Raw genomic sequence first — 57,555 nt, forward strand, 5'->3', positions numbered from 1 at the left:
TAGCTTATGTGAGACCCCGCAGGCTTGCCGAGGAGGCTCACGGGCTACCCGCGGAAAGCGAAGTCTTGCACGGAAATCATTAGCGGTATTAAGAGATTACTCTGAAATTATTCGTCTTTATGAGGCGGTTTTATAGTCTTGGCCCATCCTCTTTTATTGGTCAGGGAATTGAATCATTCATTACATAACGGTATTATCCTCATACCATCATCTATTCCAAGAACCTCAATAGATCTCCATAAATGATATCATCTGACATTCCCAGTTCTTTTCTTGCGATTTCTTTATATGGTTTGCACTGATTATCAAGTAAAGACTCGCCATTCTTCCGGCTGTAACAGACGTTATCTTTATAAACGAATTTTTCTGTTACAAATCCTCCATCACGAAAAACAACTGGATGATTCTCAACTCTTGTAAACAAGTTGTGGCCAAATGAAAGATTCTCTTTAGACTCTATGCCAAGTAAGTGAAGAATGGTGGGACGGATATCAACTTCTCCGCCGATGGATGATATATTCTTCCCTTTCGTTCCCGGTACATGAATGATCAGAGGAACCTGCTGAAGTTTCATATGATTCAATGGAGTGTCTTCCATATTCATTAGTTCTAATACCCCTGGCTCATATTTCTCAGAAATCCCATAATGATCCCCATACAACACAAATATCGACTCATCGTAAATACCCTTTTCCTTTAATTTTTCGAAGAAGCGTTTGATTGCCTCATCTTCATACCGGACGGTCGTCACATACCGGTTGACTACATCCACTTTAGTCGAAGCTTGGGGAATAAATTGATCCTTCTCTTCCAATAAGAAAGGAAAATGATTGGTCAATGTAATAAACCGAGTATAAAATGGTTGAGGCAGATCCTGAAGAAAAGTAATAGACTGATTGAAAAAAGGAATATCTTTTATCCCATAATTCACTGAATTTTCTTCTGTCACCTCATAATCTTGCTTCGAATAAAATTGGTCATATCCCAGAGAGTCATACATGACATCGCGGTTCCAAAAGCTAGCATCATTCCCGTGAAACACAGCTGAATAGTAATCATTTTTTTTCTTTAATATATGAGGCATGCTCTTAAACTTATTTTCCGGGTTTCTCACAAATACAGAACCGCTGGCCAGGGGATAAAGCCCTGTATCGATCATAAACTCTGAATCTGAAGTTTTTCCTTGTGCGGTTTGGTCATAAATTTGATCAAAGTAGAAACTGTCCTTCACCAGTGAGTTAAGGAAAGGAGTTATCTCTTTTCCTTCTACTTTTTTGTTGATGACAAAGTTCTGGGTCGACTCCATGCTGATCAGGATAACATTTTTTCCTTCTGCAATCCCAAAAAGATCAGACTCGTCATTCTTCTTCGTTTTTGTATAATTCAACGGGGAATTTGTATCGGTTTTTGATGCCACTAAAGGATTGAGATTCACTCCAAGTGCATATCCAGTGTCGTACACATGATAATTATAGGGACCGATTGCTGTTACCATCTGTTCCCGATCGTAGGCTTCCTGGAATAAGTACGGAGTCTTAATGAGGCCTACAGCCACCGTCAATAAAACAAGCGCAAGGCTTACCGAAAAATAATTCAGTTTTTCCCTAGTAGTAAACGAAGGCATCCTTCTTCTTTTGTTCAAGTACCATCCGACGATGCCAATATCTGCGAATAGCAATACATCCCAGTAACTCATGAGTTCAAATGTGCTGGGACCGATGCCACCTACATTCTTAAATTGGAATAGAATAGGCAAGGTGACAAAATCCGTATAAAATCGGAAATAAAGCAAATCTGCATAGAGAATCCCAGTCGTGAGGACCGTAGCCAGGAATAGTGTAAATGCATGGACTTTCTTAGTGAAATAAAAGCTAAAACCGAGAGCGATCATCAGAGAACCGATTGAATTAATAAGAAGCAAGCATAAGTCCAGAAAGGAATGTATGGAGATATTGAAGCCCGCAAGCAAGACGATCATCGTCTTAATCCAAAGTAGAAGTAACAAGGTGCCAATCAGTTTAAATTTTTTCAATTTAATAAGCAATTGTGTCAATCTTCCCATTTAGACATACCTGATTTCTTTAAAAGGTGCCAGTACACCTTTCAATACAGTCAATGCCTTCATTACCTCTTCATGACGGTGATAACCCATCAAAGCAAGTTGGATCCAGTTCCTTTTCAGGAGATAATCACTTTCATAGCTGAGTAATACCCCTTTTTTCTTACATTCATCCCCTACCCTGCTGCTTGATGATCCAGGCGGTAGTTCAATCGTAATGATACCAGGTGAATAAGTATCATCTCCCATTGGGCATAGTTTCCAGTCTTTAAAGATATCCCTTACACAATGAGATAAATCTGTATGATCATTCTTTTCAAGATTTTTTAGTGCTTCTTTTAATGCTCCGATCAGATTTGAAGAGTGAGTGAAAGGTATGCTCTCTTTCTCTGCATATAAGCCTAAATCCAAGTATCTTGGTATCGATGGATGAGAGAAAATTTTGTCCCTGTGAAAAATAATCCCCAGGCCCGGATAGGATCCGATCCCCTTCCCGCTTACTGTACTCGCGAGGTATACGTCTTGGAAATTCACCGGCACAATACCGACAGAGCTGCATGCATCCACGCATAATTCAGCTTCGTATTCTTTTGTCAATGACAAAATTCCTTCAAGATCGTATAAATAGCCGGTGGACGTCTCGCAATGCACGGTCCAGATCCATTTAGGCGAATAGGTACTCAATGCCCACTGTATTTCAGAGAGTGTGATCTCTTCTCCCCATTGCTTTTCAATTGTTCGATATGTCAACCCGCTTCTATTCGCATGATCGATGAGACGATATCCAAATTCGCCGTTTGCCAGAATCAGTCCTTCACCGTTCAACCTTTTTAGCTGCTGTGCAACCATATCATTGGTCAACGTGCCTGTCCCAACAACTATTTCCGAATGATTTGCTTTAGTTAAATCGCATAATGTTGATTGTATCTCTTTCAATTGCTGTATTAATGAGGAGTTCCTATGGGAAACAGGTGGCTTCCTGAAAGCATTCTCTACCTCAGGGTGAAGAGATACCGGTCCTGGAAGGAAGGAATGTGTCACAGTATTGACCTCATGATGGTTGGAAGCTGCCAGCATCAACCTTTCAAAAGCCTTCGTCGAACGTTCAAAGTTTGCCTTTGTCAAATACATCGGCTGGAAGCGTGCACTGTCCTCTCCCACCAATGATGCAAAAGGTTTAAAGCCGATTCGGTTATACAGCTTCAGCTGGCGGACAGTCCCTGAAATAAGGGCAAGATTGTACCCTTTCTCCAAGCAAAATTGAACCAACCTTTTACACAGTCCGTAGAAAACCCTTGTACTTCTATATTCTTCTTTAACGGATAAAAGTCGCACTTCGCATGGCACACTCTCAGAAGGGATATACTCGTCCAGATTGTGCAGCTTATGGTCAAGAGAAAAGGGACGGTTTGAACGGACTGCAATCATCCCTATAATTTGATCATGGTTTTTTGCTATAATATATGTATTTTCATCATGAAATTTATCTACGAGCTGCCCAATCTCATTCTCCTTATGCTGAGGGATTTCCTTCACAAATGTTTGATAATTCAAATGATTAATTTGTAAAAATTCGTGTGGAGCGCTTGCAACCTTATAGACAAGGGAATCTTGACTCATACTTGAACCTCCTCTTGTTGAAGTAAATTACCAGATGTTCTAAACAGATTGCGACTTGCCTGATTTTAAATGAGACATTACCACTATTACGAACAAAATCAGGAGTCCGCATGGTATAATGACTGACCCTTCAATCACAAATGCTGAAACAGGCATGGAAGCCATTGTTAGAAAGCCTGCCGTTTTATATTCGCGTAAAAGTCCATATGATACTCCCATGGCAATGGCTGCGACAACTATGGTGACTGGTGATAGAACCAATGCGGAAGCCATGTATACTACTACTCCCTTCCCACCATGAAATCCTAGTTGAAAAGGATATAAATGACCGATGCACAGGAAAACAGAACTGATGACCAGGGCTGAGTCACTGTCAAGCAGCCACTGCTCTACGATTGTCAACGTAATAAATACCTTGACAGCATCAATCAACAAGGTCAGCAGGAATCCTTTTTTACCAAGCACACGGGCGGCGTTCGTCGCCCCGACATTCCCGCTCTCCAAAATCCTGATATCCTCGCCTGTAAGCAGCTTCACGACATAGTATGCACCCGTTACACTTCCAGCCAAATACGATATTGCTATGATTAAAACATACACAATGATAATTTTTTCCAAATATTTGCACCTGACTTTACCAATAGATACATTTTTCATTGTACTTCTGTTCCTCTTTGAACTGAACAGAAAAGTGCCTAATTAATAGACGATTAGGATTTGAAAAAGTTTCATTTTTTTACAGTTTTCTTTATTTGAAATGGAAGATATATCAAATAAAAAAGAGTAAAAGAAATAACTTCCAGAGATAATAAATACCAAGGATATTCACCTAAATAATCAATCGGGCTTGGATTGAAAGGTTTATGGATGAGAAACATGTAATTGGCACCAAGAAGTAAGTTAATGCCATATACTGCTGCAGCGATTACATTCAAAACAAGAAATGACTTCAAAAGTGATGAAAAAGTGACTGTTAATCCTTCAACCCAAATCATGTACAAGCATGAAAGTACGATTACAGCATGTACAATGAAAAACTGAAAATAACGTAAATGAGGAAAGCCAAAGAACAATTCCGGAGTGAGCATTGCAACAAAAGCACCCGTCATACTTGTAAAAAAAGCAATTTCGAATAGAAATCTGTTTCTAGTCAATAGCATTAAGATACACAAATAAAGAGATATAGAACATAACTGAAAAGGAAGATTTATCGTAAGCGACCATAAATCATTTATTCCATACCATAAATGGAAAAATAGTTCCCCTGCCACCATCAGTGAAATGAGTACCCATCTAGCTGCATTCTTCCCTTTATTCTTTAATCTATTTCTATACATAAATAAAAGATAGATCAGCACAAGCAGAAGAATGATCGCGGTAAAATGCGAAAGGGAAAATAATTCAAATGGATAATCTTCGTACCGGAAGTTCAATAAGTCCTTCATTTTCACCCTCCTCTATTCTATATTCTGGTTTCTGGACTCTTTTTCCTTTTTTAGTTGATTTTATTCAGATAGATAGTAAAAAACCCATTTTACTGTTGGTAAAATGGGTTGAATTTCATTGTACTTTTCGAAGCGGCATCCCCTGTTGACGGGAAAGAAACTCCAGAGCATAATAATTAAACTCTTTAGGTTTCTCGACATTGCATACGTGTCCGCAGTCGTCTAGAAAAATCTTTTCTGCGGAAGGATCGCCTTGTACATCTTTATCAAGCGCTTTAACAAATAAGTGATCCTCTTTACCCGAAATATACAGTTTCGGTATATGCGATGCTTTTTTCTGGACGAGCTGATAGGTGGATTTAACGTATGGGGTGAGTCTGTACCAGCTCAGAAAATCATGACGATTCATTTTTTTTGCTTCTCTGATGAAAAGCTTCCTAGAAATGGCATGATTCTTCCTTGGCATCATAATATACGCAAATATTTTATAAAGCCATATAAACGGAATGAACGATTTGATTGCATCTCCGAGTTTTAAAAGGACAGAAGCAAACAATGTAAAGCGTGTGATACACCCAGCTAAAACAGCACTCTTTACACGATTAGGATACCGCTGTAACAGTGCATGAATGAAAATTGACCCCAGTGAAACCCCGACAAAATGGGCCCGTTCAATTCTCAAATGATCCATTACCTTCAATACTTCACGAAGGTTCAATTCAATGGAAAATTTCTCGCTGTAGCTTTTCACACTCGGTGACTGTCCATGACCCGGCAAGTGAATCGTAATGACATTATAGTGTTTTTTAAATGCTTGGAGCTGCTTGCCGAAAATATTCGAATTCCCGCCAATGCCATGAAGGAATACCACATATTCCTCGAAGTCTCCTTGATGAACTTTATATTCCAGCATGTATTCTCTCCTTCAAAGCAAAAAGCTTATATTAAAAGATGGTTATTGTCGTATGAGTTTCAATTCACAACAAACACAATATGGTTCTTCTCGATAATACAATCCCTATTGTATCTTATTACTCCGTGTAATGACATAGTGGAAGGACAGAAAATTCGACTATTTTGTGAGAGTATAGTGAAGTTGAAGTTCACCTTACAACCTGAATCCTCATAATAAAAGGCCGCCCTTTTAGGCAGCCTTGATAAAAACATGTTATCTAATTGTATGCAGATAGGATCGGACGTTTAGAAACTTGGAATCCAGCCAATATTCTACCTGTTTTTTTAATGTCACTGCTTTAAATACACTGAAAATCAATACTAGTACGATTGCAAAGATATTAGTCATTACAATTTCTTCTGTTTTCATCATATCCTCCGGTTCATTTTACTTATATGAATTTTTTTGATCGGCTGCTTGAGGCGGCTGCTCCATCCATCCTCTTTGTATCAGCAGTGTCAACCCATCAGTTGAATATTTCATGATATCAGTGATAAATAGTCCGTAGTGGACAACAAGATCTTTTCGCATTGACATCGCCGCTGCCTGACACAACGTAGTCAATCCTACTGTGTTCGAAGCAGATATAAAATAGAGAATGAGTTTCTCAGAAAACGGAGAATCTTTGGTGTTTTTAACTTCCATCCCTACAGGGTAAGTCGGGAAGAATTCATCTTTCATCAAAACTTTGTTTAGAGTGAATATTTGCTTTTCACTTAACTTCTTCCCTTTCCGCAAATATTCTTTTACATCTTTGTCTTTGGATACTTGGAGAAATCCCTTCAGCATGATGATGCCAATACAGTTTCTCTCAATCGCAAAAAATAGTTCACTCAGTTCAAATGCATTCAGCGGCCTGGATTCACCAAACCATGTTTCAATCAGGGAAGGCTGGTGATGAATGAAGGTGATAGAATCCGGATAATCCATTTTGGGTGGACGGTCATATATTCCTTTTGAAATCATTAAATTTAATGATTTCTTGTACATATCGCTTGTCTTCTTTAAACCCTCGTGAAAAAAAGTGACGATATCCTCTCTTGCCACTTTTCCTAAATAAGTTGAATAATGGGTTATTATCATTTGCCCTGCCCGGTAGATAAAACTTAATGAAAATAAATCAGAGAATAGCGGCGAGGCAGAGAAATCAATATCTTTGTCAGAAAAACCTTGAGGAACAGGAAAGTTTTCTTCTTCAAGGATGGTTTTGATTTTGCCAATCGAATCATTACTTGTCATTAATACTTCTTCTAAAACTTCTTTGATCTCTTGATCTTTCAGATGATGAAGAAAATGTTTATAAAAGCATGTTGTCGCAGAATAATTCATATAACTAATCCATAATGCAGCGATTTCTGCTGTTGTTAAAGGAATTTTTTGTTCTGCCATCTGCCCGCTCCTTTTTGTTGATTGTTACTGAATATTATTTTCATAATTGGCCGCATTATCCACGAAAATCATTATGAGGAATAACTGATGCCAAAAGAAAAGACTGCCAATCCTGACAGTCCCATGTAAGATGCTATTTAGTTTTAGCTTTGACTTCATATTTCACAAAGAAAGGCAGCAGCAATGAAATGATAAAGGCGATCATCACAATGATGCCGAATGTCACAGGTTTGCTTAAACCCATATCTGGAGCCATCACCAATCCAAAAATAACTGCAGGCACAACAATCAGAAATGAGACAAAAAACTTCGAAGAGAAACTGATTGTATGCTTCTTGCCGCAGTTTCTGCAAACGACCGGCTTGTACGAACTCCATATAGAAAATAATATTTCTTTCCATCTAAATTTACTCTTACACACATTACACTTCTGCAAAACATTTCCCCCTATGGTCCAGATGAATCTATTTCTATCTTACCATAAACACCCTGTAACTGGTTTTCTCATTTCAATGAGACCTCCCCTTCCTATCAAAAAAAAGAAAGTCATGGACTGCTTGATTTCCATGACTTTCTTTATTATTGAAGACTGTGAATTAAACCCGTTGTGCCAAAGCCTGTTTTAAAGAACCAAGAATCTTAATTTCTTTAAAATCGATACCAAGACTTACGACTGCATGAGCAATCTCAGGCCGCAGTCCGGTAAAGACAGGCTGAACACCGATCAATTTCAATGACTTTGCCAAAACAAAAAATTCATTTGCTACCATCGTATCTACGATAGGGACACCTGATACATCCACTATCAACTCTGAATTCCCAAGTTCCCCACAGCGTTCTAAAGCCGTTTGCATAAGAATCTTGGCACGGTGTGTGTCAAGGTCCCCCACCAATGGGAGAATCGCGATATCATCTGATAAAGATACAACAGGAGTTGACACCTCTAACATCGTATCTTTTGCCAGTCTTAGCGCATTCTTATGATAATGAACAAACGTGACACTATACACATATGCCGTCTGATCAAGTAAAGAATCGATAATTTCATTAATTCTTAATACGATTTCTATTTTCATCATAGGTTTATCAATGTTTTCCCGGATAAAGTCCCATATTACTTTTCGGTAGATCTTATTCATACTGAGAAGTTCATCGATCGCTAATCCATGATCCACCGCTGTCTGACCTGTCTTCTCAGACCATTTGTTCAAATCCTCCCATACAGCTTCTGCATCAAATGCAATCAATGCCTGTCCAGTTATTTCAATTAAATCTGCCTGCCAGGCTATAAACTCTACAAGATCAACTTTTTCCCTTTTTAGAAACTGATTGTAATGGTCATTTAAAGCATCACTTATCTTTCTTGAAACTTCCAATTTATTCGATACAATTAATTCACCAAGCATTCTTGCCTTTTCCAACTGACCAGCCCCCTGAAAGCCTATTGTTTGATAAGTCATCTCTGCTTACCTGTATGTTTTAAAATTTTTTACATCCTTACTACATACCCACTTTTAATGACTTGAAACCTCCAAATCAAAAAAACTAATCTGTAAAATAAAGGATTACACCCTGCAAATCGGGAATATTACAACTAACCTATTGATAAGAAGGGGAATGCTGTCTTGATAAAAACATTCAAGTTAGTCAGGAAAATTGTCGGGCAAAGCATGCCGGTCTATGTCACACTGGTTGATGATACACTTGTGGATTCCGGACCCTACAGTTTACATAGACAGGTACGAAAGATCGTCAGAGAACACACTGTACAAAGTGTCATACATACTCATCATCACGAGGACCATACAGGTAATAGTCACTGGATTGAAAAACATTTAAAGATTCCTCAGTGGATACATCCGGACGGGGTTGAAAAATGCTTGGGAGATACAAAACTTCCTTTCTACCGGTCGGTGTTTTGGAAAAACCGGAAATCGTTTACCCCAATGGAACTGCAAGATACAGTGTTTAAGACTAAAGAGCATCTATTTACCATTGTTCATACGCCCGGCCATGCGGATGACCACATCATTTTGATCGACGAAGAAAAAGGAATCTGTCTTTCGGGTGATTTATACTTGTATCATTCACCCTCTTCCCATTTTTCATTTGAGTCTGTACCTGTATTAATACACTCACTTACTAAAGCACTGAATCACTCTTTCAAGGAAATCTATTGTTCACATGGCGGATATCTTCATAATGGACGCCGATTAATGGAGAGGAAGCGGGATTATTTATTGAACCTTCAGGAGACCGTTTTGAAGCACTACCAAGAGGGTTACACCCCTATGGAAATAAGAAAAATGCTGCTTCCCAAAAACAAACCATTTCAATATTTCTCACTCTTTGAAAACTCTCCGATTCATACAATAAACTCCATCATCAATAATAAGTAAAGACCCGCCCTGCAGTGCTTTAAAGCACTGCAGGGCGGGCCTTTATTTTGCCATTTTTTCTGCTAAAGTGGATGGGAGTTTGATTTCAACCTTATAGATGATATCGAGTATTTTCGTCCCGATGAATTGACAAATGAGCGCATACATGATGAGTTTCAAGTCTATGACTAGTCCTGTTAATAATAACAGGCTGCTATTTATGACGAAAAGGGTTCGACCAGGTGAATAACCTTGCAGTTTGGAAATAATGAGCGCCAATATATCCATCCCCCCGGACGAAGCGCCCATTCTGAAAAGAATCCCGATCCCGATTCCAAACAATACTGCACCAATCAACATATCGATCACCGCATTCGTCAATGGTGCAGTCATAAAGGGACTTATGAAATCAACGGTTACAGAGGTTATGGTTACACAGAACATCGTCCAAAGGGCATTCTCCTTTCCCAGCCATTTGACAGCAGCAATCAACAGACCTGCGTTTAGTGACCAAAGCGTTATAGAAAAAGGAATATTTAATAGATAATTCAGCAGAACGCTCACACTGGCAGCCCCGCCTGATGGAATGAAATGTGGAAAGAGGAAAGCAGCCATTGCGGCTCCTTGAATTCCAGATGCTATTGTGAGAATGACGGATTTCAGTATGTAATTCATCTATGCATGACTCCTATTTATGCGTGTATTTACTATACTAGTTTAGTAGTATTCAATTTATACTGCAATGTGAAAATATGCTCAAGCTGCGACAGCCCACAAGGTTGTCTCCTTAAGGAGGAGTTTTGCCAGTGAATAGCTAACTTAATAGAGTGGATATTTTCAAGCGCTACAATCGATGTTCCGTTTAGGCGTGTGTACGAAAAAGTACGTAATCGAAAACCATTCAACATTTATGAAATTAAGGGGGTAATAAATATGATGCTTACTAAGACAGGCTGGGACGCTGCAAGATCTTTTTTAATTTCCTATGCCCGTCCCCTGGAACAGAAGCTCTTTACATATCATTTTGAAAACGGAACCAAAGAAGATGCCGTGGAAGAACTAACTTCTTTTCAAAATGATGATGGTGGTTTTGGGAACAGCATTGAACCGGATTTCAGATTAGGAGAATCATCTCCAATGGCTACAACTGTGGGCTTACAAATTGCAAAGGATCTACAATTAACGAAAGACCACCCTATGGTTGTCAAAGCAATGAGTTACCTGGAAGCCGCATACGATGACCAGATGGAAATCTGGCATGCTGTACCTCCAACAGTGAATGATGTTCCACATGCTCCATGGTGGCATTTCGATAGAGCAAAAGGGTTCTGTGGTGTACAGACAACCTGGGCTAATCCAAATGCTGAAATTGTAGGATACTATCATTTATATCAACAAGAAAATCCTAATTTAAAAAAATGGACACACAAAGCATTAATTGAGCTCACAAAACTTCCACATCCAATTGAAAAACATGATTTCCTCTGTTATTCACGACTGCTTGAAAGCATCACGGATAATGAAAATGCTCAACATGACATTCATTTATCTTTATCCCGTTCCCTTCATGAAACGGTCTGCAAAGATCCTGCTCGCTGGAATGAATATGTTGCAAAACCCCTCGAGTTTGCACCTTGCCCATCTTCACCATTTCATGATTATCTGAAGAAGGAAGCAGAGCTTCAATTAGATGCAGAAATCAATTGTCAGCATGAAGAAGGCTATTGGCAGCCCGCCTGGTCGTGGTTTGGACAATATAAAGAAACTTGGAAAAAAGCTGAAAATGAATGGCGGGGAATCTTGACTCTGTCGATGCTTCGATCGCTTGATGCATACGGAAAAATCGATAAGTAAGTCCACCATTCTTTATCATAAGGAGGAAGAAACAATGGAAGCCAAACCGATGACATCTGAAGAGTTTTCTATTTTTCTGGAAAAGTCAATTATTAACTATGCTGAGGAAAAAGCCCATTCCGGCAACTGGACCGAGGAAGAATCTTTTGAGAGGGCGAAAGCAGACTATGCCAGACTCTTGCCGCAAGATGAAAAAACGGAGAACAACCATTTATACTCGCTGTTTCAAGATCATATACTCATCGGCTCCTTTTGGCTTGCCGTTATGCCGAACAAAACCGGATACATCTATAACGTTGAAATAGTAAAAGAATTCCGGGGACAAGGATTTGGAAAATCAGCAATGAAAGAAATCGAAATAAAGGCAAAAGAACTTGATCTGACCAAAATTGAATTACATGTATTTGCCCACAATACGACTGCAAGAAGGCTTTATGAAAAAATCGGCTATGAAGTTACGAATGTAATCATGGCAAAGTCCATCTAAAGTAAAAACCCGGGAAATTTCAAACATCCCGGGTTTCTATCCTTCATTCGTTACTAAAATTGTTGTCAAACCATTCTTTCGCTGCACCCACTTCTTCTCGTCTTAACTCATGGCCGCCATCAGTCCAAAATTCCGTAACAGGGGCATTCGCGTCATTAAGGTTCTTAATCAGTTCTTGAGTTTCAGACATTGGAATTAATGAATCCCTCTTTCCTGCCCCAATGAATACAGGCGAATCACTTAATTCAGGGAGAGTCACTCCACGGCGGGGCACCATTGCATGGAAAAGGATCCCTCCTCTCAAAGAATGTTTCTCGTGATACATCAGGCTGGCAGCAATGTTTGCTCCGTTCGAATAACCTATTGCCACTACATTTTTGCGGTCAAATTCATATTTCACTGCACTCTCATCTATGAATTCCTTTAATTCTTTTGTCCTGTATACCAGATCTTCTTCATTAAAAACTCCCTCACGCAAGCGCGCAAAGAATCGTGCCATGCCATTTTCATCCACATTACCTTTTACACTCAGCACGGATGCGTCCGGAGCGATCATTTCAGCAAGGGGTAATAAATCGCGTTCATCCCCACCTGTTCCATGGAGAAGCAATAAAGTCGGCAAATCCGTATTTTTACCCTTTTTAAAAATATGTTTCATTTTATTCCTCCGTTCATCCTGATTAGTCTTTTGTATCCAATGGTTTTAATTTTGCCTCTATGGATTCACGCTGGCTTTCAAAGTATGGCGGCAAAGAAAGATTTTGACCTAGACTCTCAAAGTTTTCATCCGTTTCGAAACCTGGTCCATCTGTAGCCAGTTCAAAAAGGATCCCGTTCGGTTCACGAAAATAGAGCGACCTGAAGTAATACCGTTCTACAAACCCTGAATTAGGCAGACGTGTTTTTGTAATCCAGTCCACCCACTTGCGTAATTCCTTCTCATCTTCAACACGGAAGGCAACATGGTGAACACTCCCTCGCCCCGGTCTTTCCTGGGGCAGATCGTTTCTTTCTTCCAGGTGGATTTCTGCCCCTGTACCGCCTTCACCGGTTTCAAATACGCGAATGTCAGGCTGCCCTGATTCATGCCCGGGATAGCTTCTCGTTTCCCGAAAACCTAAAACATCAGTCAGTACTTTTGAGGTGACTTCTCCTCTGGCTACTGTAAGAGTAACCGGACCCAGTCCAATTATGCCATATTCAGCAGGTACAGGGCTCTTTTCCCAAGGCTTCCCTCCTGAGACTCCTTCGTTTTTCTCATCGGATACAAGCATTAGTCGCTGCCCTTCAAAGTCTCGAAAACCCAATGCAGCTCTTCCGGTTTGAAAAGAAATTTCATCATGGTCCACCCCTGATTCCTCAAAGCGATTTTTCCAGTAAGCCAATGCTTTGTCGTTATTTACTCTGAGGGAAGTCAAAGAGATACTGTTTGTTCCCTTGTACGTATTCCCTGCATGCGGGATCTCAAAAAAAGTAAGGTCTGTCCCGGGGTTTCCCCGTTCATCCGCATAAAAGAGGTGGTATACGGAGGTATCATCCTGATTGATAGACTTTTTTACTAAGCGCAAACCGAGAGTCTTAGTGTAAAATTGGTAGTTTTTCTTTGCATTTGCAGTTATGGCAGAAACGTGATGCTGCCCTTTCAATAGTTTTAAATTCATAACTTCCTCACTCCTAATAGAATGGTATCTATTTACTATCTGTCAAAAGCATACAATATATTTATCTCTAATTCAAGATATTTTACTTCAAAGGGTTAATACTGCACCCTTGATTAATCTAAAAAGCACTCGCCATAAGACGAGTGCTTTTTTTAACGATTATTACTTTTAATGGTGAGGGCCTGGGACAATGTAGAGGTTATTGTTAGTCTATCAAAGTTCAGACCAAGCTGAACTGCCGTCTGGGCGATTTCTGGTCGCAAGCCCGAAAGGATCGGCTTCACTCCAATTAACTCGAGGGCATCAATGAGCTGGAAGAGCTGGTGTGCAACCATTGTATCAATCATGACAACACCTGAAAGATCAATAAATAAATGGGACACTTCTTTCTGTACACACTGTTGCAACGTGTTTTCAAGTATCATCTTCGCACGTGCCGGGTCAATATTTCCGATTAGAGGCACCAAGGCAGTGTCTGCATTTAAGGAGATCAGAGGAGTACTAAGCTCATGGATAATTTGCTGCTGAGACTGAAGCTGCTTTTTAACTACTTCATTTTGCAGTTCCATGAATCTCAGCATTGCCCGGTCAAATGAATCAATCACGATGTCCTCCCAAAGTCTCATCTGATTGAAAATATTTTCTTCCTTACAGTTTTGCGCAAATTCATTAACAAAATCCAGATATTGATTGCGTACTCGCATGAACTCCTGAATGATATTATGTGTGGGGGTTTCAAGATGGTGTTTATCCTCCGCAATTGTCAATACCCAATCATCTAACCGTTTATAAAACGTATCTTTATCAATGATAAATACTTCACAAAATAATTGATGAAACTCAAAATTTTGTTTTTTTAAGTTTTCAATCACCTTGGGATCATTAGAGGAATACACCCCGGATGAATTACTTTTATCGATTGTATTATACCAATCCTCTGTTAATTGGCGGGCTTTACTCAATAAATGGTCGTGTAATTCTTTGTTTCTATGCATATACAGCACTTTCCCCCCTGAGTTTAGACAAAGTAGATTTAGGTTCATATTCATTTAGGCTCTGTCAAACAGGGCCTGTTTGATTCCACTTCAATCAATTTAACAATAATGTTAAATCCCTGCACTTATAAGAAGCTTTCATTTCATTATAATATAGAAAATTACCTGATACCATTAATATGTACTGTGATTAAAGTAGAAAGCAAGAAACTCATCATATTGATTGCGTTAATATTTTGAATCAACCTTAGTCGATTGCAAAGCAAGACGGTCGATTTAACACTCATCTTGTACAAATTCCCACCAATTAATTAATTCTTAAAATAAATAAATCCAGTGAATTTGCATAATTGTAAAATTATTCATAATAATGTATATTAATAAAATTTTTACTGTATTTTTTTCTATTTTCTCTCGCCTGAACACCTGTTAGGGTATATAATGTAAGAAAGACTAAAATTATTGAATACTAGCTGATTCAACTAGAAAGAAACAGAATGATACTCTTCCAGGAAATCTCACAATTATGAGCCAAAACGGATTTACTAAAGAACTTTATGGACGACTTTATCAGCCAGCGGCCATTTAATTGGGGAGTTGACCAAGGTGAAAAGAAAACTGTCAAGAGAATCGATTGAAATCTTATCAATAAAAAGTGCTTGTGAATTCTGCAAAAACATGGGAGTCACACCCAATATAGCGAATATTTCCATGGTTACCGGTTTTTCAGAAGAAAAGATCCTCGAAAGAATTGATCATGATTTTCCAGCTTATACACATTCTAGCAGCGAAAAAAGGTTGATATAAGGAATACCTGTCATGAGGAGCTGATTCTATGAACCGCTTATCTGATCATCATCTGATTGCAGCATATATGAAAAGCAATGAGTTGGAGTTAGACCCCCAGTTCATAAATATGCTCAAACAAGAAATTACCAGGAGAAAACTTGTTCGTATACACCCTAATCCTCAAAATAATAATATTGAAGTGCCAAAGAAAGCACCCTGTTAGTTCACACTGAGAACAGGGTGCTTTCTTTATTGTTGTTTATTGCATGGGATTTTCGATTGAAGTACACCTGACTGTAAGTAAACAGCGTCTACTAAAGAACATTGAAATAGCGTGCTTCCGGATGTGCAAACACCATTGCAGTAACAGAAGCTTCCGGTTCCATCATACATCCATCCGTCAATTCGATGCCGATGCGTTCAGGCTGAATGAGCCGGAAGAGTTTTTGCTGATCATCAAGTTCTGGACAGGCAGGATAACCAAATGAAAAACGCTGTCCTTGATACTTTGTACGAAAACGATCCTGCATCGTAAAATCAACAGCGTCTGGAAATCCCCAACGGCTTCTCATCATTTCATGAACTCTCTCTGCAAGTCCTTCAGCAGTCTCCAGAGCCAAAGCCTGGATAGCATGGCTCTCAAGGAATTTCCCTTCTTCTTTTAACGCCGCAGCCCATTCTCTGATACGACGGCCGGCTGTCACGGCAAAAAATCCAACATAATCCATTTTACCGCTATCGACAGATCGCAGAAAATCTGCTAAACACAGATGCTGGTTCCTCATTTGCCGTGGAAAATGAAAACGTTCAATTTCTATAGTTACGTCATTCGGGTCGTAGATAATGACATCGTCCCCTTCTGATTGAGCAGGAAAAAACTGATAAAGTGCTGAAGCATGTATTAGTCCTTTTCTTTTTGCTTTATCAAATAAATCATCGGTAATTTCCTTGATTCGAAGAGTCCGTTCATCTTTTTCTTCAAGAAGCCTTGAAATTTTCCCTTTTATCCCTAGATGATGACCAAGAAGCATCTGCTGATTTATATAAGGATGAATTTGATTCAAGGAAAAGTCTTTAATGGTATGCGGCTTTAAATCAGGCGGAACATGTACCTGCACGTCTTTTGATACTGTTGAACGGACCTTCACTGCAACCGATGAATCATGTACCGATTCTCTTTCTTCCGTGTTGTTGACTTCCATAAGCTTCTGTCGATTTTCCTCTTCCCATTTCAATCTCGTGCCTTCATCACGAACTCCATTAATGATGCTTAAGCCATCCATGGCGTCTTTCGCATATAGAACCAGCCCTTCATATTCCTTCGCAATTTTGGTAGAGGTGAACTTTCTCGTCAGAGCTGCACCTCCTACGATGATCGGTACAGAGATGTTTGATTGCTTGAGATCTTGTGCTGTGATGACCATCTGCTGCGCAGATTTCACCAGAAGACCTGAAAGTCCTACAATATCAGGTTTTTCTTCTCTGATTACTTCAATTAATTCCTGAGGAGTCACCTTGATGCCTAAATCTTTCACTTCATAACCATTATTACTCAGAATGATATCCACCAGATTCTTCCCGATATCATGGACGTCTCCTTTAACCGTAGCAAGAATCACTTTTCCTTTGGAGGAAGAAGTCTCATTTTGTTCCATGTGCGGCTCCAAATAGGAGACTGATGCTTTCATCACTTCTGCACTTTGCAGTACTTCTGCTACGATAAGCTGATTATCATTAAATAACCGGCCCACCTCACTCATCCCATCCATTAGGGGACCGTTTATGATATCCAGAGGGGCGCTATATTGCTTCAAAGCTAGTTCAAGGTCAGGAATCAACCCTTCCTTCGTCCCTTCGACAATATAGTGAGCCAGCCGTTCTTCAAGAGTCATCGTATTTACTGGAATTTTCACTTCCTTCTTTTTCCCTCTGTAAAATTCAGTAAAAGCAGCCAATGTCACATCCGTTGTCTCAAATAACAGCTTTTCTGCTTGTTCCACCTCCTCATGAGGAATTGAAGCAAACCGTTCAAGTTTCTCCGTATTCACTATCGCGTAGTCAAGTCCTGCTTTGGTACAGTGATATAAGAATACGGCATTCAGGACTTCTCTCCCGACCGGCGGAAGACCGAAAGAAACATTGCTAATTCCGAGAATGTGTGGACACTCAGGAAGCAGCTCTTTAATTTTCTTGATCCCTTCAACGGTGGCATTCGCTGAACCTATATATTGTGCATCCCCGGTCCCCACTGGGAATACAAGCGGATCGAAGATGATATCCTGTGAAGGGATCCCGTATTTCTCCGTCAACAGTTTATGGGACCTCACCGCAATTTCAACCTTTCGCTGTGACGTCACTCCCATTCCCTTTTCATCGATGGTTCCGACAACAACTGCAGCTCCGTACTTCTTAATGAGCGGGGAAATCTTTTCAAATCGCTCTTCCCCGTCCTCGAGGTTGATGGAGTTGATGATCGCTTTACCTTGTGAATATTTCAAAGCAGTTTCCAGGACCTCTTCGTCGGTTGAATCTATGACGAGGGGAACCTTCACCTTTTTCACAACTTCCTGGATAAAGGTATTCATGTCTTCCGCTTCTTCCCTGTCAGGATCTGCTACGCAGATGTCAATGACCTGCGCTCCGTTTTTCACTTGGGCCCTCGCAATTTCTGAAGCTTCCTCAATTTTATTCTCAGCTATCAGTCTCTTGAATTTCCTTGAACCGATCACATTTGTTCGTTCACCGACCAGGATAGGACGGTTGTCCTTATCTTCATATAGGAAGGGTTCGATACCTGATACCGCATGAGCATGTGATTCATTTGGAACCCTTGGCTGAAATTCTTTCACTAATTCGGACAAGGCTTGAATATGCGCAGGTGACGTACCGCAGCAACCACCCACAAGGTTCAGCCAGCCTTTTTCCAGAAACCCTTTCATTTTCAGGCTGAGTGACTCTGGTGTTTCGTTATAGTTTCCTTCTTCATCTGGCAGTCCTGCGTTGGGGTAACAACTGACGTATGTCGTCGCCAGATTTGACAGTGACCGAAGATGATCCCGCATGAATTCAGGCCCTGTCGCACAGTTCAACCCTACGGCCAAAGGATTCAGATGTTCCAGTGATAAATAGAAAGCCTCGATATTCTGACCTGCTAAAGTCGTACCCATCGGTTCGATGGTTCCCGATAAGAGGATGGGGACCTCCCTTAAGCTTTCTTCGAATGCTGCCAGTATACCCAGGTTAGCTGCTTTCACATTCAGCGCATCCTGGCTGGTCTCGAGTAAAAGAACATCCACCCCGCCATCCAGAAGTCCCTTTGCCTGAATGCGGTAGTTCTCTGTTAATTCATCGAAACTGATCCCCCCAGTGACAGATAATGTCTTCGTTGTCGGTCCCATTGAACCGGCTACAAACCTCGGCCAATCTGAAGTTGCGAAGCAATTTGCTGCTTTTCTTGCTATTTCGGCTGCTGTTTTGTTTATTTCATAAGCTTTGGAACCTAATCCGTATTCATCCAGCACAACGGGAGTACCGCCAAATGTGTTCGTTTCAATCACATCCGCTCCTGCAAGCAGGTATTCGCTGTGGATGTGATAAATGATTTCCGGAGCAGTGAGGACAAGATGTTCATTGCACCCATCAAGCTCCTCACCACCGAAGTCTTCAGGTGTTAAATCGGCTTCCTGAAGCATCGTTCCCATAGCCCCGTCAAGTACGAGTATTTTCTTTCTAAGCTGCTCTTCAAATAATGCGCTGACCATAAGGAACCTCCATTTCTTTCCCGGCTTTCTCCTTCATATACCGAAGTAGTTCTATGCTCATATCGTAACGGACAAATGGCGTAATCAGATAGATCCCATTAAATAACTTAAGAGCGGCATCCACTAGTTCTTTGGCTATTTCCATTCCTGCTGCCCTTGTATGAACGGGATCTGTTCCTGCATCCTTCATTCTCTTTCTCGTTTCCTCGGGGACTTTGATACCTGGCACTTCGTGGTGAAGGAACTCTGCATTTCTTGAGCTCAACAAAGGCATAATCCCAATGAAAATCGGCGTATTTAAATGTTTCGTAGCTTCATAGACCTGGTACATCTCTTCTGCGCCAAAAACCGGTTGAGATATGAAGTAATCGGCTCCCGCATTTATTTTTCTCTCGAGCCGTTTTACCGATGCATCCAGATGCCTGAAATTGGGATTGAAGGCAGCACCAACCGAGAACTGTGTTTTTTGCCGCAGTGATTTGCCGGAAAATGATATTCCTGCATTGTTTTGTTTGATTAATTCAATAAGCTCCAGACTTGATAAATCGTAGACGGATGCGGCTCCAGGGAAATCACCAATCTTGGCGGGATCACCTGTGATCGCTAAAATATTATGGATTCCCAAGGTATGAAGGCCCATCAAATGAGATTGAAGACCGATTAAATTACGGTCACGGCAAGTGATATGAACTAATGGTGTTAGGTCATATCTTTCTTTTATCATTGTCCCGATGGCGTCATTGCTCACCCGCGGAGAAGCCAATGGATTATCTGCGAGAGTTAATGCATCAATCCCTTCTTCTTTTAAAGCTTGAGCACCCTGAAAGAATAATCCTGTATCGAGGTGTTTCGGCGGATCAAGTTCCACAATGACCGTCTTCTTTTCTTTCACTTGTTGATGCAGAAGCTTTTCTTTTACAGCCGGTGATGAAAGTTGGACGGATTTTTTGGTCTTCACCTTCTTTTCCGTCACAGGCACCCTGCTTTTTAATCTCTTTGATACAGCCCGGATGTGCTCAGGTGTCGTACCACAGCACCCGCCTATGATTCTCGCACCTTGAACACGGAGCTCGTTGCTGATATCCCCGAAGTATTCGGGTTCTGCGGAATAATAGAATCTTCCCTCTTCATAGTTCGGTAAACTCGCATTAGGATAGACTGATAGGAAAGAGCCTTTAGGAATCGGCACTTCCTCCAGAGACGAAACCATATGATAAGGACCCATCCTGCAATTGATCCCCACAACATCGGCACCCAGCATTTCCAACTGCTGAAGAGCTTCCTTTACATCCATCCCATTTTGAAGTACTCCCGTTTCATGCAGCGATACCTGTGCAATGACGGGAAGGTCAGTTTCCCGCTTGGCAATTTTAAGGACTGTCGTCAATTCTTCAAAGTCATAATACGTTTCTAGGAGGATGCCGTCTACTCCTTCAAGCAGCAAACAGTATAGCTGTTCGCGAAAACTTCTTTTTATTTCCTCCACGGAAATATTTTGCTTGATCGCTCTGATTCCGCCAATGGTCCCTACAACATAGGTGTGATCCCCTGCCGCCTTTTTAGCAAGCCTGGCCGCTGCTGTATTGATTTCTTTCACAGAATCCTCCAAACCGTAACGTGAAAGTTTTTCGTAATTTGCTCCATACGTATTGGTCTGAATGATATCTGCTCCAGCTTCAATATAATCCTTGTGAACTTTCAATACTTCATTAGGATGTGAAAGATTCAATTCTTCAAAACATCGATCCACACCATATGAATACAGCAGTGTCCCCATTGCTCCATCTGCTATCAAGATTCTTTCTTTCAAAGCTTGTATGAGCGGTTTCATTCGATCCCTCCTTCTCTATTAGAATTCAGTTATAAATTAATGACTTTCTTAATTGGTTCTTCTTTAAGAGAATTTAAACCCTGATCCAGGTCATGTATCAGCTCATCTGCGTTCTCCAATCCAACTGATAACCTCAGCAGTCCATCTGTGATCCCACGCCTTTCTCTTTCCTTTTTCGGCATGGATGCATGGGACATTTTTGCCGGATATGAAAGAATGGATTCTATTGCACCTAAACTTACTGCAAATACAGGGATATCTACTTGTTTAGTCAATTTCCTGACGTCTTCTTCACTTTTTAAGCGAAAGGATAAAACAGCGCCAGGTCCATTTGCCTGCCGGACATGAATTTCATGGCCTTTATGATAGCTTAGCCCAGGGTAATACACTTCTTCCACCTCATCTCTCGTTTCAAGAAATCGTGCAATTTTATAGGCGCTTTCAGAGGACTGCTTAAGGCGGACATGCAATGTCTTAAGGCCTCTCAACAAGAGCCAGCTGTCTTGCGGGCCCAATACAGCACCAAATGAATTTTGCAAGAAAGACAGCCTTTGGGCTATTTTTTCGTTCCCGGTCACTGCGAGTCCGGCAAGTACATCACTGTGACCCGCCAAAAATTTGGTTGCACTGTGCAGCACTACGTCTACACCGAGTGATAAAGGCTTCTGAAGCAGTGGCGTCATAAACGTATTATCGAGGAACGTGAGGCAGTCATTAGCTTTTGCCAATTTTACGATCCCTTCAATATCAGTAATGTTCAGCAATGGGTTTGAAGGGGTTTCGATATAAATCAATTTAGTGTTTGACCTGATTGATCGTGCGACTTCATGCAGGTCTCTCATGTCCACAAAAGAATACTTAATTCCAAACCGGTTCAATACTTCTGTAATCAACCGGTAGGTGCCTCCGTACACTTCCTCCGAAATTAGAACGTGATCCCCCTGGGAAAGCATCAGGAAACTCGTAGAAATGGCCGCCATCCCTGATGAAAAAGCGAACCCTTTTACTCCGCCTTCAAGTTCGGCAATCGTGTCTTCTAATACTTCCCTAGTCGGGTTTCCCGAACGACTGTAATCATATGACCCAAACTCATCGAAATCACTCTGATGAAATGTAGTAGCGTGATAGAGAGGTGTAGAAACCGCTCCAGTATGGCTATCGTAACTGTGAGAATGAATCAGGGAAGTTTGCTGTGAATACGTTTTTTCACTCATGAATAAGCACCTCTCCTCTTAATTGTTTGAAAACATTCTCCAAATCCGAAATGATATCATCCACATTCTCTATGCCGACAGAAAATCGCAAAAGACGATTACATATGCCGAGTTTTTCCCTTTCGCTTTCAGGAATATCTGCATGGGTCTGAGTTACAGGATACGTAATGAAGCTTTCGACCCCGCCAAGACTTTCAGCAAATGTAATGATTTCTAATTTTTCAAGAAAAGGACCGACCCATCCCTCCTTAGAAATTCGAAAAGAAAGCATCCCGCCTCTTCCGGTATAAAGGACATCAGTCACGCAGTCATGATTCGTTAGATACTCTGCAACTTTGTTTGCATTTTTTTCATGCTGGGCCATCCGTATGCTTAATGTTTTCATGCCGCGGAGTAAAAGCCAACAATCAAAGGGTGAAAGAACGGCACCGATCGAATTCTGAATAGTATAGAGTTTCCCTCCCAATTCTTCATTTCTGACAATAACAGCACCGGCAAGTACATCATTATGACCGCCTAGATATTTTGTAGCACTGTGAACGACTATATCAGCACCTTCTGCAATTGGCTTTTGAAGGATCGGTGTGTAAAAGGTGTTATCCACAATCAGCAATATCCCGTTATCCTTAGCGATGGAGGAGACAGTTGATATACTCGTTTCATTCATTAATGGATTGGTTGGCGTTTCAAGGAATATCGCTCTTGTCTTTTCGTTTATCTTTTCGACAATACGACTTTCTTCAAGAGTGTCCACGAAATGAAACCTGATACCGTATTGATTTTCATACTGAAAGAATAATCGATAGCTGCCTCCATATAAATCCTTGGATACAATCAATTCATCTCCAGACGAGAATAAACTTAGAACTGCTTGAATGGCTGCCATCCCTGAACTGAAGGCAAAAGCTCTTGTTCCATCTTCTAACAGAGCCAGTGTATCTTCCAAAATGGACCTGGTTGGATTTCCGGTCCGCGAATAATCAAATCCAGTCGACTGACCGATCCCCTTGTGCTGATATGCTGTTGATAAATGAATGGCAGGACTTATCGCTCCTGTCCCCGCATCCGTACGGTTTCCTGATTGAACAAGAATGGTTTCGATGTGTTTTCTCAATTTCTTCACTCCTTTTCTTTTTCAAACGAAAAGGGATATAAAACAAAAAGCCTTCTTATGAAATATAAGAAGGCTTCAGTCGTTCAATCTCCCTCTTATCGTCCAAGTTGAATTCAACTTGCTGGAATTAGCACCATACCCTTGGCTGGTTGCTGAGGTGTCATAGGGCCAGTCCCTCTACCTCTCTGGATAAGAATCTATTTGGTTTTATTAAAGGTCATCAATCACTTTATTAAAATAACTTCTTCATAACTTACATCATACTTTATTAAATGTCAATGAAAATTATGAATACTTTGTCATTTTCAATGCAATGTAAGGAGGTAATTTCTTAGCAAAGTTTGTTCAGAATGGCAAATCTGTAAAAAATATATGTTTGAACAACCAATATCAAGTCTATATGTATAGGAATACTTGATTAGGATGTGATAAGTATGAAGGGCGTAACTTTCCAAGGAAAAGAAAAAATGGTTGTCAAAGACGTTGAAACCCCCGATATTCAAGAAGATACAGACATGATTGTGAGGATCACTGCAAGTGGTATCTGTGGTTCTGACCTTCACCTTTACCACGGTGGAATCGAACCGGCACAAGATTATGTCGTGGGGCACGAGCCAATGGGGATTGTGGAGGAAGTAGGATCCGAAGTGAAAAGTCTCAAAAAAGGGGACCGTGTCGTCATTCCATTCAATATTGGCTGCGGGGAATGTTTCTTCTGCAAGAACCAGATGGAAAGTCAGTGTGACGATTCCAACCCCCATGGAGAAATAGGAGGTCTGTTTGGATTTACTGAAATGATGGGAGGCTACCCAGGCGGACAGGCAGAATATCTGCGAGTTCCCTATGCAGACTTTACTTCATTTAAAGTACCTGAGACCAGTAACCTTGATGACGAAAGTGTCCTCTTCCTTTCGGATGTCATACCCACAGCTTATTGGAGCGTTGAAAACAGCGGGGTAAAAGAAGGAGATACGGTCATTGTTCTTGGGAGCGGTCCGATCGGACTGATGGCTCAGAAGTTCGCCAAATTAAAAGGCGCCGATCGCGTCATAGCTGTAGATCAGGTTGAGCATCGGCTCGATCACGCTAAACGTACAAACAGTGCTGAAATCTATAATTTCAAAGAGACCCCGGACATCGGCTCTGTCCTTCACGAGTATACCAAAGGGGGCGCTGATGTGGTCATAGATTGTGTAGGAATGGACGGGACCGTCCCTCCTGAAGAGACATTCGGATCTGAATTCGATAATCAATTCGGAACCATCAGTCCTATTAAAACCGCATCGCAGGCAGTAAGAAAATTCGGGACAGTGCAATTGACAGGTGTATATGGCACAGAGGCAAATCGTTTTCCATTAGGGGACTTCTTCAGCAGAAATGTCTCCATCAAAATGGGGCAGGCTCCTGTCATCCACCTTATGCCTAAGTTGTATGATATGATAGAAAACAACGAGTTTGATCCAACGGATATCATCACTCACCGTTTACCGCTTGAAGAGGCTGCGAAGGGTTATGATATTTTTGATAAAAAAGAAGACGGAAATATTAAGGTGATTTTAAAACCATAGTGGTTTTGGTTAGAAAAGCAGCCATTCTCCTCCGAATGGCTGCTTTTTATTATGAGTGGATAATCCCGATTTTCATTTTGACTTCTTCCAAAAAAGGTCTTGTTTTCTTTCTTGCTTTTTCTGCTCCATGCAGTAACATTTCATTAAGCTTATCAGGCGATGCCATCAACTCATTATATCTTTCACGGGGCTCTTCCAAATGAACATTCATGACTTCAAAAAGCTCTTTCTTGGCTTCCCCCCATCCGATCCCGGTTAGGAATCGATTTCTCATTTCTTCGGTTTGAAGTTCTGTAGCAAATTCTTTATATAATGAAAAAATGATGGAATCATCCGGATCCTTCGGCGCCTCAGGGGGACTCGAATCTGTCTTGATCTTATTGATCAGTTTTTGGAGCTTTTTCGGTTCCTCGAATAATGGAATGGTATTGTTATAGCTTTTACTCATCTTACGTCCATCCAATCCGGGGAGCACGGCGGTTTCTTCTTCGATGACATACTGAGGAAGTGTGAATGTTTCACCATAGGTATGATTAAAGCTTTCAGCGATATCCCTTGCGATTTCAACATGCTGGATTTGATCCTTTCCAACCGGAACAATTTCAGTTTGGAAAAGAAGAATATCCGCTGCCATCAAGATCGGATACGTAAATACCCCCATATTCACACCTGTATCTGCTTCTCTTCCTGTGTGAAGATTTTCCTCGACAATGGATTTATAGGCATGTGCGCGGTTCATCAATCCTTTTGGTGAGAAACAGGCTAATATCCAGCTTAATTCAAAAATCTCCGGAACATCCGATTGCCTGTAAAAGATTGCTTTTTCCGGATCAAGCCCCAGTGCTAACCATGTTGCTGCAATTCCCCTGCTGAGCTGGTTCATTTCTTCTTTGTCATGTATCTTCGTAAGTCCATGATAATCCGCTACAAAATATGCAGGCTGGTATAATTCATTTCCCGCCAGTTCAAGAGCTGGTTTTATCGCACCGATGTAATTCCCCAGGTGTACCCTTCCTGTTGGTTTGATCCCCGTCAATACTTGCTTTTTCATCACTTTCAATCCTCCCATTTTCTTTAAACACAAAAAGGGCTCCCCGTCCTAAAAAGGACGGGAAACCCGTGGTGCCACCTTCATTCGTTCATAGCCGTGAACGCACTTATCTGTACAGAGGATCCTTCCTCGATACATTGTCCCTTTTATCGGTGAGACTTTCCGCCAAAACCTACTTCCACTTTCAGTCTGGATGCTCAGAAGCCCATTCGACTATTTCCCCACACTGATTCGCACCGGCCATCAGCTCTCTGAAGTGTTTCAACAGCTTACTTTTCTTCATCATTGCATACATAATTTTCTTGTTTCCAATATTTTATAGTAAGCGAAAAAAATGGTCAATACTTTTTATATTTCCTTTGATGTAAAAGGCAGAAATAATTTCACACCTCTCCTGTTGAATGGAAGGAACTTCATATCTCCTGCTAAGTGACTGGCATATCCGAGCATACAAGCTTCAAATATGCCTTCAATCTTCAGTGAAGATTCAAAGTATTTTGCAATGAATCCGAAAAAAATCATTCCAAGCAGTGAATGGGTATAACTCCGGTGTGATACGAAGGAAGCGATCACTATGTATATCCCCAGCAGCCATAACCAGGTTTCGTTAAGGTGCCAGCCTGCGGCAGTCACACCAATTCCTGTAAATGTCAACATCCTTCTTTGTGTGATGACCGCTGACAACAATAGTATACCTATGCCATACCCTATTCCTATCCATTGTTCTCTCCCGTGCTCTTCAAGGAAACTATAAACCATCATCAATAAACCGATTACTTGAGCTACCGCTCTGATCATCTTCGGTGAGAACGTCACTTTATTGCTGAGCTTCCCATCGATATCCATATCCGGCATCAGCCCTGAAATCCCCCCAACTGTGACAAGAACGGCGGTCATGCTGAGGTTCGATCCCATTGAGTTGGCTGTGATGAATCCTGCAGCTGCTCCCGCTGCCATATGTGCTGTTCCGTTCACAACTCTCCTCCTTATTCTACATGCAATACTGAAATTACCATGATAGAGGATTTAAGTGGAAATGAACATGGGAAACTTGAATTATTTTCCCTGCAGTACAATCTTAACTCTTTTAATAATCTCATGAAAATAAGCATTCGGATGAGCGACAAAGTCCTCTATTGATATATTTCTTTTTATGTATTCCTTTTCAGAGCCGGCATTAATAATAAAGCCTTCTGAACAGACTTCCTCTTTTTCGTGGGTAAATAGCTTTTCAAAGTTTCGCAAAGAGGTGCGTAATATCCCCGATAGTTCATCCAATTGAAGATCAAAGCTTTCAAAGGTCACAGGGTTGGTGTATAAGAAAACATTCGCTAACTCGCGGTCTATAATACCGCTGCCAATCAACTCTTCTTTTATTACCCCCGCAAAAGAGAGATCATCGAAATCAATCTTTATCCCCAACTCTTCATGAACCTCCCTTACACCATCTTCAATCAATTCATGAGACAAAATATGACCTGCAGCTGTAATATCCAATAGTCCGGGGTAATCTTTTTTTCGATCACTCCTCAGTTGAAAATAAATATATTCTTCCCCGCTGTCTTCGTCATAGTGAGTCAGCCAGCAGTGGAACGTTTCATGCCAATACCCACTTGCATGGACTTCCTCTCGCGTGCGTTCTCCCAGTCTATTATAATCTTCATCAAAGATGGATAGGTTCTCTACATTCATAGACCTTCCTCCTTCAGTTTGTCGTCAATGTACTTAAATCATGTCTCCCCTGCATTATGTATTGTGAAGCCGCTTATATGCTTCTAAAAGTTCTTCTACCGGTATGTTATCAATTTTCATTCCTGACAGGTCGCTTTCCTGAATTTCAACACCTTTTAAATTGCAGTTAGAAAACTTGCTTCCTTGAAGATTACATCCTTCAAAACTCAACGGATCTTCACTTTCTCCCAGGCTCGTATTGAGAAATCGCACACCACCTAGTGTTACATGGGCAATTTTGCTATATGAAAGATTCAAATCCGCGAATAAAGAGTGTGTTAAATTGATATTTTGATACTTTCCATTTCTCATATTACAGTTACTCACATGTACATCCATCAAATTACTGTTACTGACTGAACTACCTTCCAGATTAACCCCATAGCAGACTGAATTACTCAAATCACATTGTTCATAAAGCCTTCCTGAAAGATTTTCATCCATGAGGAGTCTTTTATCTTTCACATTCTTTTCAATTCTCTTTTCGTAGCAATATTCCTCATCAAATTCAAATGTGTTCCGAAACCCCATTTTTTCGTAAAAATAGTGATTATTCTTTTGTCTTGCAGATGTTTCAAGATTCCATATTCTCACTTCAGGAAATTCTTTCTCAATCAATTGCATCACTCTTGACCCAATCCCTTTGCCTTGAAAATCAGGATGAATAAAGATGCGGTCGATTCTTCCGTATGTTGTACCTGTCAGGGTGATAAAGATTCCCCCTGCCATCTGTTTATCTGCTATTACCTTGTAAACTTCCAATTCCCGTATCATATACCTGTTCTTTTCAATTGAGTCGTAACCAGGCGGCTGGATATTGTAGTCCACTACACTTTTATCTTCATCAAGCCATCTCACAGCTTCCGCATCAAACGTTTTTTTCTTTATTTTAGTTAATAATGCAGCATCTTCAAAGGATGCCTTCTCTATCGTTATTTCCATGTATGTTCTCCTTTTTAGCTGATATCCTCTTTATATTAACATAATTTTCTAATTCTAATAGAAAAAAGAGCATAAACCTCTTAAGGTCTATACTCCCAATGACTTCTATCATTTATTTTTTCTGTTATTTAACCTCCACACTTTGTAAAAGAAGCCTCCTATGATGAAAAGAATACCGCCTATAAGTGAGCCGAGTGTGTTCATCAGCCAATCATCAATGTCTGTAGATCTACCCAGAGGGAGAAAATATTGAGTCAACTCTATAAAGAACGAAAGGAGTGCTCCAAGAAACGTCACCTTCAGGACAATCGCTCTTTGGTGTCGCATCCACCAGCTTGAAAAGAAAGCGAATGGTACAAACAGAAAGACATTGGCTAATAAATTTCGGATCGGAACCTCTAAGTGATTCCGGTATAGAAGGTTCAATTTCAGATTGGAGAATGGCTCCATATTGGTTTGGCCATTACTTCCGCCGTTTACGCCTCCGCCACCCAGAAATGGTGTGAGGGTGATCAAACATATGCCGCCAATGGAAATGGAAAGCAATAAAACGGGAAGGAGGTTCATCCACCTTCCCTTACCCTTTTTCTTTTTCCAAATGGAGACGGCTAGGATAGAAGTAATGGTCACCAGTGCAAGAATGGGAATCACCCATCCGAATGCGCTCCATAATTCATGCATCTTACGTCTCCCACTTTCATACTTTTACTAAGATATACAATTGTATGAGTACATTTATACCACATTTCTAAGAAAGGAAAACATATCCCTGCTATTCTTCGTGTGAAATCCATTTCCTCTTTTCTTGCATTCTGACTGTATATCCTTCTTTATCCAGCCTTTCTAAAAATGGGATCATGTATTTACGCGATAAGCCCAGTACTTCTTTTGCTTGTGCGATCCCAAAAGATTGCTCTGTATTTTTCTTCAATAATTCGACTGCTTGCACATAGGTCTCATGTGCATAAGCATATTTTTCATCCAATGGAGCGATCCACTTTTCCTGTACAAAGAAATGATAAAATCCTTGCCGCAATGATTCAGGTATGCCAGCTTCTTGAAAATACTCTTCCATTGTTTTAACCTTCAAGTCATCTTTTAGGATCGATTGTATCAGCTGTATACATCTTTTTTCCCATTGAGAGGGAAGGCGTGGGGTGAAATCCTCCATACTCAGGACTCCATTTTCTTTTTTAACCTCCTGTTGCCGAAGTAACCTCTGTATACTATGTTGGATCAGTGCATCAGGGTAAGACTTCAGCATTTGTTGCAGTTCCCCCGTATTGATTCCTTTTTCGAGGGGATGTTTGTCATGATATGTACGCAGAACATCCCTGATCATTTTCTCACATTTCTCAACAATACTTGTATGTGTCACATGGGATGCGCGCAACTCGACCCACCCGTGTTGATTCATAACTTCGGTAAGTTCGTCCCAACTGACTGATACTTTCTGAAGAATGTATTCCTTGGATACGCTCTTCTCCCTATCAAGCAGTTTTAATATCCGCTCTTCCGGAGTCCCTTCTTTTATTGAACGTAACTTTGAAATCGTTTCGCTTCCGAATTTGTATTTTCCTCCGTGAGGGTTAATAATCCAGCCGCCGCCTAAAGTTTCTACCGGAGTTGGCCTTCTTATGATAAATCGATCACCGCGTTTTACTACAATATTATCGCTTAATCGAATCTGGCATAAAATGGATTCCACTTCTTGTTCTACCCGATTGCGGTCAAAGAATATAAGTTTCCCCATCACTTCGGAAGTCCCTGTATGAACCTTGACCTCCATTCGCTGTTTAAGCCCAAGTCTGATTTCTTCAAGTAGGTTTAATGAGACATCGATCGTGTCCGTCACAGCAAAATCGGAAGAGGAAACCAATGCGTTCCCGCGTTCTACGTGCTGATAATTAATCCCTGCTAAATTGATGGCTGTACGCTGTCCTGCAAAGCCTTGCAAGGTATTCATTCCATGAACTTGAATTTGTCTCGCTTTCGTTGAAATACCTTGTGGAAGAAGGGTAAGATCAGCTCCTGTCATGATTGTGCCCTCGTATATGGTCCCCCTCACGATTGTCCCTTGCCCCTTCAAGGTAAATACCTGATCGATCGGCATGCGAAATTCCCCTGATGCACTCCTGACTGGAATTTCCTCCGTAGAACGAATGATTAAATCCTTTAACTCTTGGATGCCTTCTCCCGATACACTATCGACCATCATTAACGGTGCGTTTTCAAAAGGGGAACCTTTAAGTTCTTCCGCTACTTCATCTTTTGCAAGTTCTCTTAAGTCAGCATCCACCTTTGAAAGTTTTGTAAGAACGATAATAGCATTCGTGATTCCAAGAAGAGAAAGGATGTCCACATGCTCACGTGTTTGCGGCATTACCCCTTCGTCAGCTGCTATGACCAGCACCACCAGGTCGATTCCTCCTACACCTGCAATCATCCTTCTGATGAAACGCTCATGACCAGGTACATCGACGATTGAAATCTGCATATCCTCCTCTTGATGAAGAGGGGCAAACCCGAGTTCTATTGAAATCTGTCTTTCCTTTTCTTCTTTGAGCCGATCGGTGTCAATATTGGTGAGCGCTTTTGTGAGCGTGGTCTTACCGTGATCAATGTGCCCGGCCATCCCGACCGTATAAAACCGTTTTTCCAACCTTCTCACCTGCTTTCGCTACGAGTTCCTCTTTTTATAATGTGTGAATAATACTCCCGTCATCAATGCAAAACATGCGATAAACAGCATGCCTTTCACGTTCTCCCCTTCTGAGAAAGACTTAATTGTCCAGAGAAGTATGACGATTGTGATCACACAATCAAAGATAAATATTCCTTTTGATTTTCGAATCATCATCACCCGCTTAATCTAATCTTATTTATAGACTAACTTTACCATATACCCTTTACTGAAATAAAAAAACAGCCAAGATAAATCAAGCTTTATCTTGGCTATTCCTGTGTCTGTCTTAATTTGAACCTTCTTGAATCAGCGTCTTTATATCAGCTGTGATTTCGGCATAAGGTACTTCCGTGTTTCCACTGTAAGTCTTGACGACAACACCTTCTTGGTTGACGAGGAAGAAGCTCGTACCGTGAATGACTTGATCAGAGTTAGGATCTTCAGCCACGATTGATTTGAAGGAGTGTTCGGCAAACTCCTTGATTTCGTCAAACTGATATCCAGTAAGCAATTCCCATTTACTTTCATCCGCTTCATATTTTGAAAGATAGTCTTTCAAGACCTGAGGCTTATCATGTTCAGGGTCTACACTGAAGGAAACGATCTTGTAGTCCTCCACCCCTTCTTTCTTCAGTTCCTTTTGAAGCTTTGTCAGGTTAAAGGTCATAGGGGGACACACTGTTTCACAATTCGTAAAAATAAAATCCGCAATCCATACTTTTCCCTCTAAATCCTTCAAACTCACTTTTTCATTATTTTGGTTGGTATAAGTAAAGTCTGATATCTCGTAATTCGTTTCTGCTTGAAAGTCACTATTGCTGCAACCCGCAATGAGAATACCGATCAGAGTCATCATCACTACTAGTCTTTTCGATTTTGACACTTCAATCTCCTCCGCTTTCACTGCTATTCTCATTCTATGTTAGTAGATAGAATGAGAAAAAACAATGTGCTTCTCATGAGTTTCCATGACTATTTTGTGAAATCCCCCTGTGCTTTCAACCCTAAGCACAGAGCACCGTGACTGCCTGAGAAGGCTCCGTTTTCCATAAAGATGGGGTCATAATCAAGCATCTCTTTGAATTGAGACAAATCTTCTTTAAGAGGTAAGTTGGAATTTAGGGTACTGCCGATAAAAGCGATTGATCGAGTTTTATGATTCTGTGACAGTTGATGGGCCAGTAAAATGATCGTCTCCGCCATCATATTGGTTAACGATCTTAATACATCTTCTTTTCTAGCCTTACCATCTTGGTATTTTGCGAAATTAGCAGCTGTCAAATATTCAGGAACAGGTGCCTCTTGACCTTCATAAATCTCGTTCACCATCAAGTCGACTGATGCCCGCCGGCCTTTTGCAGATAATCTCACCATTTCATTGAAATCTTTCACCCCGGTCAATTTGGCACCCAGCCCCATAAACATCCCACCGCCTATGCCGCTTCCGAGTACACGAGTGAAATCTCTCTGATCCATAATAAAAAAAGAAGTCCCTGTTCCGATATTCACGAGAATAGAACGGTCTACATTATGTTTTTGATCCTTTAGAAGCCATCTCGTCCCTACTTCAACTGCTTTGAATTCAGGATACACAGTACAATCAGGAATCAATGACTTAATTTTCCCTGCCCTGCCGCCGGTTACATATAATTCTGCATGAGGTGAAGTGAGTTCGAGCCACTTTATCACAGAAAGTAATTCTTTACTGTCATAGGTTTTATAATGGTATCTCCCTTGCTCTTCGTACACAACTTTAGTCAGTGTTCCTCCTGCATCGATTCCAATAGCCTTCATTCTGCTTCTTCTTTCATTTTCTTTTTTGAAAATAGATAATGCAGAATATACCCATGGATCACCATGATGACCAGGAAAGCGATAAGATAATAAAATACACCCATGATCCCCTTAGAAAAATCCTCTGTCAAAAGCCACCATATGGAGGCTAACAGGAGGAAGAAAAATTGAAGTGCAACCCCTTCTAAAAAGGGCTTTTTGTAACTATTGAAATCCAAAAGCCTTTTCCAGCTCCATCCGATTGCGACTGCAGCTGAGATTAATAATATTAATATATAAATACTTATTTTCATGAATTTCACCTGCTTTTTAAAAGTCTTATTGTCTTAATCATATTAAACTTATTTGGAAATATAAAGTGTAAATAGAAGAGTCAGGTAAATCACACTAATTTTCCACAGGTGTTATTATGATGAGTACATGACGCAATACTGAAATCCTGTTCTCTGTAACCCCGGGTGGGGCTGTGCACAGAAAGGAATCAGTCCTTCACTTTATCAAACCGGTAGGCGTTATAATGTGTAAGGTTTACCTTGACATTGATTTTTTCTAAAGAATCTTTACTAAGATAAAATGATTTCCTATCCTTGAGTCCCTTGTATTGACCAGCCTTAAATCTGTAGTATTTCTCACCGACATTCAGTAGATCCACCTTCTTTTCAATCCCGATATCATAAACAGACTGAATTTCCTTTTTGATCGAATCCTCCAATGAACCTTTCACCTTTTGATAGGGTATTTCCTCTAACTTTTCCAACAGCTCCGCTTCTACATTCACATTAAGTGTGAATGCGGGTTTGGTTGAGTCCTTACTGTATTCCACTTTCAATTTCTGTGAGGATAGTTTAAAGGTAGCGGTCAGTTCATCTTCCATATAAAGACCATAGTTGATTTGGTTCCTTTTATGAAGAAGCCAGTCAACCCATATAGCCTCCTTGGATGGAAGAGATCCCCTGTATGAGGAACTCTGAAAAAGGCTATAACCATTCAGCAGAAGTACAGGATCAGGCGAATCAGTTTCCCATGCCTCATGATTGATTGTCAATATTGGAATGGCTGCAGATCCCATCGGCTCATGATATTTTCTTAAGAATGACATTAGGCTGACTGGACCAATATCATCCTGACTGGTCTCAATATGTTCTTCCGTCAACAAAACCGTATAGACAGGGGGATAGCTGAATAAGCCTTTAGTGTGGAGGAGTTCCTTTATATTTTGATCGGTTGTGAATAATAAAAGGTTAGGTCTCAACGAACGGTTTCTCCCTACTTCCTCCAGCACTTCCTTGAATTTATATTCCATCACATTTTTGGATAACACGAGCGCTTTTGTATGCCCGAAGAATAATGGCGGCCTGGACAGCCTGTATAATTTACTTACTGCCAGATTCATCGTTTTACCAGTTGCCGTACCGACCAATGTAGGTACTGTCTCAGCGGGTCTGGTTTCTTGTTTAGCAACATTAATGAAATTCAAGCCTTGCAGATAAACGGTATATTCATCATTTTCTGGATTATAGTCCATACCGATTGTCACGACATACGTCAGGTCCTGAATATTTTTAATTCCGGTACATCCTGATAAAAGAAGCAATAATGATATGATACAGATTTTGATTGTCTTAGAAGTCACGATCCTTCATTTCCCTTCCTTTCAGAATCAGACGGACTTGTCGATTTCGTACGATCCTTATAAAATTGAAGTGGTAACTTTAAATATGCCCGAAGAGATTCCGTTAAACTTATAGGGGCAGCAGAACCCAAGTATGGGACACCAAATGAAGATTTTGTGGCTAAATACAGAATGGTGACCACAAAAGATAATATCACTCCAAACAACCCGAATAACGTGCTTAAAAGTAACACGATAAACCTTAAAATTGTCAGCCCGTTCTTTAATGATTGGTTGACGAGCGTAAAAGATGAAATATATGTTATGGCCCCTACAACGAGCATGGTAGGGGAAGTTAATCCCGCCCGAATGGCAGCATCCCCGACAATGAGACCGCCAAGTACCGAAACAGTCTGCCCGATGGCGCGCGGCAGCCGTACGCCAGCTTCATTAAAGAATTCAAACAAAAACAGTACAATGAACATTTCAACAGGGGCAGAAAGCGGCAATCCAAATCTTGACATCGAAATCGTAGCGACAAGCAAATAAGGAATCTGTTCAAGATTATAAGCAGAAAAAGCTACCCATATACCCGGTAGAAACCCAGATATAAGCAAGCCGCTCATCCTGATCAATCGTTCTATCGAGACGAAGAAATAATTGATGTTTGAATCTTCAGGCGATTTAGTTTGTAAAAGTAAATTTACAGGTGCAAACGACACAGTGGGACACCCGTCCACCATGATGGCAAACCTGCCTTGATTTAAGCTTTCCACGATAAAGTCAGGTCTCCCGGTATAATCAAAACCTGGAAATATCGAATAAGGAGAATCCCCTATAAGCGACTCAAGCTCTTCATTGGAGACTAGTACGTCAATTTCAATTTTTTCTAGTCTTTTATGAAGTTCCACCAGTACCCTTTCATCAAGCACATCATCTAAATATAAGATTGCCACTTTAGTCTTGCTTCTGCTGCCCACAATATATTTTTCGACACATAATGATGGCGAAAAGATTCTTCTCCTCACTAAAGAGATATTTGTATATAAATCCTCTACAAACCCGTCCTTCGGTCCCCGGATTGATGTTTCGAGCGCAGATTCTTCCGGATCCCTCTTAGGAAGACTCCCTGCCTGAACACCAAAGATTACGTCCTCTACAAAAAAGAGCACATAGCCTGTAAATAAGGATGATAAAATGTGTTCTTGATCCTGATCCGTAAGATTTTCAATTTGAAAATATGCCTGAAACTTTTGTATAACGGGTTTTTCTGTAAATATATCAAGCCGGGGCAGAATGAATTTATCAAGGTATTGGGTATCTATGAGGCTCTCAAAAAAAACCATTGTTACCTTTCCCTGTTCAAATTGATGTTCTTTAAAAAGTAAATCCTGACTTTTACAAAATAAGGATTTTAACTCTTCAATCTTTTCTGTTGCTGAAATCTTTTTACCTTGATCCTTTAAATCATATTTCATACTAAACAACATCCTTTTTGTGTGAGCAGCATATTTTAGCGAGGCGGATTGTTGCTTTCTAGACGTCTGCCTGCGACCTTTTCCTTATTCTTAACGTGAGCCAGTGAGGGAGAAGGCTTTCACAATCAAAGCACTTACAATGATCTGAAACAGTAAAAATACAACAGCGAAAGGAAAGAAAAACTCATATAAAAAACGATAAAAATAGAATGTATCGATATCAACAAGCAGTAATGACAAGAACACAACGTACAAAGGCACTATAACCCTAAGTTTCATTCTGTAGTTGTTTTTGGAACTTGTAATCAAGAACCCCAATAAAAAAATAAACAAACCGATTCTGATGACAGCTCCGGATAACCATTGATAAAGAGCGAAAAAGTCAAGATGAGTAATGAACTCCCCAATGCCCAGGATCCTCCACTGTTCATAGGCGGGATACCTCATTTTCGAAGCTTCCACATATCCGAACTCCATGATAGATGCAGTTAAAGGGCCCATGATCAGTCCCAGGAAAATAAGTCCTAAAATAATGAGATGATGCATTTTTATTTTTCCTTTACTGAAAGGCTGAAGCAGAATGATTATGTATATCTCCAACAATCCGCTCAGAACATAGATCATGCCTTTGTAAACAGGATAAAAGCCGTCGCTGAAAATAGGAAAAAGCAGACTGGGGTCTTTCATGTTTGTATTGGTGAAGGCAATGAAAAACCCAAAAATCATGACCAGCGGTAATAATAATCCGCTTGCTATGGCCATATATTTAACCCCCGACCATGTAATCAAGAAACAAGTGAATGTCATAATGATGACAATCACTAATTTGGGGACATCAGCTAAAAAATATGCCCTTAACCATATTATTAAATCAACGAACGTGATATATGCGCTTGCAAGCAAAAATAAACAGACTGGCAGACCGAACAGCCAAACGAATGCCTTGTTCCATTTTGCTCTCAGGAGGTGAAAGAAACCTTCCGGCGGAGAATTTTTCAGTGTGTAATAAATCAGAAACGTGGCCAATATTAAGACAGGATAGGAAATGATCACACTTATCCATCCGTCCCTGCCTGAAGCATGTAAAATACTCGGGATGATCATAACATGGTTTAATAATCCGGTAGAAAGAATCAATAATAAGGTCAGTTGCCTTGGAATCAGGACTGGCTGTAAGTTCTTCATTTCAAAACTCCTCAAGTATATAACGTATTTCTATTTATTTCCTCTGAACTCCGAAACTAACCTGTTAATAAACAAAAAAAGTCAGGGATGCCCTGACTTTTTTAAATAAATAAGTGTTAGACCATAAATTGAAATTCTGTCCTGCTTCCATTTTGTGAAGAAATGACTTCCAGCCTTGCATCGATCCTCTCTTTCAATTCAGGAACATGGGAAATCAAACCGACCAGGCGGCCGCTGCTTTGGATGTCCATTAAAGCTTCGATGGCATGATCCAGGGATTCAGGGTCGAGGGTACCAAATCCTTCGTCGATGAACATCGTTTCAAGGGATACGCCTCCTGCATATTGCTGGACGACATCTGCAAGTCCAAGAGCCAATGCGAGGGACGCTTTAAAGCTTTCTCCCCCTGATAAGGTCTTGACGTGTCTTTCCTGACCGGTGTATTGATCAAAGACGAGCAATTCCAGACCACTTTGTACATTCCCTTTGCTTCTGTCTGTCTTCCGGATCAGGTTGTACCTGCCGGCTGTCATTTTGACTAACCGCTCATTTGCAATACTTAGAATATCTTCAAGAAAAGAAGCCAATACATACCTTTCAAAGGTAAGGCGGTTTGCATTTTGTCCGCGCGCAATGTCTGCAAGGTGTCCGACCGTTTGATATGTGTTTTCCAACTCTTTTATGTCTTCATTGATTTCAACAACCCGGGAAAGGATATTTTTATTTTCCTGCGTATGTGAAAGCAGGTTGTTGAGTGTTTCGTTTATCTTCTTCATTTCTTCAGAAACAGCTGTCAATGAATCTTCAATAAGATGGATTTCCGGCTTTTCTTTATTTTCAAGCTGCTTACTGACATCGGATAACCGGTCTGTCGCGGAGCGCAGATCTTCACCGTATTTCTTTACTCTCGCTTCGAGTTCAGCTATTTCTTCATCCGATCTTTTTGCTTCATGGAAGGCACGATAATGTGGAAATCCTTGCTCAGTCAAGAGGGATAGAAAAGCTTCCCGCTCCTGCTTCATCTCAACATCAGCCTTCTCAACTTGAGCTTTCTTCTCAATTACTTGTGATTCTTTTACTTTATATTCGTTCTCACATGCAAAAAAGTGGGTTTGGGCTTTTTCAAAGTCAGCTCTCATCTTTTCCAATGAAACTTTACTCTTTTTCAAAGTAAAATCAAAGTCTTTTTTGGAATTAAGTTCTGGAGGGATTGACTCTCTGACTTTTTCTAAAGCCGTTTTCTTTGTTAAGAAATTCATTTCGAGCTCTCGCTGCTTTTCCAGATGTCCCTTACTGGCTTCTTCAAGCTCGGCAAGTTTCTCTCTCCCTTTCTTAACTTCTTCTCTCATCTCCTTGAGCTGTTCTACTTCCTTTTTCTTCTCGAAAATTTCCATTTTAAGCTTTTGTGCTTTTAACTGGACATCTTTGGTGACTTCCAGATAGTTCTCCATTGTAAGCTTGTCCGCACCTTTTTCTATCCTTTGGAACTGTAATTGAATTTGCTCTTCTATTCCTTCGATCTTTGTTTGTTCCTGAGCCAGTGCAAGATTCACTTGCTTTTCTTCAGACTGAAGAGATTGAAGCGTATCCTTTGCGCTATTCATATCTTCTTCAGAAGGCAGTTGGTGTTCATCCCTGGCTGGATTAGGGTGCTCATGTGATCCACATACAGGGCATGGGGATTCATCACTGAGGTCTCGTGCCAGGATGGCAGATTGAGCCGAACGCCATTTCCCTTCAAGATAAACGACCAAGTCAGATGCATCTTTCACTCGTTTACCGATGTTGTTGTACTGCTTATGCATTCGGGTATAATTTGTCTTGAATTCCTGGAGTCGGTTAGATAACTTCTGGATTTCTTTAAGGGTTTCTAATAAAGACTCTTCTTCCTGAAGCGATTTTTCATATTGAAACAATTTACTTTGGCTGTCTTCAAGTTTCTCAAGACGATCTTCTCTATCCTGGATCCCAGCCCTTAAAAAAGTGATTTGTTCAGATTTTTTGTTTATCACTTGCTGATGCTTTGTGGTATTCTCCTGAATTCCCTTCAATTCCTCTTGTAAGGAATCGAGCGAGTAAACATCTTTTTGAATCGTTTCCAGATGATTAATTTTTTTAACCAGTTCATCCCTGACAGATTCCTTGCCAGCTTCTTCTTTGTATTGCTTTTTAGCAAGCTCAAGTTTCACCGAAGCTGCTTCTTTTTCTTTCATCAATCGATCAAGATCCTGCTTGAGACCTTTAAGGATTTCATTTAATTTATGGCAGTATTCGTCCTGCTTTATTAATCTTGACGCTTTATGAGCAAGATTGATTTCCTGAGTGATTCTTTCGTTATCAGTCTTTCTTTGCTCCAGCTTGTTCAATTCATCAGTTAATTTTCCCTGCAATTCAAATTGCTGAAGGAGGGTATTGGCTTCTGCAAGCTGCTTATTGATATCATCTCTTTTGTTTTGGATGGCTTGATAAGTATTTTGCACATCAGCAAGCTGCTCCTCCATCTTTTCAATATGACCTGGGAGGATGCCAAGTATCTTGCTGTCTTTTAAAGGTTCTTCCAATAATAATTCTTTTAGTTCTTCATTGTCATGAACGTGGATTTTGAGTAATTCCCTTGTGCGGGTTTCAACGGATGCTTCCACTGTCTTCCTTAAGTCATCGGCTTCCGCCTTCAACCCTTCCTGGATCGTTTTATAAAGTTGTGTGTGAAACAACCTCTGTAAAATAACTTCTTTATCTTTACTATCAGAGGTTAATAGTTTTCGAAATTCCCCTTGAGGAATCATAAGGATCTGCCGGAATTGATTGGCGTCCAATTGAATGAGCGATTTTATCTTCTCATCAACATCCCTGACATTTGCAGCAAGCAGCTGTTCAACCCCGTCTTCATCATACATAAATAATTCAGATCTGGCGTTGATTGTCGTAAATCCTTCACCGCGGGCTTTCTTCTTATCCTGCTGGGGGGACCTCCAGATCCGGTAGGTCTTCCCTCTTAAACTGAATAAAAGCTCCACTTCAGTTACGTCGTCATCCATGGCAAATTGACTTCTAAGCTCTGTGGGAGTCCGGTCCTCCCCACTCGCCTTACCATAAATCGAGTATGAAATACCGTCAAAAATAGTCGTCTTACCCGATCCGGTTTTTCCTGAAATGACAAACATCGTACGGTTGTCAAGCTGGCGGAAATCAATTACTTCCCTCCCCGCATATGGACCGAATGCCTGCATTGTTAATTTAAGAGGTTTCACCCTTCAAACACCTCCTGTCTTGCTTTTTCAATCACCTTTTCTAATACATCTTCCTTAGATTGTGTAAAATCACCGGTCGTCATGTCCGCGTAAAACTCTTTGAACAGTTCCAGTTCTGACTTCTTTTTATCCTCAACAACTTTGAAACTGCTTTTCTTTTTTGCATCAGTCAATTCTAATTTTCTTTCCAGATGTAAAACATTCGGGTATACCTGACGAAGCTTATTAATCGGGTCAATTAGGGTCCCCTCATCATGCAGAATGATTTTTAAATAATCATCCACTTTTTGAGATTGATAGAAAGACGGGTCAAGCAGCTCTTCCAAATGCCCTTTAAGCTCTCTCATATCCTGCTTTGGACGTAAACTGCGTTCGCGGAGTTCAATTGAACCGTTTTCCTTCATCTCCACAATCGTCACTGATTTCCGTTGACTTGCTTCTGAGAATGAATACTTTAGAAGTGACCCGGAATAGCGGATACTATCATGTTTAATGGCGTCAGGGCTGTGCAGGTGCCCCAGGGCTGTATAATGAAATGGCTCGAATAAATCACTGCCGACACACCCGGATCCACCCACGGATAGGGTTCTCTCCGAATCCGTCGTTTTGCCGCCGAGTACAAATGCATGTCCTACAAAAACATGGGGTTCATCCGGGTTCATTTCTTCCTGAATTCTGTTCACGATTGCACTCATGGCATCATGATGGGAATGAATAGAATCATCTCCAAGCAGCTGCCGTACCGTTCCCGGTTCTGCATAAGGGATACAATGAAAGTTCACTCCATTCACTTTTACTGGTGTAAAATCACCTGTAAGTTTTCCCTTTAAGTAAAAGTGGCTATGCTTGTACCAGGAAGAGCCAAACGAAAGTCGTTCAGCACTGTCGTGATTACCCGAAACAGCCACAATGGGTGTATTCATTTCGACGTTAATCCTGTAAAGTACCTCATCCAGTAATTCCACCGCTTCAGTCGGAGGTACAGAACGATCGTATAGATCACCGGCAATCACGACCGCATCAGGCTTTTCTTCCTCTACCAATTCAATGAATTGTTCCAATATGTATCGCTGTTCTTCCGTCATATAAATACCATGAACCAATTTTCCTAAATGCCAATCAGCTGTATGTATGAATTTCACCGTTCAATCTCCTCTCTTTACCTGGATCTCTTTCATAAATTATATCAAACTGTGAAAACTCGGGTGAAAAGGAATTGTTACCAAACAATCAGGAACGTTTGTTCTTATTATACAACTAAAACCAATAATTTCCTATTAATAATGCATATTTAGAAGAATTTATAAGATAGGGTAGTAGACTATCATTTTACTTTACTTATAGGTATAAAACAAAAAGAGAGACCAATGGCCTCCCCTTTTTTATTCTTTCATTCTTTGAGGAAGAGTCTGAATGGATGATACGACGGCATCAAGCTTTGTTTCTATACGATAAAGCAGATACATCGTGACCACAATCGGAAACCCTACCTCAGAGATAAAAGGAATAATCGACTCCATGTACCTTACCTCCTTTCACTTCTTATATAGAAGGAATATGCGGTAAAGGACACCCTGGAGGCTGAAAAAAACTAAAATACCACCACAAAAGTATAGGCACTCAATACCGCTATTGATTTCCGTGCAAGACTTCGCTTTCCGCGGGTAGCCCGTGAGCCTCCTCGTCGCATTCGCTCCTGCGGGGTCTCACATAAGCTACTCTTCCCGCAGGAGTCTTCGTCTTGCACTCCAATCAACCGCTGGAACAAGCTAAACCTAAATGTACAATTAAACAAATTAAAAACCCGAACTAATTTGCTTTCTGAAAAGCAAACTAGTTCGGGTGTATTTAGATTGAAACACTATGTCCCAGTCTCTTTGTGTCAATTTGGATTAACCGTTTAAGTCGTTCACTAAGCTGGAGCTTACTAAGCCAGCTTTGTCAAGGATTGCTTTGATCTGATTTTCAGCTTCGATCATCTTTTCTTCAGCTGCTGAAAGATCAGCTTCTCCTTCTGCTTTCAGTGCCTCTGCTTTTAGCGTATAGGACTCTGCCAATGTTGCTTTGAACTCTTCTATGTCTTTTTTATAGTCATCAAGTCCTGATGGAATTTCTGTATTTTCTACTGCTTCAGCAGATTCCTCAGCCGAAACTGCAGCTGCCTCTTCCAACTTTGCAAGCTCGTCACCTGTCGGAGGTGTTTCTCCGCCAACTGCTGCCTCGTATCCATTTAAGTCAATATCAGTACCATTTACTGTGGTAGTTAAATTAAGATAAAAATCCATTAATTCTCCAGCTGCATCTGTATTTTCCTCACTGGATTTTGCAGATTCCTCTTTTTTACCTTCTTCGGAACCAGCATCAGAACATCCAACTAATAATAAAGATAAACCTAAACCTAAGAACCATAATTTTTTCATAGTTCATATCCCCTTTCTGTCTCTCTTGCATGAATTGTGCGGGAGGTAAAGCGAACCATATAGTAATCGCTTACTTCTTCCATTTTTTAGCCGGCAAAATGTATCTTATCACGGAGATAATCTGTTGGTAAAGAAATATTTTCTACTTTCACCAAAGTTCTAATTTTATAAACATTCTAAATAAATTTTAAATTGGCACAAGCATGAAATTGAGTGTACATGCCTTCACCAATGAGATGTGTCATAATTAAAACGTATTCATTGAACAGTACATGAGAAAATGATATAACTGTTTTAGATGATTAACACCCGGGGCTGATTGTAGAGCTGGTGCTTGCCTAGGTCTTCAAAACCTCTTGGGAGGCGCGTGCCGTCTCCGCTGGGTTCGATTCCCAGGCAGTCCCGCCATTCTTATCCTCAAAAAAAAGAAGCTTCAGGATGATCATCGATCCCCTAAAAACTTCTTCCTTTACCATACCTTCTGTGTTTGTTCCCTTTTTTTTCTTTCTTGCTGGTGAGCAGCTTCAAATTTAATTGAAAATGTCGTTCCTTCCCCCTGTTCGCTTTGCACGCTTATGTCAGCTGAATGATCTCTTAAGATACGCAAACAGATTGTGAGACCGAGACCAGTTCCTTTTGTTTTAGTCGTAAAGAACGGTTCACCGAGCTTATCAAGGATTTGTTTTTTCATGCCTATGCCTTCGTCTTTAAAACTAAGCTCCACTTTGTTGTACTCATTTAACCCGGCTTCAATCATTATGTTGCCTCCGTGGGGCATTGCCTCGATGGCGTTTTTTACAAGGTTGATAAAAACCTGCTTCAGCTGATTTTCGTCCCCTCTAATGTATAAATCCCTTTGCTTAAAAGCGGTTTGTATTTCTATGTTATAAAGAATTGCATTAGTATTGAGAAGCTTAGCCACATGATCGAGTGTTTCTACTATATTGATGCGTTTATATGTAACTGATTGGGGTTTGGCCAGGATCAGTAATTCACTGAGTACCAGCTCAATTCTCTTAATTTCAGAAAACACGATTTCGAGATACTCCCTGGTCTTCTCATCAGCATCATCTCTTAAAAGCTGCAGAAAACCATTTATTGATGTGAGAGGGTTTCTCACTTCATGGGCAATGCCTGCTGCCAATTGCCCGGCAACTGATAGTTTCTGTGATTCGATGGCAAGGGTCTCATTCATTTCAAGTAACTCTTCTTCATTATGTATTCTTTCTGTTATATCGGATATCGTCCCGACTGTACCTGCCAGTTCGCCATTCTCATCATAATTCAATTTGATATTTACTTCGCCCCATCGAAACTGACCGCTCCTGGTTTGAAAAGAAAAGTCAATTTTTGTTTTTTCCTTTTGCTCACTTATGCTTCTTCTCAATACACGCAAAAATTCATGTCGTTCATGCAGGGATATGAAGTGGAGGGCATTCTTATGTATGCTTTCCTTAATACTATAACCAGTCAATTCTTCCCACGAATGATTAAGAAATTGAAATTCCCCCTTGGAATTTGTGTGAAACACCACTTCTGTAATATTTTGCAGGACGAGATGCAGCTCCTCGTTTAACCTCTTGATCTTTTCTTCACTTTTACTAATGGCTGAGACGGTTTCATTGCTTTCATCGTAGTTTTTCCCAGTATAATAGCCGATAAATAAAATGAGTGTCCCAAAAAGCAAATCAACCTGTAAGTTAAAAGAGTATTGAAGAACAAAATAATAAATGAAGTCCCAAATTATTATTAATAGAGCACCTGCCAAAACAAACAAAATTCTGCCTTTGTACTTTGCCATTTGACCCCTCCGTCCTTCCAAAACAAACTAGATATAGATAATATCGAAAAAGAAAGAATTTTCACGATATTTGTTATTTATTAGTATATCATTTCTTATTAAGAACAGTATAGGTCTCTTTTAGATTTCTTAGGATATTCTTGTCACATCCTTTCGGGTTGTCTATAATGAAAGACGATACATAGCTTTCATAGAGATTACTGTTAACCATTTTCTTTTGAATAAACCAAACCAATAGAAAAATAAGTGGTTGAATTCTGCCATTTAAACAGTGATCGGCGAAAGCGCTTAGAAAATCGAGGTGAGAGCATGCAGCTTGACGGATGGTTTTTATACTTTATCCTTTTTTGGGTTGTTTTTTTAACGGCATCATTTGCCATCGGCGGCTTCTTTATGTTTCGTAAATTCTTAAAAAGATTTCCTAAAGAAGATGGAAAATCAGATATGGACTGGGAAGAATATTATGTAAATCAGACCGTTCACTTATGGGATGACCGGGAAAAGAAAATGCTGAATGAATTAGTTACTCCAGTACCTGAACTATTCAGAGATGTTGCGAAATATAAAATTGCAGGCAAAATAGGAGAATTGGCTCTTAGGGAGAAAGCTCCTGTAATTTCACAGGAACTCGTGATAAGAGGCTATATCATGGCCACGCCAAAAAGAGATCATAAATTTCTCCGAAAAAAACTGGATGATATGGAGATTGACGCGACTCCTTATGAACACTTATTTTAAATTATTGAAAAGGGATGAAAAATGTGGGGTCTATTCTGGTGATTCCAATTGTGCTATACATTATTTTCACAGCGGCAGCTATTCTTCTGTATAGAAGATGGAAAAAGGCAAACAAAAGGTAAACGGTTCACACCGTTTACCTTTTGTTTTAGATTATGCATCGGAGCCTGAGCGAGCCGCCTCCGCTTTTACCTCATCCAGCTCCGGCGGCTAGCCCCTCGAGGTCATAAGCTAAATGGCCAAGAAGGCAAAAGACGCCTTCCCGGACCATTAAGCTTATACTTGTCGGGGCTGAGCGAGCCGCCTCCGCTTTTATTTTAATCTATTGGGTCCGCGGCTTTTCCGTATTTGATAACGTCGTAGATGGCTAGTCCATCACTGGGCTTTCCTTCTCCATTCCGATAAGGGAATAGTGAAAAAAAGATAAAGTATACTGAAAAATAAACAAATTGATAGAAAAAGATGTGAACAGGGATAACCCCTTGATAGATGAGAAAATTAATCATTAGAATGACAATGAGGTTGAACAGGCTGCCGGATAAATAAATCAACACATGTGTCCACACTTTATTGTATTTTAATTCCGTGTATTGACACCAGCCTTCCATAAAATACATTCTATTGACTTCCAGGGGGCCTATATTAAATAATTTTTTACCTGTGCCAATCGCAAATTTTATTTTTGCGCCAAATATTCTCGCCACCAATACATGACCAGCTTCATGTACAATCGTCACAAGCGGCAGAGTTAAAAAGAATGCCAGAAAAAACGTCCAGATATCATGTAAAGTGAACAAGGTGCAACCCCCTTTGTATATGTATGTTACTCTCCCTGTTTCCCCCTGAGTAAAACTAGATACTCTCTTTTTTATCATTTGTAAAAAAAACGTAATACGCACACTGCACTCCATTTCAAGCCAACAAAAAAACAGAACAAAATGGCTTCATTTTGTTCTGCTTCCTGATCACGATTCCTTCAAATGGAGTTTGTAGTAAGGTCACGGTTTTCCTGATAGAGTTTTCTATACTGAATATACATGGCAATCCGCCAAGGTACGATCATCCCAAATGCAAGGATCCAAAACATGCCGCTCAGTGCACCATAGTCGATTGTCGTACTCAGTATCGATTTGGCGACAATCCGGATGATAAGAAGGCCGATTAATATAAACGCAAACGCTTTGGAACGTTTTAAGTAAATATCATTATTCCGTAATTCAAATTTAGACGTCTTTATCAGTAAGATGGAAAACAACATTCCCACGGTAAGTGCTTCCAAAAACTCCCACAATGTCACACGAAAGAAAGGGAAAATAAACATCAAAGCCCCTGTACTCATAAAAAGCGGCGGTAAAATGATTTTTTTACCACTTACCGGCTTTTTCTGGGCTTTCATTCGAATAAATAATACAAAAAACCCCATAAATATTGCTGCGATGGATGAAGCAATCATCATAAACGATCATCCTTTAACTCTCTACTTATTTACTTTTATATTATAGCTTATTTTGTGTGAAAACAAAAACAACCAAAAAAAAAGGTTGAAATATCCTCAACCCCTTCCCCTATTATGAACCTAATACTCTCTTTATTGCATCAACAACTCTTACCTCATCAAAAGGTTTTACAATAAAATCCTTGGCGCCGCATTCAATCGCTTCCACAACGATTTTCTGCTGTCCCATGGCTGAGCACATAATGATTTTCGCTTTCGGGTACTCATTCAAAATTTCCTTCGCAGCTTCTATACCGTCCATCTCAGGCATCGTAATATCCATTGTTACAAGATCCGCCTTGAGTTCCCTATATTTCTTCACAGCTTCTGCGCCATTCTCCGCTTCACCTACTACAGTGTGTCCACTGGATGTCAGCATATTTCCAAGTGTCATTCTCATAAACTTTGCATCATCCACTACTAGTATTGTTGCCACAGGTGTTCCTCCTCGTAAACGCTTTGGCTGCATTTCTCTTATGATACTATAGTCCTATTTGTATTCTTACTATATCATTAATCATAAGAATGTTTCAATGTAAATCCACTGCGAAAGTTCTTAGAATCCTTGGAATCCCCCGAATATAGAAGTGAAATAGGAAAGAATGACGGTCATCCAATCAAAGAAAAGCATAATACCGACGGCAATCATGATATATCCGCCGATTTTAACGATTTTTGCGCTGTTTTTTCTAATCCACTTCATTTTCCCGATAAAGAAAGAAAGGATGAGAAACGGAATAGCAAAACCTAGTACATAAGCTGTCATATAAAGAACCCCTGAACCTGGATTCGTTGCTGCAAGGGCAAGTACCGAAGCAAGAATAGGGCCTGTGCATGGTGTCCATCCGGCAGCAAATGCCATCCCAATCAATACAGAACCTATAAAACCTGAAGGCCTATTCTTGAATTCAATACGGCGTTCTTTCATCAGCATTTCAGGAGTGAAGACACCTATGACCACCAATCCGAATACAATAATAAATATCGCGCCAAGTTGTCGGATCAAGTCTTTATAGTCGAGAAAGAATTCTCCTATAAAGGATGTACCAAATCCGATTGCGATGAATATGACTGAAAAGCCCAAGAGAAAAAATATGGTATGTACAAGGCTCCGCTTCTGCAGCATCGAATTGTCCGCTTTAAGCTCGCTAACACTCATCCCTGTAATATAGGATAAGAAGGCCGGATATAAAGGCAGGCAGCATGGTGAGATAAAGCTTAAAAAACCTGCCCCGAAAGCCAGAAATAGATTGATATCTGCCATTTTTACAACTCCTACTTTTGTTTATATATCTTTATTCTATCAAACATTCGCTTAGACTATGAGAATCAATTCTGTGAACGATTTGTGACCATTCAGTTACAAATTGATTCGCATCTTTCCAATCCTGTTTCAACACCTTTAAATATTTATTTTAGCTTTGAAAATTTATCCCTTTTTCGTTATACTAATAAAAAGTTACAGTTATTACTAGTTTTGTATTCCTTCTGTAAGGAACTACAAAAGAAAGGAAACAGCCGTGTCTAAACAAGAGCTTCTCGAACGTATTGAAAAAAAGCGTGCTCAATTAATTGATATAGTAGCTGAAAATGGACTTTCTTCACCTCAAGCCATTCAATACAGTCAAGAGTTGGATCTACTGTTGAATAGTTACAATACGAAATACATAAAAAAATTTTCGACTCAAGTAAGCTGATACCCATGAACGCATAGATTTATCATATAGCGAAAAAGCAGACCGGTATCTGGTCTGCTTTTCTAATTGATGCTGTTAAAATAGGTCTGATTTCCAACTGTTCTAATTTCATGAAATTCCTTTTGAAACCACATCTTCCATGCCTTCCACTAGTCCATTTTGCAATAAAAACATTTTATAATAGATCCCTTTCTTTAAGAGCAGCTCCTGATGAGTCCCCCTCTCTGCTACCTCGCCTTGATGAAGGACAAGAATCAGATCTGCATCCTGTATCGTTGACAAGCGGTGAGCAATAGCGATGGTAGTCCTGTCCTTCCTCATCCTTGTTAGGGCTGTCTGGATCGCTTCCTCTGTCTCCGTGTCGATATTGGCCGTCGCTTCATCCAAGATCAAGATCTTTGGTTTGGTTGCAATGGTTCTGGCAAAAGCAATCAGCTGCCGCTGCCCGCTTGATAAAGTGGACCCTCTTTCCACTACTTTGCTGTAATAACCTCCCTCCATCCTTTCTATAAATTCGTCAGCCTGAACAAACCTGGCTGCTTCCAAGACTTCTTTATCGGACATGTCTTCATTATGAAGCTTGATATTATCCTTGATTGTTCCGTAGAAAAGAAACGGATCTTGAAGCACCAATCCCATCTTTTCTCTCAGATCATTCATTGGGAAAGATTTAATGGACTTTCCATCTATCAATATCTCACCTGAAGAATAATCATAGAACCTCATCAGCAGGTTAATGATCGAACTCTTCCCGCTTCCTGTATGTCCGACCAGGGCGACAGTCTCACCAGGATTGGCAGTAAAGGAGATGTTTTTCAACACTTCCTTCTGTCCATCGTATGAGAAAGATACATCATTAAACGTTATTTGTCCCTCTTCTATTCTATTGTCATCATTCTTCACTATTTGTGGAGGGGATACTTCTTCCTCATCCAATAATGTAAAAACCCGCGAAGAAGCAACGATTGCCTGTTGAAACAAAGAGAGCCTCATCATGATTTGATTGACAGGTTCAAAAAAGCGATCAAGATAGTTAACAAAGGCATAAAGCACCCCTATTTCAATCGGCTGATCAAATGATGTAATACCAAAAAAACTGAGAACCACAATCAAAGCAGCTACATATACAAGATCAATCGCCGGTCTTAAAAGGAGACCGTCTACTTTAATATTCTTCATTCCCGCTAAGTAATGTTTTTCATTGATTTTCCCAAACTCTTTGCGCAGCCTTTGTTCCTGCCTGAAGACTTGAATGATCGACATCCCTTGCAATGACTCACTCAACTTTGCATTTAATTCACTTAGCCTTTCCCTCATATCCAAATAGAAAATCGAGCTGTATTTTCGGTATAGTACCATGATATAAAAAATGAGGGGTAAGATGAACAAGCAAAAAAGAGCGAGCTTCGAATTAAGGACAAACATCGCAATAAAGATTCCCGTAAGCAAGAATGCGCCTTGAATGAATGAAACCATCACACTTACGAACATATCCTTTATCGCTTCAGTATCATTTGTCACACGTGATACAATGCTTCCGGCAGGTGTTTTATCAAAATATTTCATTCCAAGACTCTGAACCTTCGTAAAAACATCCACACGAAGCTGCTGAATGATTTTTAATGCAATTTCCTGGAACTTTAATAGTTGAAAGTAAGAAATAAGTACATTACTAATTTGGATAATTAAATATGCGGATCCCAAAGTGACAAGCGGTGCATAAGGAAACTCTCTCGGTGTCAAGTAATCATCTATGAAGACTTTTATGATGATCGGTCCGAGTACATCACCGATTGTCGTTAACAACAATAGTAAAAAGGCAGTGAAAATTTTCTTTTTATGAGGTTTTGTGTATCTCATCAGACGAAAAAAAATCTTACGCTGCCGGATCGTTGTCATTGCTGGAATTTCTTCCATTCCTCTTCCCCCCCATGCTCTACAAGTTCTTCTAACTGCTGCCTTATATACATTTCTCTGTATTTTCCTTTATAGCTCATTAACTCAGAATGAGTCCCCCGCTCAACAATTCTTCCTCCATCGAATACGAGAATGAGGTCTGCATGTTGAATCGCACTCAGTCTGTGAGCAGTGATGATGGTCGTCTTACCTGATCTGTTTTCTCTTAAAGATGATAGAATGGCTTCTTCCGTCTTTGCATCCACTGCGGACAGTGAATCATCAAGGAGAAGTACTTCCGGGTCCATCAGGAGGGCCCTTGCAATTGAGATACGCTGCTTTTGCCCTCCTGATAATGAAACGCCCCTCTCCCCGACTATGGTTTCATAACCATAAGTGAAATCCTTAATATCATCATGGATTTGAGCGAGCTTTGCGGCTTCTTCCACACGACTGCGTTCAATGAATGGATTAGTAAACGCGATGTTTTCGAAAATGGTTGAAGAAAACAAGAAATGATCCTGAGGGACATAACCGATTGATTCCCGCAATTTGGTAAGTTTATAATCTTTTATCGAATGTTCACCAAATACAATTTCTCCCTTATACCCTTCGAATTCCCTCAATAGCAACCGTAAAATAGTGGTTTTACCTGCACCTGTTTTTCCGACAATCCCGATTGTGCTGCCTTTTTCGACTTTGAAATGAATATCTTCTAACCTATTTTCTTCTTCATTTGGATAAGAAAATGAGTTCAACCGAAATTCAATAGTACCTGAAGGGCTTACTTCCAATGCATCTTCTCTGTCTTTAATTTCAATATCCTCGCTTAACAGAGCCGAAACCCGGTCATAGGACGCCCTTCCTCTTTCCACAATATTAAAGAGCCAGCCAAAAGCTAGCATCGGCCAAATCAGTAATCCCAAATAGGTGGTAAAAGAGATCAATTCTCCTATCGTTAATTCTCCATTCACGACCAGACGTGATCCAAAAACGACTGATAAGAAAAACGAGATTCCTACAATTATGGATATGGTCGGATCGAATAACGAGTCGACTTTGGCAACAGCAACATTTTTGTCTACCACAACTTTTGATTGTTCTTCGAATGCTTCAATATCTTCTTGTTCCTGCCCGAATGTTTTTATCACCTTTATTCCCGAGACGCTTTCCTGAGTCTTATCATTTAAAGACGAAAATGCTTCTTGGGCTTTATGAAAACGTTTATGGAGAAGAGTTCCATAGTAATTGGTCAACAGAGCCATAAACGGCATCGGAATCAGCGCAATCAAGGTCAGCTTCCAACTGATCGTAAATGCCATGGCAATAATCACAAATCCTCCCGTAGCAAGTGAATCCACCAGTGTCAGAACACCGGATCCAGCCGTTTGCTGAATCGCCTGTAAATCATTTGTGGCATGGGCCATAAGATCCCCGACCCTTCTTTTTTGATAAAAAGAAGGCGCCATTTTCGTGAAATGCTGATATAAACGATTTCTTAGTAATCGGGATAACTTAGTGGCAGAACCGAAAATCATGATACGCCATACGAACCGCAGCCCGTACATGGAGAGCGCTGTACCTGCGAGAATGAGCATCCAGATCATCAGCTGGTTGAGGGTGAAATTATTATTTTTGATGCTATCAACGACAATCCCCACAATTTTCGGGGGGATCAACTGGAGAAAAGCAACAAATAAAAGGATGATGATCCCCATTAAATAAGATTTTTTTTCTTGGATAAAGAACCACTTTAAATCTAAAAAGACCTTCATATCTTATCCTCCATATATGTAAATAAATGACTCTTTATTTTAACAGATTTTTAAAAATTGAGAAATCTTTATTGAACATTTTTTTATTAATCATAACGCCACCGTCCCACTTCAAAGTTGTCAATAAAAATAGAGGCTGGACAAAACTTAAACTATAACCTAACATTCAAAAAACCCGACCTAATTTGAATCCTAGAATTCAATTAGATCGGGTTTTATTAGACTGAAACACTTTGTTTCAGCATCTTTTGTAATAATTACTCATGGATTTCAACAAATGGTTCTTGATCGACTTCTTTTACAATTGTGGCTTTCAGGCCTTTTGGCGTTTTCACATAGAGATACACGGGCATGTGGGGGAAGTAATCGACAATTTCCGGTCCGATTGCCTGTGCAAATCCAATAAGCTCGGTTTCTTTGACCATCCCCGTATGTACATCTATGGCCAGTTGATTCAAGTTATCTTTTTTGTAGAGTGCCTTACCAACAAATTCAATATCTTGATGAGAGAAATATTTAGATACGTAATCTTCCAGATCCCTGATGCGGTTCTGAAGGTCACGATCCTTTTCTTCCCCTTCCTTACTTGGAAAATAATAAAACTTTTCTTTAATATCTTCCCATTTTTTTATCGTTTTATCATTATCGTCTACATAACTGCTAGTGAAATAATTCCCAGGGACCACACTGTTTATCGGCTGTAATTTATAGATTGAAATGAAAATGGGCACATCTTTCAATTCTTTCATTGAACGTATTCTGCTGACAACTTTTTCGGCGGCTTTCTTTCCATACTCTTCCAAAACCTTATCATCAATGACTTTTTCATCAAAATGCATTAAACCATTTGAATCTTTCACACGTATGTAATCGATCTTATTCATAGCAAATCCTAAAGAAATTCCTTTTATTTTTCCTTTTGAGTCAACATAATTCTGCTCGTGTATATAGGCAAGATACATAGGGTCTTTCTTTTCACGTTCGATTCTCTCTTCCCAGCCCATATTTTTTGTGATATCTATGGCAGGATTGAGACCTTGCTCATTGTCTTTAGATTCTCTGCCTAACCAGGAAGGAATATCTTTTAAATACTGACCTTCTTGATAAACAAAATCATCAGGGGAAAAATGATCTTTAGATAAAGACATAAGACCCGTTTCGATTTCATCCATATCACTGCGGTTATTAATCATCATCGTGATCAAGCCCCGATTGACTGATTTCTTCTGCTTATTGATTTTATAGGTTAGATATTCGCGGGCTTCACTGGCCGCACTGTCTTGTATTTCAAGTGTTTCTTCATCGATTACTTCTTGAGTTTTGTTATTATTACACCCTGACAAAAAAACAAAAAGTGAAAGTGAAGCTAGCATCCATTTTTTCATTTGATTCCCTCCGCACCTTATTCTATCATAAATTTATTTTTATACTGAATAATAAAGATGAAGTTTTTTCGTCTTATCCCATTCGGTTCTTTACTCCCAGTTAAAAGATAGTATATGATTCATTTCCTCTACTATCTGAGTGAGTAATGATGTACATATCACAATTGAACCTTCTTCCACTATCAATAGAAAAAGCACTCAACGATTGTGAGTGCTCTAACCTATTACTTCATATTCTTGTTCATTGCGTTCATCATCTGATTGATTTTTTTCTGTGACGGTTTCTGTCCCATCTGCATCATCATCATGCGAAGCATTTGTTCGTTAATAGGTGGATTTTTCTTTAAGTAGCTCATCATGTATTTTCGAGCAATGAAAAATCCTAGTGCAATTCCGGCAAGCAATGCTAGAACTCCGACTAGAATAAGTAGCCAAGTCGTTGACATGTTCTTACTTCCTCCTTCTTGTTGTCCTTATAAAAGTGTACTAAACCAAGGAACATTATACAATATTTCTATCATAATTTCTTATTAATATATAAATTTTCTTTGTTTTATTGGTTTCAGCCAGCCGTAACGCTCATTTTTCAAATCAACGGCAAGTAATTGACCCATATTTCTTCTTAAGATTTCAAAGAATATATACTCGCAGTCATGGGGTCCCCATGCATCTATCGATATGCATTTTTCATTCAATATCAATGCAGCTCCCGAGTCTTCTCTTTCAATCCTGGCAGTAGCTTCAATCCACTTTGTTCCTTCAACCTTTACCAGTTCATGCTGCAGGATTCTTTGTGTAGGAAGGTAAGGAATGGGTTTTGTGATGAATTCTACTTGTTTAGCAATGATTTGATTCAGTTCTCCTGAGCTCTCTTCCCAATCAGAAAAAAGGCCAAAGAACATTCTTTCACGTCCGTAGTAGTGGTTGGCAAATGATTCTTCAATCCAATAGATTTGATAACTTCTCACTTATTCTCCCCCCTACATTTCCTTCTATCTAGTATAAAGGAAAATAGAGGTGTGACATTGTCAGAAATTGTAGAGAAATTGCACTATTTTTGTCGAACGGCATCACCCGAGGAATCTTATCCACAGATTATTTCTATGGCTCTTATACTCAAAAAAGGCTAACCCCTATAGAAAATTAATTCCTAAGGAGTTAGCCATTATGTTAAATCAGCTCTTATTGAAGTAACGCTTTAATTCTTGATACAACGTTATCAGCTGTAAAGCCGTATTCTTCAAGAACTCTTTCACCTGGAGCAGAGGCACCATATCCATTGATGGCAAGAATGTCACCTTCTGTCCCTACATAACGGTCCCATCCAAGAGGAGAGCCCATTTCTATGGCGAGACGTTTCGTTACGCTCTTAGGAAGGATTGATTCCTTATACTCCTTGGACTGCTTTTCAAAACGGTCCCATGAAGGCATGCTTACTACAGATACACTGATGCCGTCTTTTTCTAATGCATTTTGTGCTTCTACAGCCAAGCTGACTTCTGAGCCTGTAGCGAGTAATAATGCATCCGGCTGTTCCTTACCTGCTGGTGAAACCACATATGCACCTTTTCCTACACCGTTATATGCTTTATCAGCTGTTCCCTTTAATGTAGGCAGATTTTGACGGGATAACACTAGCATTGTCGGTTGATCAGTACTTTCCATGGAAAGCTTCCAAGCTGCAGCTACTTCATTTCCGTCTGCAGGTCTGATCACACAAAGGTTTGGCATCGCGCGAAGGGACGAAAGCTGCTCAACCGGTTCATGGGTTGGTCCATCTTCCCCTACAGCAATACTGTCATGTGTGAACACATACGTTACAGGAAGACCCATAAGTGCAGCTAGACGGATCGCTGGTCTTAAATAGTCACTGAACACAAAGAATGTACCGCCAAAGACTTTTAATCCTCCATGTAAAGCCATACCATTCATGGCTCCACCCATTCCGAATTCACGGACACCGAACCAGATGTTTTTCCCTTCATATGATTCAGGAGTGAAGTCTGCCGCTCCTTTAATCATTGTTTTGTTTGAACCGGCTAAATCGGCTGATCCCCCGATGAATGAAGGAAGATTTTTCGCAATGGCATTTAAAACTTCACCTGAAGATGCACGGCTTGCCAGTGATTTACCTTCTTCATACACAGGTATGTCACTGTCCCATCCTTCAGGAAGCTCTCCTTTGATTGCAGCTTCCAATTGAACAGCTAACTCAGGGTATTCTTCTTTGTATTTAACGAACAGATTTGCCCACTCTTCTTCTTTTTGGGAACCAGTGTGTTGAATTTTTTCTTCAAAACGGCTGTATACCTCATCAGGAACATGGAAATCTTGATCAAATGTCCATTTGTAAGCTTCTTTGGTTAGCTTCATTTCTTCTTCGCCCAGCGGTGCGCCATGTACATCTGATTTTCCTGATTTATTAGGAGCTCCATATCCGATGACCGTTTTCACTTCAATCATCGTAGGACGTGATGTATCTGATTGAGCCTCTTCGATCGCTTTTGCAATCTCCTCGAGATCATTACCGTCTTCCACTCTTATATATTGCCATCCATAAGATTCAAAACGGCCTTTTACACTTTCAGAGAACGATTTATCCAGTTCTCCATCCAAGGAAATATCATTTGAATCGTAAAGAACAACCAAGCGTCCAAGTTTGAGGTGAGCGGCTAAAGATGCTGCTTCGGAGGATACACCCTCCATTAAATCGCCATCACCGCAAATCGAGTATGTATAATGGTCCACAAGATTGTAGTCATCTTTGTTATAGGTTGCAGCTAAATGTCTTTCTGCAAGTGCCATTCCAACTGCCATCGCGATACCTTGACCTAGAGGGCCTGTAGTAGCTTCTACTCCTGGAGTGTGGCCATATTCCGGGTGACCTGGTGTCTTGCTTCCCCATTGGCGGAATTCCTTAAGGTCATCCATTGAAACGCCGTAGCCCGACAGGTGGAGAAGGCTGTAGAGCAGCATGGAGCCATGGCCGGCAGATAAAACGAAACGGTCTCTGTTAAACCACTCTGGATTTTTCGGATTATGATTCATAAAGCGTGTCCATAGAGTGTATGCCATCGGTGCTGCACCCATAGGCATACCCGGGTGTCCTGAACCTGCTTTTTCAATTGCATCGATAGATAATGTTCTCATTGTATTAATCGCTAATTGATCTGTATTATCAAACATTGTCAGACATCCTTCCTTTTCATACTTCCTTATTAATATTAATCTTCTTCGATAGTTTATACAACTAACTTGAATGATAACATGACTTTGTTTTGTTGAAAAATAAAAACCCTTCTTATAAGGTATTTTTATCGGAGATTTTCCTTTGTAGTTTCTGGTAGATAATAACTCCCGAGAAACTAGAGCACTTTATAGATTGAAAATGAACTATTTAACGCCGCTAATGATTTCCGTGCAAGACTTCGCTTTCCGCGGGCGGTTGGTGAGCCTATTTAAATTCAAAGGGGTCACCTGTCCAGCTACAGGGCTTAG

The 57,555-nt window shown here is 40.2% G+C and carries 53 protein-coding genes, 1 tRNA gene, 1 riboswitch and 1 other annotated feature; of the genes, 10 read left to right on the forward strand and 44 right to left on the reverse strand.

What is annotated here, in order from left to right:
* Positions 1-211 precede the first annotated feature (211 nt).
* From AAEO50_RS14350 to AAEO50_RS14390, 9 genes are all read right to left on the reverse strand, one after another.
* On the reverse strand, positions 212-2,032 hold the full coding sequence (locus AAEO50_RS14350; protein ID WP_341984971.1) for an LTA synthase family protein: 1,821 nt from the start codon (positions 2,030-2,032) through the stop codon (positions 212-214).
* 30 nt (positions 2,033-2,062) lie between these two features.
* Positions 2,063-3,679: an aminotransferase class V-fold PLP-dependent enzyme gene (locus AAEO50_RS14355; RefSeq protein WP_341984973.1), complete on the reverse strand. Its 1,617-nt coding sequence runs from the start codon at positions 3,677-3,679 to the stop codon at positions 2,063-2,065.
* A 39-nt stretch (positions 3,680-3,718) separates the two neighbouring features.
* The gene (locus AAEO50_RS14360) at positions 3,719-4,297 is read right to left on the reverse strand and encodes a glycerol-3-phosphate acyltransferase (protein ID WP_341984975.1); all 579 of its coding nucleotides are present in this window, start codon (positions 4,295-4,297) and stop codon (positions 3,719-3,721) included.
* 110 nt (positions 4,298-4,407) lie between these two features.
* Positions 4,408-5,124 (reverse strand): TIGR02206 family membrane protein, encoded by a 717-nt coding sequence (locus tag AAEO50_RS14365; RefSeq protein ID WP_341984976.1) that lies wholly within the window; start codon positions 5,122-5,124, stop codon positions 4,408-4,410.
* A gap of 115 nt (positions 5,125-5,239) precedes the next feature.
* Complete coding sequence (locus tag AAEO50_RS14370) at positions 5,240-6,037, reverse strand: alpha/beta hydrolase (protein ID WP_341984977.1); 798 nt, start codon at positions 6,035-6,037, stop codon at positions 5,240-5,242.
* 255 nt (positions 6,038-6,292) lie between these two features.
* Positions 6,293-6,427, reverse strand: coding sequence for a hypothetical protein (locus AAEO50_RS14375; protein ID WP_341984978.1), 135 nt, complete (start codon positions 6,425-6,427; stop codon positions 6,293-6,295).
* 39 nt (positions 6,428-6,466) lie between these two features.
* Positions 6,467-7,468, reverse strand: a complete 1,002-nt coding sequence (locus AAEO50_RS14380; RefSeq protein ID WP_341984979.1) for a DUF3231 family protein — start codon at positions 7,466-7,468, stop codon at positions 6,467-6,469.
* A 133-nt stretch (positions 7,469-7,601) separates the two neighbouring features.
* Positions 7,602-7,904 carry a TIGR04104 family putative zinc finger protein gene (locus AAEO50_RS14385; protein ID WP_341984980.1) on the reverse strand — a complete coding sequence of 101 codons (303 nt, stop codon included), beginning with the start codon at positions 7,902-7,904 and terminating at the stop codon, positions 7,602-7,604.
* Positions 7,905-8,064: 160 nt separating this feature from the next.
* Entirely contained in the window at positions 8,065-8,889 is an 825-nt protein-coding gene (locus AAEO50_RS14390; protein WP_341984981.1) for an STAS domain-containing protein, read from the reverse strand.
* A 204-nt stretch (positions 8,890-9,093) separates the two neighbouring features.
* Here AAEO50_RS14390 and AAEO50_RS14395 point away from each other — a divergent pair, with 204 nt between their 5' ends.
* Positions 9,094-9,867 carry an MBL fold metallo-hydrolase gene (locus AAEO50_RS14395; RefSeq protein WP_341984982.1) on the forward strand — a complete coding sequence of 258 codons (774 nt, stop codon included), beginning with the start codon at positions 9,094-9,096 and terminating at the stop codon, positions 9,865-9,867.
* A 42-nt stretch (positions 9,868-9,909) separates the two neighbouring features.
* Here the strand turns inward: AAEO50_RS14395 and AAEO50_RS14400 are convergent, their stop codons facing one another.
* Positions 9,910-10,521: a YitT family protein gene (locus tag AAEO50_RS14400; protein WP_341984983.1), complete on the reverse strand. Its 612-nt coding sequence runs from the start codon at positions 10,519-10,521 to the stop codon at positions 9,910-9,912.
* Positions 10,522-10,779: 258 nt separating this feature from the next.
* Between AAEO50_RS14400 and AAEO50_RS14405 the strand changes: the two genes are divergently transcribed.
* Both AAEO50_RS14405 and AAEO50_RS14410 read left to right on the forward strand, forming a co-directional pair.
* On the forward strand, positions 10,780-11,700 hold the full coding sequence (locus tag AAEO50_RS14405) for a hypothetical protein (protein ID WP_341984984.1): 921 nt from the start codon (positions 10,780-10,782) through the stop codon (positions 11,698-11,700).
* Positions 11,675-12,187 carry a GNAT family N-acetyltransferase gene (locus tag AAEO50_RS14410; RefSeq protein ID WP_341984985.1) on the forward strand — a complete coding sequence of 171 codons (513 nt, stop codon included), beginning with the start codon at positions 11,675-11,677 and terminating at the stop codon, positions 12,185-12,187. Before AAEO50_RS14405 ends, AAEO50_RS14410 begins: the two co-directional genes overlap by 26 nt.
* Positions 12,188-12,230: 43 nt before the next feature.
* Here the strand turns inward: AAEO50_RS14410 and AAEO50_RS14415 are convergent, their stop codons facing one another.
* From AAEO50_RS14415 to AAEO50_RS14425, 3 genes are all read right to left on the reverse strand, one after another.
* Positions 12,231-12,881 carry an alpha/beta hydrolase gene (locus tag AAEO50_RS14415; RefSeq protein WP_341985026.1) on the reverse strand — a complete coding sequence of 217 codons (651 nt, stop codon included), beginning with the start codon at positions 12,879-12,881 and terminating at the stop codon, positions 12,231-12,233.
* Entirely contained in the window at positions 12,868-13,848 is a 981-nt protein-coding gene (locus AAEO50_RS14420; RefSeq protein ID WP_341984986.1) for a ring-cleaving dioxygenase, read from the reverse strand. Before AAEO50_RS14420 ends, AAEO50_RS14415 begins: the two co-directional genes overlap by 14 nt.
* Before the next feature lie 152 nt (positions 13,849-14,000).
* Positions 14,001-14,843, reverse strand: a complete 843-nt coding sequence (locus AAEO50_RS14425) for an STAS domain-containing protein (RefSeq protein ID WP_341984987.1) — start codon at positions 14,841-14,843, stop codon at positions 14,001-14,003.
* 606 nt (positions 14,844-15,449) lie between these two features.
* Between AAEO50_RS14425 and AAEO50_RS14430 the strand changes: the two genes are divergently transcribed.
* Both AAEO50_RS14430 and AAEO50_RS14435 read left to right on the forward strand, forming a co-directional pair.
* Positions 15,450-15,650 carry a hypothetical protein gene (locus AAEO50_RS14430; RefSeq protein WP_341984988.1) on the forward strand — a complete coding sequence of 67 codons (201 nt, stop codon included), beginning with the start codon at positions 15,450-15,452 and terminating at the stop codon, positions 15,648-15,650.
* A gap of 28 nt (positions 15,651-15,678) precedes the next feature.
* Complete coding sequence (locus AAEO50_RS14435; protein ID WP_341984989.1) at positions 15,679-15,855, forward strand: sporulation histidine kinase inhibitor Sda; 177 nt, start codon at positions 15,679-15,681, stop codon at positions 15,853-15,855.
* Between the two features lie 91 nt (positions 15,856-15,946).
* Here AAEO50_RS14435 and metH read toward each other — a convergent pair whose 3' ends face one another.
* From metH to AAEO50_RS14455, 4 genes are read right to left on the reverse strand one after another with little or no spacing between them, the layout of a single operon-like run.
* Complete coding sequence (gene metH / locus AAEO50_RS14440) at positions 15,947-19,393, reverse strand: methionine synthase (RefSeq protein WP_341984990.1); 3,447 nt, start codon at positions 19,391-19,393, stop codon at positions 15,947-15,949.
* Positions 19,374-21,224, reverse strand: coding sequence for a bifunctional homocysteine S-methyltransferase/methylenetetrahydrofolate reductase (locus AAEO50_RS14445; protein ID WP_341984991.1), 1,851 nt, complete (start codon positions 21,222-21,224; stop codon positions 19,374-19,376). Before AAEO50_RS14445 ends, metH begins: the two co-directional genes overlap by 20 nt.
* Before the next feature lie 29 nt (positions 21,225-21,253).
* Positions 21,254-22,438, reverse strand: a complete 1,185-nt coding sequence (gene metC / locus AAEO50_RS14450) for a cystathionine beta-lyase (protein WP_341984992.1) — start codon at positions 22,436-22,438, stop codon at positions 21,254-21,256.
* Positions 22,431-23,552 carry a methionine biosynthesis PLP-dependent protein gene (locus tag AAEO50_RS14455; protein WP_341984993.1) on the reverse strand — a complete coding sequence of 374 codons (1,122 nt, stop codon included), beginning with the start codon at positions 23,550-23,552 and terminating at the stop codon, positions 22,431-22,433. Before AAEO50_RS14455 ends, metC begins: the two co-directional genes overlap by 8 nt.
* Before the next feature lie 92 nt (positions 23,553-23,644).
* Positions 23,645-23,748, reverse strand: a riboswitch (SAM riboswitch).
* A gap of 238 nt (positions 23,749-23,986) precedes the next feature.
* Between AAEO50_RS14455 and AAEO50_RS14460 the strand changes: the two genes are divergently transcribed.
* Entirely contained in the window at positions 23,987-25,120 is a 1,134-nt protein-coding gene (locus tag AAEO50_RS14460) for a zinc-dependent alcohol dehydrogenase (RefSeq protein ID WP_341984995.1), read from the forward strand.
* A 49-nt stretch (positions 25,121-25,169) separates the two neighbouring features.
* On the opposite strand, the gene AAEO50_RS14465 is transcribed toward AAEO50_RS14460, so the two are convergent.
* From AAEO50_RS14465 to selB, 6 genes are all read right to left on the reverse strand, one after another.
* A complete protein-coding gene (locus AAEO50_RS14465) occupies positions 25,170-26,171 on the reverse strand; it encodes a tryptophan--tRNA ligase (protein WP_341984996.1) in 1,002 nt (333 codons plus the stop codon).
* Between the two features lie 50 nt (positions 26,172-26,221).
* Positions 26,222-26,466: a binding site (T-box leader), on the reverse strand.
* A gap of 53 nt (positions 26,467-26,519) precedes the next feature.
* Complete coding sequence (locus AAEO50_RS14470) at positions 26,520-27,146, reverse strand: metal-dependent hydrolase (RefSeq protein ID WP_341984997.1); 627 nt, start codon at positions 27,144-27,146, stop codon at positions 26,520-26,522.
* An 81-nt stretch (positions 27,147-27,227) separates the two neighbouring features.
* Positions 27,228-27,863: an NUDIX hydrolase gene (locus AAEO50_RS14475; protein WP_341984998.1), complete on the reverse strand. Its 636-nt coding sequence runs from the start codon at positions 27,861-27,863 to the stop codon at positions 27,228-27,230.
* A gap of 54 nt (positions 27,864-27,917) precedes the next feature.
* Positions 27,918-28,844, reverse strand: a complete 927-nt coding sequence (locus tag AAEO50_RS14480) for a GNAT family N-acetyltransferase (RefSeq protein ID WP_341984999.1) — start codon at positions 28,842-28,844, stop codon at positions 27,918-27,920.
* 108 nt (positions 28,845-28,952) lie between these two features.
* On the reverse strand, positions 28,953-29,525 hold the full coding sequence (locus AAEO50_RS14485) for a VanZ family protein (protein WP_341985000.1): 573 nt from the start codon (positions 29,523-29,525) through the stop codon (positions 28,953-28,955).
* A gap of 91 nt (positions 29,526-29,616) precedes the next feature.
* Positions 29,617-31,515, reverse strand: coding sequence for a selenocysteine-specific translation elongation factor (gene selB, locus AAEO50_RS14490; protein WP_341985001.1), 1,899 nt, complete (start codon positions 31,513-31,515; stop codon positions 29,617-29,619).
* Between the two features lie 34 nt (positions 31,516-31,549).
* Here selB and AAEO50_RS14495 point away from each other — a divergent pair, with 34 nt between their 5' ends.
* Positions 31,550-31,720: a hypothetical protein gene (locus AAEO50_RS14495; RefSeq protein ID WP_341985003.1), complete on the forward strand. Its 171-nt coding sequence runs from the start codon at positions 31,550-31,552 to the stop codon at positions 31,718-31,720.
* 96 nt (positions 31,721-31,816) lie between these two features.
* Here AAEO50_RS14495 and AAEO50_RS14500 read toward each other — a convergent pair whose 3' ends face one another.
* The 10 genes from AAEO50_RS14500 to AAEO50_RS14545 form a co-directional block, all read right to left on the reverse strand.
* A complete protein-coding gene (locus AAEO50_RS14500) occupies positions 31,817-32,413 on the reverse strand; it encodes an SCO family protein (RefSeq protein ID WP_341985004.1) in 597 nt (198 codons plus the stop codon).
* Positions 32,414-32,502: 89 nt separating this feature from the next.
* Positions 32,503-33,324, reverse strand: coding sequence for a type II pantothenate kinase (coaW, locus tag AAEO50_RS14505; RefSeq protein ID WP_341985005.1), 822 nt, complete (start codon positions 33,322-33,324; stop codon positions 32,503-32,505).
* Positions 33,321-33,617, reverse strand: coding sequence for a hypothetical protein (locus AAEO50_RS14510; protein WP_341985006.1), 297 nt, complete (start codon positions 33,615-33,617; stop codon positions 33,321-33,323). The genes coaW and AAEO50_RS14510 overlap by 4 nt, the downstream gene beginning before the upstream one ends.
* Before the next feature lie 188 nt (positions 33,618-33,805).
* A complete protein-coding gene (locus AAEO50_RS14515; protein WP_341985007.1) occupies positions 33,806-34,957 on the reverse strand; it encodes a Ger(x)C family spore germination protein in 1,152 nt (383 codons plus the stop codon).
* Positions 34,954-36,414, reverse strand: a complete 1,461-nt coding sequence (locus tag AAEO50_RS14520) for a spore germination protein (protein WP_341985008.1) — start codon at positions 36,412-36,414, stop codon at positions 34,954-34,956. Before AAEO50_RS14520 ends, AAEO50_RS14515 begins: the two co-directional genes overlap by 4 nt.
* 90 nt (positions 36,415-36,504) lie before the next feature.
* The gene (locus AAEO50_RS14525) at positions 36,505-37,599 is read right to left on the reverse strand and encodes an endospore germination permease (protein WP_341985009.1); all 1,095 of its coding nucleotides are present in this window, start codon (positions 37,597-37,599) and stop codon (positions 36,505-36,507) included.
* A 116-nt stretch (positions 37,600-37,715) separates the two neighbouring features.
* The gene (locus tag AAEO50_RS14530) at positions 37,716-40,850 is read right to left on the reverse strand and encodes an SMC family ATPase (RefSeq protein ID WP_341985011.1); all 3,135 of its coding nucleotides are present in this window, start codon (positions 40,848-40,850) and stop codon (positions 37,716-37,718) included.
* Positions 40,847-41,992 (reverse strand): exonuclease SbcCD subunit D, encoded by a 1,146-nt coding sequence (locus AAEO50_RS14535; protein ID WP_341985012.1) that lies wholly within the window; start codon positions 41,990-41,992, stop codon positions 40,847-40,849. The genes AAEO50_RS14530 and AAEO50_RS14535 overlap by 4 nt, the downstream gene beginning before the upstream one ends.
* Before the next feature lie 240 nt (positions 41,993-42,232).
* On the reverse strand, positions 42,233-42,370 hold the full coding sequence (locus AAEO50_RS14540) for a YvrJ family protein (protein WP_175989135.1): 138 nt from the start codon (positions 42,368-42,370) through the stop codon (positions 42,233-42,235).
* Between the two features lie 372 nt (positions 42,371-42,742).
* Positions 42,743-43,270: a hypothetical protein gene (locus tag AAEO50_RS14545; protein ID WP_341985013.1), complete on the reverse strand. Its 528-nt coding sequence runs from the start codon at positions 43,268-43,270 to the stop codon at positions 42,743-42,745.
* Positions 43,271-43,581: 311 nt separating this feature from the next.
* Between AAEO50_RS14545 and AAEO50_RS14550 the strand changes: the two genes are divergently transcribed.
* Positions 43,582-43,678 (forward strand) — tRNA-Sec (locus AAEO50_RS14550).
* Positions 43,679-43,739: 61 nt separating this feature from the next.
* Here AAEO50_RS14550 and AAEO50_RS14555 read toward each other — a convergent pair.
* On the reverse strand, positions 43,740-45,071 hold the full coding sequence (locus tag AAEO50_RS14555) for an ATP-binding protein (RefSeq protein WP_341985014.1): 1,332 nt from the start codon (positions 45,069-45,071) through the stop codon (positions 43,740-43,742).
* A 309-nt stretch (positions 45,072-45,380) separates the two neighbouring features.
* On the opposite strand from AAEO50_RS14555, the gene AAEO50_RS14560 reads away from it, so the two are divergent.
* A complete protein-coding gene (locus AAEO50_RS14560; protein WP_341985015.1) occupies positions 45,381-45,809 on the forward strand; it encodes a DUF2621 domain-containing protein in 429 nt (142 codons plus the stop codon).
* Positions 45,810-46,126: 317 nt separating this feature from the next.
* Here AAEO50_RS14560 and AAEO50_RS14565 read toward each other — a convergent pair whose 3' ends face one another.
* The 4 genes from AAEO50_RS14565 to AAEO50_RS14580 form a co-directional block, all read right to left on the reverse strand.
* Positions 46,127-46,606: a site-2 protease family protein gene (locus tag AAEO50_RS14565; RefSeq protein WP_341985016.1), complete on the reverse strand. Its 480-nt coding sequence runs from the start codon at positions 46,604-46,606 to the stop codon at positions 46,127-46,129.
* Positions 46,607-46,785: 179 nt separating this feature from the next.
* On the reverse strand, positions 46,786-47,265 hold the full coding sequence (locus tag AAEO50_RS14570) for a cytochrome c biogenesis protein CcdC (RefSeq protein ID WP_341985017.1): 480 nt from the start codon (positions 47,263-47,265) through the stop codon (positions 46,786-46,788).
* A gap of 112 nt (positions 47,266-47,377) precedes the next feature.
* Positions 47,378-47,740, reverse strand: a complete 363-nt coding sequence (locus AAEO50_RS14575) for a response regulator (RefSeq protein WP_341985018.1) — start codon at positions 47,738-47,740, stop codon at positions 47,378-47,380.
* A 120-nt stretch (positions 47,741-47,860) separates the two neighbouring features.
* Positions 47,861-48,568, reverse strand: coding sequence for a cytochrome c biogenesis protein CcdA (locus AAEO50_RS14580; protein ID WP_341985019.1), 708 nt, complete (start codon positions 48,566-48,568; stop codon positions 47,861-47,863).
* 256 nt (positions 48,569-48,824) lie between these two features.
* Here AAEO50_RS14580 and AAEO50_RS14585 point away from each other — a divergent pair, with 256 nt between their 5' ends.
* Positions 48,825-49,001, forward strand: coding sequence for an aspartyl-phosphate phosphatase Spo0E family protein (locus AAEO50_RS14585; protein ID WP_341985020.1), 177 nt, complete (start codon positions 48,825-48,827; stop codon positions 48,999-49,001).
* Between the two features lie 108 nt (positions 49,002-49,109).
* On the opposite strand, the gene AAEO50_RS14590 is transcribed toward AAEO50_RS14585, so the two are convergent.
* The 6 genes from AAEO50_RS14590 to tkt form a co-directional block, all read right to left on the reverse strand.
* On the reverse strand, positions 49,110-50,918 hold the full coding sequence (locus AAEO50_RS14590; RefSeq protein ID WP_341985021.1) for an ABC transporter ATP-binding protein: 1,809 nt from the start codon (positions 50,916-50,918) through the stop codon (positions 49,110-49,112).
* Entirely contained in the window at positions 50,897-52,672 is a 1,776-nt protein-coding gene (locus AAEO50_RS14595) for an ABC transporter transmembrane domain-containing protein (RefSeq protein ID WP_341985022.1), read from the reverse strand. Before AAEO50_RS14595 ends, AAEO50_RS14590 begins: the two co-directional genes overlap by 22 nt.
* Before the next feature lie 257 nt (positions 52,673-52,929).
* Positions 52,930-54,057 carry a CamS family sex pheromone protein gene (locus tag AAEO50_RS14600; RefSeq protein ID WP_341985023.1) on the reverse strand — a complete coding sequence of 376 codons (1,128 nt, stop codon included), beginning with the start codon at positions 54,055-54,057 and terminating at the stop codon, positions 52,930-52,932.
* Between the two features lie 224 nt (positions 54,058-54,281).
* Positions 54,282-54,503 carry a YneF family protein gene (locus tag AAEO50_RS14605; protein ID WP_064093594.1) on the reverse strand — a complete coding sequence of 74 codons (222 nt, stop codon included), beginning with the start codon at positions 54,501-54,503 and terminating at the stop codon, positions 54,282-54,284.
* An 84-nt stretch (positions 54,504-54,587) separates the two neighbouring features.
* Positions 54,588-55,025, reverse strand: coding sequence for a sporulation inhibitor of replication protein SirA (sirA, locus tag AAEO50_RS14610; protein WP_341985024.1), 438 nt, complete (start codon positions 55,023-55,025; stop codon positions 54,588-54,590).
* A 214-nt stretch (positions 55,026-55,239) separates the two neighbouring features.
* Positions 55,240-57,243 carry a transketolase gene (gene tkt, locus AAEO50_RS14615; RefSeq protein ID WP_341985025.1) on the reverse strand — a complete coding sequence of 668 codons (2,004 nt, stop codon included), beginning with the start codon at positions 57,241-57,243 and terminating at the stop codon, positions 55,240-55,242.
* Positions 57,244-57,555 lie beyond the last annotated feature (312 nt).

Source organism: Rossellomorea oryzaecorticis (assembly GCF_038405515.1).
GTDB classification, from domain to species: domain Bacteria; phylum Bacillota; class Bacilli; order Bacillales; family Bacillaceae_B; genus Rossellomorea; species Rossellomorea oryzaecorticis_A.

Excerpts from the sequence above, each read along its gene's own strand:
- AAEO50_RS14355 (WP_341984973.1), bottom strand. The coding sequence starts at position 3,679 with ATGAGTCAAGATTCCCTTGTCTATAAGGTTGCAAGCGCTCCACACGAA.
- AAEO50_RS14365 (WP_341984976.1), bottom strand. The coding sequence starts at position 5,124 with ATGAAGGACTTATTGAACTTCCGGTACGAAGATTATCCATTTGAATTA.
- AAEO50_RS14370 (WP_341984977.1), bottom strand. The coding sequence starts at position 6,037 with ATGCTGGAATATAAAGTTCATCAAGGAGACTTCGAGGAATATGTGGTA.
- AAEO50_RS14375 (WP_341984978.1), bottom strand. The coding sequence starts at position 6,427 with ATGACTAATATCTTTGCAATCGTACTAGTATTGATTTTCAGTGTATTT.
- AAEO50_RS14380 (WP_341984979.1), bottom strand. The coding sequence starts at position 7,468 with ATGGCAGAACAAAAAATTCCTTTAACAACAGCAGAAATCGCTGCATTA.
- AAEO50_RS14400 (WP_341984983.1), bottom strand. The coding sequence starts at position 10,521 with ATGAATTACATACTGAAATCCGTCATTCTCACAATAGCATCTGGAATT.
- AAEO50_RS14405 (WP_341984984.1), top strand. The coding sequence starts at position 10,780 with ATGATGCTTACTAAGACAGGCTGGGACGCTGCAAGATCTTTTTTAATT.
- AAEO50_RS14410 (WP_341984985.1), top strand. The coding sequence starts at position 11,675 with ATGCATACGGAAAAATCGATAAGTAAGTCCACCATTCTTTATCATAAG.
- AAEO50_RS14420 (WP_341984986.1), bottom strand. The coding sequence starts at position 13,848 with ATGAATTTAAAACTATTGAAAGGGCAGCATCACGTTTCTGCCATAACT.
- AAEO50_RS14425 (WP_341984987.1), bottom strand. The coding sequence starts at position 14,843 with ATGCATAGAAACAAAGAATTACACGACCATTTATTGAGTAAAGCCCGC.
- AAEO50_RS14435 (WP_341984989.1), top strand. The coding sequence starts at position 15,679 with ATGAACCGCTTATCTGATCATCATCTGATTGCAGCATATATGAAAAGC.
- metH (WP_341984990.1), bottom strand. The coding sequence starts at position 19,393 with ATGGTCAGCGCATTATTTGAAGAGCAGCTTAGAAAGAAAATACTCGTA.
- AAEO50_RS14445 (WP_341984991.1), bottom strand. The coding sequence starts at position 21,224 with ATGAAACCGCTCATACAAGCTTTGAAAGAAAGAATCTTGATAGCAGAT.
- metC (WP_341984992.1), bottom strand. The coding sequence starts at position 22,438 with ATGAGTGAAAAAACGTATTCACAGCAAACTTCCCTGATTCATTCTCAC.
- AAEO50_RS14460 (WP_341984995.1), top strand. The coding sequence starts at position 23,987 with ATGAAGGGCGTAACTTTCCAAGGAAAAGAAAAAATGGTTGTCAAAGAC.
- AAEO50_RS14465 (WP_341984996.1), bottom strand. The coding sequence starts at position 26,171 with ATGAAAAAGCAAGTATTGACGGGGATCAAACCAACAGGAAGGGTACAC.
- AAEO50_RS14475 (WP_341984998.1), bottom strand. The coding sequence starts at position 27,863 with ATGAATGTAGAGAACCTATCCATCTTTGATGAAGATTATAATAGACTG.
- AAEO50_RS14480 (WP_341984999.1), bottom strand. The coding sequence starts at position 28,844 with ATGGAAATAACGATAGAGAAGGCATCCTTTGAAGATGCTGCATTATTA.
- AAEO50_RS14485 (WP_341985000.1), bottom strand. The coding sequence starts at position 29,525 with ATGCATGAATTATGGAGCGCATTCGGATGGGTGATTCCCATTCTTGCA.
- coaW (WP_341985005.1), bottom strand. The coding sequence starts at position 33,324 with ATGAAGGCTATTGGAATCGATGCAGGAGGAACACTGACTAAAGTTGTG.
- AAEO50_RS14510 (WP_341985006.1), bottom strand. The coding sequence starts at position 33,617 with ATGAAAATAAGTATTTATATATTAATATTATTAATCTCAGCTGCAGTC.
- AAEO50_RS14520 (WP_341985008.1), bottom strand. The coding sequence starts at position 36,414 with ATGAAATATGATTTAAAGGATCAAGGTAAAAAGATTTCAGCAACAGAA.
- AAEO50_RS14525 (WP_341985009.1), bottom strand. The coding sequence starts at position 37,599 with ATGAAGAACTTACAGCCAGTCCTGATTCCAAGGCAACTGACCTTATTA.
- AAEO50_RS14540 (WP_175989135.1), bottom strand. The coding sequence starts at position 42,370 with ATGGAGTCGATTATTCCTTTTATCTCTGAGGTAGGGTTTCCGATTGTG.
- AAEO50_RS14545 (WP_341985013.1), bottom strand. The coding sequence starts at position 43,270 with ATGAAAAAATTATGGTTCTTAGGTTTAGGTTTATCTTTATTATTAGTT.
- AAEO50_RS14555 (WP_341985014.1), bottom strand. The coding sequence starts at position 45,071 with ATGGCAAAGTACAAAGGCAGAATTTTGTTTGTTTTGGCAGGTGCTCTA.
- AAEO50_RS14560 (WP_341985015.1), top strand. The coding sequence starts at position 45,381 with ATGCAGCTTGACGGATGGTTTTTATACTTTATCCTTTTTTGGGTTGTT.
- AAEO50_RS14570 (WP_341985017.1), bottom strand. The coding sequence starts at position 47,265 with ATGATGATTGCTTCATCCATCGCAGCAATATTTATGGGGTTTTTTGTA.
- AAEO50_RS14580 (WP_341985019.1), bottom strand. The coding sequence starts at position 48,568 with ATGGCAGATATCAATCTATTTCTGGCTTTCGGGGCAGGTTTTTTAAGC.
- AAEO50_RS14590 (WP_341985021.1), bottom strand. The coding sequence starts at position 50,918 with ATGGAAGAAATTCCAGCAATGACAACGATCCGGCAGCGTAAGATTTTT.
- AAEO50_RS14595 (WP_341985022.1), bottom strand. The coding sequence starts at position 52,672 with ATGAAGGTCTTTTTAGATTTAAAGTGGTTCTTTATCCAAGAAAAAAAA.
- AAEO50_RS14600 (WP_341985023.1), bottom strand. The coding sequence starts at position 54,057 with ATGAAAAAATGGATGCTAGCTTCACTTTCACTTTTTGTTTTTTTGTCA.
- AAEO50_RS14605 (WP_064093594.1), bottom strand. The coding sequence starts at position 54,503 with ATGTCAACGACTTGGCTACTTATTCTAGTCGGAGTTCTAGCATTGCTT.
- tkt (WP_341985025.1), bottom strand. The coding sequence starts at position 57,243 with ATGTTTGATAATACAGATCAATTAGCGATTAATACAATGAGAACATTA.